Origin of the sequence: Roseospirillum parvum (genome assembly GCF_900100455.1) — a bacterium.
GTDB classification, from domain to species: Bacteria; Pseudomonadota; Alphaproteobacteria; order Rhodospirillales; family Rhodospirillaceae; genus Roseospirillum; species Roseospirillum parvum.
In genome coordinates this window covers 169700-226214 of record NZ_FNCV01000002.1, presented here as the reverse complement: position 1 = coordinate 226214, position 56515 = coordinate 169700, and the positions used below count along the sequence as shown (strand labels likewise).

Here is a 56515-nt window from a genome sequence, read left to right as displayed (position 1 = left end):
CTGCACCTGATGCTCCGCCCCGGCACCGACGGCGCCCTGGCGGCGGCGATGATGCAGGTGCTGCTGGCCGAGGGGCTGGCCGACCGCGCCTATCTGGCCCGCCTGACCGACTTCGACGACACGGTGGAGGCCCATCTGATGGCGCGCACCCCGGAATGGGCGGCCGCCATCACCGGCATCGAGGCCGAAACCATCCGGGCGGCGGCGCGTCTTTGGGGGTCGACCAAAAAGGCCTTCCTGCGCCTGGGCTTCGGCTTCACGCGCAGCCGCAACGGGGCGGCGGCGATGCACGCCGCCACCTGTTTGCCCGCCGTCACCGGCGCCTGGCAGGTCAGGGGCGGCGGGGCGCTGTTCGCCAACTCCGACATCTACCCCATCGACACCACCCTGATCACCGCCGCCGACGGCCCGCACACCGGCCAGCGCGAGCTGGACATGAGCCGGCTGGCCGACATCCTGGGCGGTGATGCCGAGGCCCTCATGGGCGGCCCGCCGGTCGGCGCCATGCTGGTCCAGAACACCAACCCGGCGGCGGTCAACCCGGACCAGCGGCGGGTTCGCGCCGGGCTGGCCGACGCGGGGATGTTCCTGGCCGTGCACGAGCAGTTCATGACCGAAACGGCGGCCCTGGCCGACATCATCCTGCCGGCCACCACCTTCCTTGAGCACGACGACCTCTACAAGGCGGGCGGCCATACCCATCTTCAGGTGGCCCGCCCGGTGATCGCCCCCTTCGCCGAGGCGCGCCCCAACCACGAGGTCCACCGCGCCCTGGCCGCCCGCCTGGGGGCCGAGCACGAAAGCTTCACCATGAGCGCCGCCGAGATCGTCGCCACCACCGTCGTCCGCTCCGGCCTGCCGCCGGTCGAAAGCTGGGACAACGCCACCTGGCTCGACCGGGCGCCGGACTTCGAGACGGCCCACTTCCTGAACGGCTTCGGCGGTGCCGAGGGCCGCTTCCGCTTCAAGGCCGACTGGGCCCGCACCGGGGCCGAGGGGCACCGCCTGCCGGCGCTGCCCGACCACTGGGCGGTGATCGAGGAGGCCGACGCCGAACATCCCTTCCGGCTGGTCACCGCCCCGGCCCGCAACTTCCTCAACACCACCTTCACCGAAACCGCCACCTCGCGGGCCAAGGAGAAGGCGCCCGAGGTCAAGGTCCACCCCGGCGATCTGGCCGCCCTCGGGCTGGCCGACGGGGCGGCGGTGGCGTTGGGCAACCGGCGCGGCCGGGTGCGTCTGACGGCGCGCGCCTTCGACGGCGTGCAGCGCGGCGTGCTGATCGCCGAAACCATCTGGCCGGGGCGCGACCACGCCGGCGGCCTGGGCATCAACGCCCTGACCAGCACCGACAGCCCGGCGCCCAACGGCGGCGCCGTGTTCCACGACTGTGCCGTGTGGCTGGCCGCCGCGCCGGCCGACGCCGCCTGAGGGACCCTTGCCCATGTCCGCCATGCCGCCGATCACCCCGCCGCCCGCCGACAGCGCCCCCCACATCCTGGTGGTGGGCAACGAGAAGGGCGGCACCGGCAAGAGCACCATCGCCTTTCACATCGCCGTCGCCCTGATGGACGCCGGCCTGCCGGTGGCCACCCTCGATCTGGACGGCCGCCAGGGCAGCCTGACCCGCTACATCGAGAACCGCTGCGGCTTCGAGGAGTTGCGCAACGCCGGCCTGCCGATCCCGCTCGGTCACCGCTCGCTGGCCCCCAGCGGCGACGCGATGGCCGACGCCCGGGCGGTCGACCACGCCCTGGCCGAGCTGACCTCGGCCGAGGGCGGCGGGGCGCGGGTGGTGGTGGTCGACACCCCGGGCTCGGACAGCGCCCTGTCGCGGCGCGGCCACGCCTGGGCCGACACCCTGATCACCCCCTTGAACGACAGTCTGGTCGATCTCGACGTGCTGGCCCTGGTCGATGTCCAGAGCGACCGCATCGTGCGGCCCAGCCACTACGCGGCCATGGTGTGGGAGGCCAAGCAGGCCCGCGCCCAGGCCGACGGCGGGGAAATCCAGTGGATCGTGCTGCGCAACCGGCTGTCCAACCTCAACGCCCACAACAAGCGCGAGATGGCCCGCCTGCTCGGCCAGTTGGGGCCGCGCCTGGGCTTCACCCTGATCGCCGGGCTGTCGGAGCGGGTCATCTTCCGCGAGCTGTTCCTGGCCGGGCTGACCCTGCTCGACCTCAGGCGGGCCGGGGTCGGCCAGTCCCTGACCATGTCGCACATCACGGCGCGCAACGAGCTGCGCGCCCTCCTGAAAGCCATCAACCTGGGCCGCCGGGTGCGCCACGAGGGCGCCCCGCCCATGCCACGCCCGCCCGGCGCCGCGCCGGCCGCCCGTCCGGCGCTGGGGGGAGGGGCTGGGTGAGCCAGGGGTCGGGAGAGGTCGACCGCCCGGACCGGGGCCAGGGGAGCGGCGCGGTGGCCGCCTTCCTGGAGCAGGCGGCCCAGGTGCCGGCCACCGTGCCGGCCGGGGCGCCCCGGCTGCTCTTTGCCGTGGATGCCACGGCGTCGCGCCAGCCGACCTGGGACCGCGCCGCCCATCTGCAGGCGACGATGTTCGAGTCGGCCGCCGGGCTGGCCGTCAAGCTGCTGTTCTACCGGGGTTTTCAGGAGCTGAAGGCAACTCCCTGGGTGGCCGACCCGAAGCGTCTGCAAGGGTTGATGGGCCGCGTCACCTGTCGCGCCGGGGCGACCCAGTTGGCCCGCGTGCTCGACCATGCCGCCGAGCTGGCCAAGGGCGGCGACCTCAAGGCCCTGGTCTTTGTCGGCGACTGCCTGGAGGAGCCGCCCGACGCGGTGATGGCCGCCGCCGGGCGGCTGACCCTGGCCGGGGTGCCGGCCTTCCTGTTCCAGGAAGGCCACGACCCGGTGGCCGGCCCCCTGTTCGCCGAGATCGCCCGCCTGACCGGCGGCGTGCACCATCCTTTCGACGGAGCCAGCCCGGCCCATCTCAAGGCCCTGCTGGCCGGGGCGGCGGTCTATGCCGCCGGCGGCTGGTCGGCGCTCAAGGACTGGGAGGCCAGGACCCGCCCGCCCCTGCGCCTGACCAGCCGGCTGGGAGGGCGCTAGCCATGTTGCCCGCCTTTCTGCTCGGCGTCGGCCTGCTGATCGGGCTGATCCTGCTCGGCCGCTGGGCCCGCGACGCCGAACCGGCCGACCTGTGGCGGGCGGTGCGCATGGTGGCCGGGGTGCTGCTCGGGGTGGGGATCCTGCTTTTGATCGTCACCGGGCGCCTGGGCTGGGCCCTGGCCGCCCTGCTCGGCTATCTGCCCTGGCTCAACCGGCTGGCCCAGTTGATGAGCCTCAGGCGCGGCCTGGGCGGCCTGTTCGGCGGCGGGCCGCGCGGCTTCGGCAACGCCGGGGCGGGGCGGACCTCGCAGGTGGAAACCGCCTGGCTGGCCCTCAGTCTCGACCTTGAAAGCGGCGAGATGACCGGCACCGTGCGCGCCGGCCCCTTCGCCGGGCGCTCCCTGGACAGCCTGTCGCGCCAGGAGATCGGCGCCCTGGCCCGGGCCCTGACCGAGGACGCGGACTCGCGGCGCCTGCTGGCCACCTGGCTGACCCGCAACCGTCCGGACTGGGCCGACGACGTGGGGTCGGAGGCGGGTTCGGGCGAGGGCGAGGGCGCGGCGGCCGACGGCCCGATGAGCCGCGCCGAGGCGCTGGACATCCTGGGCCTGGACGACGGCGCGAGCGACGACGCCATCCGCGCCGCCCACCGCCGCCTGATCGCCCAGGTCCACCCGGACAAGGGCGGCAGCGCCTGGCTGGCCGCCAAACTGAACCAGGCCCGCGAGGTGCTGCTGGGAACGGGGCGGGGGTGACGGGGCGGCGGCCGGCCACTGCCCGCAAAAATGGTGCTTGCGGTGGCGGCGTCGGTGTTTCAAGAATGGGGCGGTATGGGGGGCCTGTAGCTCAATTGGTTAGAGCCGACGGCTCATAACCGTCTGGTTGCAGGTTCGAGTCCTGCCGGGCCCACCATTTTTCTTTGCACCTTGCCGCCCGCCAACCCAAGGTGCGGGTTCCGGTTCGAGGCTACGCCTCTCACCTCCACCATTCTTCCCGTCTCCACCAGCCCCCTCACCCCGGCGCCACCACCGGGCTCGCGGCCATGGGGGGCAGGTCGGCGGAGAGGCGGTAGGTGTTGCGGCCGGCCGACTTGGCGGCGTACATCGCCGCATCGGCCTTGTTCAGCAGGGTGTCCATGTCCTCGGCGTCGTCCGGGAAGTAGGCGACGCCCAGCGAGGCCCCCACCTGCACGGTGTGGCCCTGAAGCTCCATCGGCTGGGAAATGGCCCGGATCAGGGCGCTTGAGGCGCGCGGGCAGTGGGCCACCGGGTCCTGCCCTTCCATGAGCACGACGAACTCGTCGCCGCCCAGGCGCACGGCGGTGTCGGAGGCGCGCAGGTGGTCCTGGATGCGGCGCGCCACCTCCTGCAACAACAGGTCGCCGATCTCGTGGCCCAGGCGGTCGTTGACCTCCTTGAAGCGGTCGAGGTCGAGGAAGATCAGGGCCAGGCACTCGTCCTCGCGCCGGGTGCGGGCGATGGCGTGTTGCAGGCGATCATAGAGGATCAGCCGGTTGGGCAGGCCGGTCAGCGGGTCGTGGAAGGCCAGATGGCGGATCTGCTCGTCCTTCAGGTGGCTGTCGGTGATGTCGCGGAAGACCGCCACAAAGCGCAGGTTGCGGCTGGTCTGGTCGGTGGCCCGGTTGATGCTGAGCCATTGCAGGTAGGCCTCGCCGTTCTTGCGCCGGTTCCACACCTCGCCCTGCCAGGAGCCGTCCTTGGCGATGGCCTGCCACATGTCGTCGTAGAACCGGGGTTCGTGGCGGTTGGAGCGCAGCAGGGCCGGGGACTGGCCCACCGCCTCGTCGGCCGCATAGCCGGTGATCTCGGTGAAGGCCGGGTTGACGGTGAGGATGCGCGAGTTGGCATCGGTGACCATGATGCCTTCCGAGGAATGGGCATACACCGTGGCGGCCAGCCGCAAGTCCTCCTCGGCCCCCAGGAAGCGGCGGTAGAAGCTGTGCATCGCCTCGATGGCCGTGCAGACCAGCAGGGCATCGACCAGGAACACCGCGTTGGACAGCAGCATTTCCTTCTCGAAGCCGAAGGTCCAGGCCATGTAGGGCGGCCAGAACAGGTAGGTGGCCAGCAGCGTGCCGATCAGCGCGGCGAACATGCCGGCCCAGAAGCCGCCCAGCACGGCGGCAATGGCCACCGAGGGGAAGAAGGTGATGTACTGGATGCCGCCGTCCAGCGGCGCGATCAGAAGGCGCGCCCCCAGCGCCACCGCCATCAGGACCAGGACGAGCAGAACCCTGTGGCGCCAGCTTTTGTCGGCCGGCATGAGCCCGTGAAGGCACGCCAGGGCGGCATCGATCCGCGGGTGGGGTTTGGGGCGGCCATGGGGCATGGTGGAGTCGGAGGTGTCTGCCTGTTCCGGAAACCAGGGGTGGAATATATAATCCCCCTACATCCCATGATGCCTCAATTCAGGCATTGAGCATAGTCGAAAGTGCCGAGCCCGACAGTTCTGGTCGGACTTTTCGCCGCCCCACCCCGGGCCGAGCCTGCCCCCGGTTGCCTTTCCCGAGCGGTTGCCTTTCCCGAGCCGAGGCGTCAGACTCCCGGCTGCCGGATCAACAGCAACGGGAGGTGCTTCGTGTCGCGCTTGGTGGTGGTGTCCAACCGGGTCGCCGTGCCCAATCAGCAGGCGGCCAACACCGGGGGGCTGGCGGTGGCCCTGCGCGAGGCCCTGCAGGCCAACGGCGGGGTGTGGTTCGGGTGGAGCGGCAAGATCGCCCAGCGCACCTCGAGCCAGCCCACCCTGACCGAGGTGGCCCCGGTCACCTATGCCACGGTCGACCTGGGGCGCAAGGACCACAGCGAGTACTACAACGGCTTCGCCAACCGCACCCTGTGGCCGCTGTTCCACTACCGGCTCGATCTGGCCGAATTCCCGCGCCAGAACTACGAGGGCTACCTGCGCGTCAACTCGCTGTTCGCCGAGCAGCTGCGCCCCCTGCTGGGCGACGACGACGACATCTGGATCCACGACTATCACATGATCCCGCTGGCCAGCGAGCTGCGCCGGCTGGGCGTGCGCCAACGCATCGGCTTCTTCCTGCACACCCCGTTCCCGGCGCTCGAGGTCTTTCTCGCCCTGCCCAGCCACGAGCGCATTGCCCGCTCGCTGTGCGCCTATGACGTGGTCGGCTTTCAGACCATGAACGATCTGCGCGCCTTCCTCGACTACATCGTCAACGAAAGCGGCGGCGAGGTGCTGGAGGACGGACTGGTCAAGGCCTATGGCCGCACCCTGAAGGCCCAGGTCTTCCCGATCGGGGTCGAGGCCGAGAATCTGGCCCGCACCGCCGCCCATGCCCTGAAGGTGCCGGCGGTGCGCCGCTTCCGGGAAAGCCAGCGCGACCGCGCCTTCCTGATGGGGGTGGACCGGCTGGACTACTCCAAGGGCATTCCGGAGCGTTTCGAGGCCTTCCAGCGCTTCCTGGAAAGATACCCCGCCTGGCACCGTCAGGTGGTGATGGTGCAGATCGCCCCCGGCTCGCGCGCCGAGGTTCCCGAGTACAAGCAGATCCGCGAGGAACTGGAGGCCCGCGCCGGTCACCTGAACGGCGCCTTCGCCGACTACGACTGGACGCCCCTGCGCTACCTCAACAAGGGGGTGCCGCGCGAGACCCTGGTCGGCTTCTTCCGGCTGTCGGCGGCGGCCCTGGTCACCCCCCTGCGCGACGGCATGAATCTGGTCGCCAAGGAGTACGTCTGCGCGCAGAGCCCGCACGAGCCCGGGGTGCTGATCCTGTCGCGCTTCGCCGGCGCGGCGCGCGAGCTGGACGCCGCGCTGCTGGTCAACCCGTTCGATCCGGATGGCGTGGCCGACGCCATCGCCCGGGCGCTCAACATGTCGATGGAGGAGCGGGTCGAGCGCTGGGAAGCGATGATCAAGCCGCTCCGCGAAAACTCCCTGGACGCCTGGCGCGACAGCTTCCTCAAGGCACTGCGCCAGGCCCCCTACGCCGCCCCCTCGGACACCCCGGGCCATGCCCCCTGACCGGGCGGCGCCCCGCCTGCTGGCCGACATCGGCGGCACCAACGTGCGCTTTGCCCTGGCGCCCTCGGACGGGCCCGGGGAGGGGCCGGCGTTCGCCCACCTGCGGGCCCTCAAGGTGGCCGACTTCCCCGATCTGGCCGGCGCCGCCCGGGCCTATCTCGACGCCGTGCGGCCCCCAACGCCGCCCGCCAGCGGGTGCATCGCGGTGGCCGGGCCGGTCGGCGGCAACCTTTTGACCCTGACCAACCACGCCGGCTGGCGGATCGACCTTCAGGCCACCGCCGCCGCCCTCGGGCTGACCCGTCTGACGGCGGTCAACGACTTCGTCGCCAACGCCCACGCGGTGGCCGGCCTGGGCGGCGATGACCTGCTCACCCTGCGCCGGGGCGCGCCCGACGGGGCGGCGCCACGGCTGGTCATGGGGCCGGGGACGGGCCTCGGGGTGGCCCTGCTGGTCCCCTGTCCAGAGGCGCCCGGTGGCTGGCACGCGGTGGCCACCGAGGGTGGCCACGCCTCCATCGCCGCCCAGGACGATGCCGAATGGGCCCTGCTGGCCGACCTTCGGCGGCGCTTCGGCCACGTCTCGGCGGAGCGGGTGGCCAGCGGCCCGGGGCTGGTCAACCTGTACGGCGCCTGCTGTCGCCGGGCCGGCCGCGCCCCGGCCGAGGAGATGCACGCCGCGGCGATCAGCGCCGCCGCCGTGGACGGCAGCGATCCCCAGGCGCGGGCGGCCCTGGATGCCTTTTTCGCCTTTCTCGGCAACGCCGCCGGCTCGCTGGCCCTGGCCACCGGGGCGCGTGGCGGGGTGTGGCTGATGGGCGGCATCCTGCCCCGGCTGGCCGAGGCCCTCACCGCCTCGGCCTTCTTCGAACGCTTCACCGCCAAGGGCCGCTTCGCCGACTGGCTGGGCCAGGTGCCGGTGCATCTGGTCACCCACCCGGCGCCGGCCCTGGTCGGTCTGGCCGGAGCGGAGGATGACGGTGCGGCCGACGATTGAACCGGGCGCCGAAACGGGCTATCAAACCCCTGGCGAGCGCCCGTAGCTCAGCCGGATAGAGCACAGGATTCCTAAGCAAATTGGGCACCCTGGCGGGAAACCCCAGCGGTGAATCTGCTCAAAAACGGGGAACCCTCACTGGCTTTTGGAGTGGTCGGCCGTCGCGCCGGCGTCCCGGCCATTGGCGATCCCGTGCCAAGCCCCGCGCCCGGAGGTGCTCCAGGCCGGGGAAGGTGTAGAGACTTGACGGGCAGCACCTACCGGCCGCGCCCCCCGAGGGGCGGCCCACGGTGAAGAGAAAGTCCAGCCCACGAACGGCGCCTCCCTTGGGGGCGCCGGCGGCGAAAGCCGAAGCGGGATGAATCCTGGGGCCGCAGGTTCGAATCCTGCCGGGCGCACCATTTTCCCCTAAAGGGAAAAATGGCGGCCCGGCTGCCCTTTTGGGGGCCGTTTGTGCGTTCCGGCCGCCGATTGCCCGCCTTCCGTGCCAAGGCGAGGTCCGCTACACCCGCCGGCTGGTGGCGCCGGCGTCCGACTGCGCCTATGATGAATATCCGATGACAAAGGCCGTCATCAGATAGGGGTGCCCCTGCCGTGCCGGGTGAGCGCCCGCCAGCCATTTTTTCCCCCGACACCTTCCCCCGACCACCGAACGGAGTCCTCCGTCCGCGCCCTTTTTGGCAAGGCCCCAGATTCATGCCCCTGCCACCGCCCACCGGTCCGCTGTTGTGGAGCCCCCGCATGGGGGTCGGCAACGCGCGGCTGGACGACGATCACAAGCTGCTCATCGAGTTGCTCAACCAGCTTTCACAGCCCATCCCCGAGGCCGAGGCGCCGCTGCTCGTCCAAAGCATCCTCAATGCCCTGGTCGACTACGCCAGCTTCCATTTCGCCCGCGAGGAAGCGGCGCTGGCCGCCGTTGATTATCCCTATCTGGCCGCCCATAAGGCCGCCCATCGCCTGGTCGCCGAACAGGCCCAGGCCCACCTGGCCACCTTCCAGGCCGATCCCGACAGCCTGAGCCTGGACCAGTTGGCGGCCTTCGTGCGCGGCTGGCTGGTCGAGCACATCCAGGGCGAGGACAGGGCCTTCTCCGCCTACCTGAGCGGCCACCCGGAGGCCGACGCCGCCATCGACGCCGTGCCCTTGCTCGGCGGCCTGGGGCCGGAGGATGACGACCCCCTGGATGACCCGCTCGAAAAAGTCGCCAGCGGCTGACCCCCGGCGCTCAATCGGCCGCCTCGGTCGGGGTCAGGGCCCTGATCTCCAGGGCATGGACGTGGCGCGCCAACTCCTCGGCCAGCAGCTCGTTGACCCGCCGGTGGCGGGCCACCCGCGACAGCCCCTCGAAGGCCGCCGACACCACGGTCACCCGGAAGTGCGTCTCGCTCAGCCCCAACGGTGCCGTGCCGCCGCCGCCCCCCTTCCCGGCCAGCGCCGCCATGCGCGGCCCATGCGCCCGGTGGCGGTGCGAGAGATCCTCGACCTCCAGCCGCAGCGGGGCCAGCCCCGCCTGGAGCCGGGCGGCCAGACGCTCGTGCACCGGGCCCGGTTTCGCGGTGGCGGGAACGGCGGAGACAGAGGTGGCGGTGGTGGTCATCGGCAATCATCCCTGGACAGTCGGCAACTCGCCCTCACCTGGGGCGGGGGTGTCGCCCCGACAAGGCCCCGGCCGCCTTGCCTCCACCTGCCGGGCAGGACATTATGACCCCTTGGCCTCCCCCGAGCTTTCGAACCACATCCGCCCATGGCCCCGCGCGACCGCCTCGACAATCCGGCCTTCGACCCCTTCCACCTGCGCCAGCGGGCAAAGGTCGAGGACGGCGTGCGTCCCTGTGCCCACCCGGGATGCCCCAACCCCGGCACCCACCGGGCGCCGCGCGATCCCAGCCTGACCGAATACGTCTGGCTGTGCCTGGAGCACGTCCAGCAGCACAATCGCAACTGGAACTACTTCGCCGGCATGGACGCCGAGCAGATCGAGGCTGAACGCCGCAAGGACGCCCTGTGGCACCGCCCGACCTGGCGACTCGGCCAACGCGGCGGCGGCCGACCCCGCGAACCGGACCTCGAAGACCTCGACGACCCGCTCGGCCTGTTCGACGAGGAACGCCGGGCCCGCGCCCAGGCCCGCGCCGACCGCTTCCGACGCGCCGACCACTCCGGCGAGCCGGCGGAAAAAGCCCGCGCCGCCATGAACCTGATGGAACTGGACCCGCCGCTGACCCTGGACGCCCTGAAACGGCGCTACAAACAATTGGTCAAACGCTACCACCCGGACGCCACCGGCGGCGACAAAGTGGCCGAGGAACGCTTCAAGCTGATCTCCCAGGCCTACCGAACCCTCATCGACAGCCTGCGCCAGGCCGAGGAACACACCACCCGCCGCGCCGGCTGAGGCATCACACGCCATCCGACAGCCCCCCACCGATCCGGGGCTTCGCCCCCGAACCCCCACCGGGGGATCGAAGGCGATCCCCCGGACCCCCTCCTTTCCTTGGTATGGAACACCAAGACAGAGTGGGACACGGACGGGGTTGGGTGCAGACCGGCTTTGCCGGCCTGCGAAAACAAAAACCGACCGGTGAGTCGTCCTTAGAGGTTTGGGTTGTTTCGCAGGCCAGCGAAGCTGGCCTGCAACCAAACACCCTGTGCGCCCGGCCACGACGTTGTATTCCTGCACCAAACGACCTGGCGGGGGTCCGGGGGACACCCGGTGTCCCCCGGTGGGGGTGGTCTTTATGTTGCACACGCCGTCGTCGCTTCGCCTTCGGCTTCGCTCGGGGCGTGTGCGGGGGCAACGCCCCCGAACGGTGCCTCACGCCAGATCAACGAGGGGCGCGGCGGCGGACCCCTTAACCACAGTTCCTACACCACGCAACGGGACGTGACCCGCTCAAGACAGAGCGGGGCGCGGACGGGGTTGGGGGCAGGCCGGCTTTGCCGGCCTGCGAAAACAAGAACCGACCGGCGAGTCATCCGTAGAGGTTTGGGTTGTTTCGCAGGCCAGCGAAGCTGGCCTGCAACCAAACACCCCGTGCGCCCGGCCACGACGTCGTATTCCTGCACCAAACGACCTGGCGGGGGTCCGGGGGGCACCCAGTGTCCCCCGGTGGGGGTTCGGGGGCAAAGCCCCCGCCCTTCTCAGCGAGGCCCCCGCTTCAGCGTCTCACGCCGGGTCGATGACGATGGCGGTCAGGCTGAGGCCGGCGTCGCCTTGGATGGTCAGGTTGCTGCCTGGGGTGGCCAGGTCGGCTTCGACCAGGGCCAGGCCGAGGCCGTGCTCCGGTGTTTCCAGTCGGGCGATGGAGGTCACCCGGCCGGCGATGCGGCCCTCTTTCAGCACCAGTTGGTTTTCGCGCGGCAGGATCAGCGGCGGTGCTTCGGGTTGGGTCGGGGTTTCCCCGTCCTTGGCCGGTTTGGGCGGTGGCGCCGCCGGTCGGTCGAGGCGGAAGCGGGCCAGCCGGCGCTGCGGGTGTTCGGCCAGGGCGGCCAGCGCCGCCTGACCGACGAAGAACGGTTTGTCCCAGCCGACCAGGGCGTCCAGCCCGGCCTCGCGGGGGCCGCACAGGGCGTCGCTGTCCTGACCGATGCGCGGTTCGCCGGCTTCGATGCGCAGGCGGTCGCGGGCTCCTTCGCCGAACGGCTGGATGCCTTCCGGGCCGCCGCTTTCCAGCAGGTGATCCCACAGGTCCCCGGTGGCCTGGGTGGGCGGGTGGAGCAGGAAGGCGTCCTCGCCGGCGAAGCCGCTGCGCAGGACCAGGGTATCGATGGTGCCCTCGGCGCCTTGGAGGTCGAGACGTTGGCCGCTGAGCCGGGGGAAGCGGCGCAGGGTGAGGTCGGTGTCCGGGCACAGGCGGGCCAGCACCTTGCGGGCTTCCGGGCCGGCTAGGACGAGGGCGCTGTCGGCGCCGCTGCGGTCTTCCAGGCGGACGTCGAGTTGCCACAGGGCGGCGAGGCGCAGCAGGTGGTCGACCACATGGGTCGGCCGCTCGCTGTCCAGGCTCAGGTAATAGGCGTCCTCGGCGAGTCGCAGCGCCATGCCCTGGGCGAGCAGGCCGCCGCGTTCGGCGCAGGCCAGGGCGGGGCGGGCCTGCCCCGGCTTCTGGTCGGCGTGTGGACTGGCCAGGGCGCGGTCGAGGAACAGCCCGGCCTCGGCCCCTTCGAGGCGCAGCAGGGCGGCCGGCGACAGGTCGATGATGCCGACCCGGGTGCGCACCGCCTGGGCCTCGCGGGTGATCGCCGCCTCGGCCGCCGACTCGGCGTCGTAGAAGGCGGGGCGCGGGGTGTCGCCGAGCGGGCGCAGGGTGGCCCCGAGGTCGATGTGCCGGCGGTGCAACGGCGACAGGGGCGGCGTTTCGGCGCCGACCGCCGCCAGATGGCCGATGGCCAGCCCGCCGGCCGGGCCGGAGGGACCGGGCAGGGGCGTGCCGTCCAGGTTTTCGGCTCCCCGTTCGGCGGCCAGGGTGAGCAGGGCGAGGTGGCTGAGTCGGCCCTGCCCCGGGCCTCGACCGGCGGCGGCCTGGCGGGCCAGCACGCTCGGATCGCCGCCGCTGGCGGTCAGCGAGGTGGTCAACTCGTCCAGGGTCAGGTCCTGGTCCAGGTCGACGAAGGCGGGGCCGTTGGGGCCGGGGGTCAGCGGCAGCGGGTGGTGTTCCATGCCCACCGGCTCGGCCGGGAGCTTGGGATCGGCGCCGGCCGGGGCGTGGCCCAGATGGGCCGCGGCGGCGCGTCCGGCCCGGGTGCCCTGGGCGACGCTGACCGGGGTCGAGCGCGCCCCGGCGAGGCGGCCGGCGACGAACACCCCCGGCGGCAGGGTGGCGGGATCGACGGTGAAGGTGTGGTGCGTCGACTGGAAGCGCGGCGGCTGGCCGAGCTGATGCAGCAGGCTGGCTTCCGGCACCTCGCCGGCGGCGACGCACAGCAGGTCGCAGTGCAGCCAGCGATAGATCCGGGTCGGCTGGTCGGGGTTCCCGCCGTGGCTGATGCCGACCTGTTGCAGGTGCTGCTTGTAGGCCTCGGCGGCGCGCACGGCGTGGGCCGGCAGCACCTCGATATCGTGCTCCAGCACCGCCTTCAGGCGCTGGCAGGCGGGCAGCTCGTGGCGCAGGTCGATCACCGCGCCGACCTCGACCCCGGCTTCCAGCAGGTCGAGCGCGCAGCCATAGCCGTCGCCGTTGTGGGTCAGGATGACGGCCCGGTTGCCCGGCCGCACGCCATAAAGGCGCATCAGGCGCTGCACCGCCCCGGCGTGGACGACGCCCGGCAGGTCGTTGTTGTCGAACACCGCCGGCTGGCCGACCGCGCCGGTGGCCACCACCACCGCCCGGGCCCGAAGGTCGATCAGGCGGCGGCCCTGGGTCAGGGTCAGCCGGTGGTCGGGCTCCAGGGTCTGGCAGACGGTCTGCTGGAGGAGGCGCAGGTTGGGGGTCTTTTCCGCCTCGGCCAGCAGTTTGGCCCGGGTTTCGGGGTTGCGTTTGCCGGCCGGGTCGTCGCGGCGCCAGAGCAGGCCGCCGCCGGGCAGTGGGCCGTCGTCGATCAGGGTGACGGACAGCTTGGGGTCGGCCTGGGCGGCGGCCAGGGCGGCGGCGAGGCCGGCGGCGCCGGAGCCGATCACCGCGATGTCGGTGCTGTCGGCGTCGGTTTCGTAGGGCTCTTGGGGCGGCCGGGCGGGCACCTTGCCGAGGCCGCCCAGGGAGCGGGACAGGGTGTCGCGCAGCGGGGCCAGGGCGGCCGGGGGCTTGCGGCCCGGCAGCAGGCGGCCGACGCTGCCCAGCACGGCCCCCAGGTCGGCGTCCAGCGGGCCGGTGACGTTCTGCGGGTGGGCGCTCAGGGCCTCGTAAACCGGGGTGGTCTCGGCCGGCAGGTTGGGCACGCCATCGATGCGGACCAGCCCCTGGCCGTCGCGCCCGCTCATCGAGAAGATGGCGCGCGGCCGGTGGTCACGGGCGCTGCGGGCGATCACCCAGCGGCCGTCGGCGATCAGGGCGCTGGCGATGGTGTCGCCGGCCCAGGCTTCCTGGCGTCGGCCGTTGAAGGCGAAGGCAACCGGCTGGTCGCGGTCGAGGAGCAGGCCGAAGGGGGCGGGCAGGCGGTCGCGGGGGCCGATCATGGGGTGCCTCCCTGGCCGCCGGCCGGTTTGTTGGTTGATTTGGTGCCGCTGGCTTTGGCACGGGTGTTTTTGGCGCCAGTGGTCTTGGTGGCGGTGGTCTTGGTGGCGGTGGTCTTGGTGCCAGTGGTCTTGGCGCGGGTGTTTTTGGCGCCGGTGGTCTTGGTGCCGGTTGACTTGCTGCCCGTCGCCTTGGTGGCGCCCGACCGGCTCCGGCCGGTCTGGCTTGCGGTTGCCTTCCCGGTGGTGGCCTTGCCACTCGACGCCTTGGTGCTGGTGGTCTTGCCGGTGGTTTTGCTGGCGGCGGACTTGCCGGCCGTCGATGCCGCGCGGGGCGCCTGGGCGTCGGCGGTCTTGGTCGGGGCGTGGGTGGCGACGATGCGGTCGGCGGCGGTGTCACGCTCGGCGATCAGCCAGGTGGCGCTTGGCACGTGCAGCCACCACTCGCGGATCACGGTGTCGTCCGGCGCGCCGGCGAACAGGTGGGCCGCCCAGGCCGCCGCTCCGGCGTCGGCCGCCGGCATCGGGCGCACCGGGCCGCCGTAGCGGAACTCCTCGATCGGGCGTGGGCTCGGGGAGGGGGAGAGATGGGGGCAGGGGATCAGGGTCATGGGGAGAGCGGGCTCCGGGGGTCCTGCGGGTCCATAAGGCTAGAAGCCGACCGCCGGGGCGATCCCGGTCAGTGGCGCGAAGCGGGCGAAGCGGTCGGCCGCGAAGGGGGCGATCAGGGGCGGCGCGGCGGTGCCGGCCACGGCCTCGGCCAGGGCGCTGCCCAGGCTGGGGGCCAGGGCCGCCTCGGCGTCGCCCAGGCCGACCGCCAGGAAGAGGTTGGGCAACCCGCCGCGACCGAGGATCGGGGCGCCGTCCGGGCTGGTCTCGACGGTCTGCGACCAGTGGCGCGACAGCCGGATGTCAGCCAGGATGGGGAACAGGGCGGCCATGCGGGCCAGCGGCGTGGTCAGGGCCGACAGCCCGGCCTCGGCCCCCTGGCGCGGCGCCGGATCGACCCCGGCGCCGATCACCAGCTCGCCGCGCGGCGACTGCCACAGCGCCAGATCGCGCCCCTCGGCCAGCACCACCGGGTCGAGGAAGCGCTTCAACGGCTGGCTGACCGCGCCGGCCAGACGCCGTGGGCTCAGCGGCAGGTCCTGCCCGGCCAGCCGGGCCAGGGGGGCGGCGCCGTGGGCGGTGGCGATCACCACCTGGCCGGCGAAGATGTCGCCGCGGTCGGTGGCGACGCGGGTCACCTTGCCGTCCTGCACCTCGAGCCGGCGCACCGTCACCCGGGGATGCAGGGCCACCCCCAGGGCGGCGGCCCGGCGGGCGTAGCCGCGCAGCAGGGCATCGGGGTCGAGCAGCGCGGCCTCGGGATGCGACAGGGCGGCGCGCAGGGGATAGCCTTCCGGTCCTTCCGGGGTCAGGCCCCGGCACAGCCGCACCGCCGCCGCCGGCTCGACCACCTCGGCCCGGCCGCCGTGATGGCGGTTGAGTTCGGCCCGCCAGCGCAGGGCGCGCACCTGGGCCTCGTCGTGGGCCAGGGCGATCAGCCCGCGCCGGGCGAAGCCGGCATCGATGTCGTGTTCCTGGGCCAGGGCGGCGTGGCGCTTGAGGGCGTCGGCCTGCAGGGCGGCCACTTCCGGCGCCGCCGCGTCGGCCCGCGCCACGGCGCCGTCGCGGGCGGTGACGGCGGCGGTCAGCGGCCCCGGGGCGAGCACCGCCACGTCGCTGGTCCCGTGCTCGCGGGCCAGATGGTAGGCCACCGCCAGGGCGGCGCTGCCGCCCCCGATGACGACCACGTCATGGGTCGGCCGCAGGCTTTCGGCGACCGGCGCCTCGATGGTTTCGGTGCGCCCCTCTCGGCGCTCCTTTCTGAAAAACTTGAACGGCATGGCGCGCCACGGGTCCCTTGACATGAAGGCTGGGCAAAGACGGCGCGGAGTATAGGACCTTCCCCCCCTCGCAAGCTACCCCTCCGGGCGCGGGATCAGGTGGTCCAGCTCAGGGAAAAGGTGCACGAGGGGGCGCCGGCGGCGCGGCAGGTGGTCTGGGTGGCGGTGGTCCTGGGGTGGACCAGGGTGCGGAACAGGGTCTCGAAGGTGGCGGTGTAGAAGTCGCACACCGGGCCGTCGGCCTGCTGGTCGCGGCAGATCGGGCAGTGGGCGATGTCGATGCTGACCGGCTGGCCGGTGCGGTAGCTGAAGGTGCCGCTGCCGGCGAAGGTCCAGGCGTGCTTGCCGACCGCCTTCAACAGGATGGCGGCGGCCGGCCCAGCGGGCAGGGCCTTCAGCACCACCTGGGCCGGCCTGGGGATGCGGTGGGCCAGCAGGTAGGCGGCGGTGGCGGCGCCGGCCCGGCGGTTGACCTCGGCCGCCTTGTTTGTCCCCAACTCGCGGCCCAGGGCGGCCTGCAGGGCCGAGACCTCGCTTTCCGGCACCATCGCCTCGGGCAGGCGGTCCAGGTAGTGGGTCAGCCCGGCCGCCGTCAGCAGGCGGTCGCGGACCTCGGGGCCGGGATCGGCGGCCAGCGCCTGGGCGACCTGGATGATGGCGTTGGGGCCGATGCGGGCGACGGTGTCGGCGGGCTGGGTCATGGGGTGGTCCATGGGGCGGTCCGGGCTTTAAGGATCGTCGTCGGTGGCGTCGGGGTGCATGTGGTTGGGGGTCAGGCTCCACTTCCACAGCGCGGCGGCGGGCAGGGGCAGGACCAGGAACCAGTGTTCGAGCACCGCCAGGGCCATCAGGGTGGCGAGGATCGACCAGCTCGCCACCTCGAAGGGGATGGCCCCGTGCAGGCCGGCCTGCATCACCATCCAGGCCCAGATGACGGTGGAGACGGTGACCGAGAAGGGGAACAGCAGGTTGATCGGGCGGCGCGCGAAATAGGTGGTCAGCCAGGCCAGATGGTCGGGCACGAACTCCTCGTTCAGGTTGCGCACCCCAAGGAAGACATTGAACTTGGCGCTTTGCCGCATGCCCCACAGGACCAGATAGGTCCACAGGGCCATCTTGTTGTCGGCCCCCCAGGTGAGGACGACGATCAGCACCGCCCCGGCGAGGATGGCCAATTCGTGCCACAGCACCGCCTCGGTGGCGCAGCGGAAGCGCTCCCAGCCCTTGATGCCGGCCGGGCAGGGGGTGCGCCGGGGGCCGGTCAACAGGCCGGTGAAGAAGCTGAATTCCTGCCAGCCCCAGATGATCAGCCCGTAGGTGAAGCCGGCCAGGGCGCCGGCCACGGTGGTGTCGTCGGCGGTGGTCACCATGCCCCAGGCGGCGGCCCCGGTCAGGGCGGTGGCGGCGAGCAGGGTCCAGCGGGTGGTCCAGCGCGGCAGGCCGTCGAGATAGATGATCACCCCGGTGCCGAACCACCAGACGAACAGGGTGTACAGAACGGGCAGGATGACGTCGCTCACCGGGCGGTCCCTTTCCTGGAAAACGGGGCGCCTGGGCGACCGGAGCGGGAACGCGGGGCGGCCGGCGGCGCGGCGGCGTCGGGCATGGGAAGCTCCTGGCGGGAAGGCGGCTGCGGGGGGCGGGGGGCCTCAGCGGGCTTCCAGCGCCGCCTCGTAGATGGTCTTCAACTCGTTGGCGTTGTCCGCCCCGAAGGCGCGCGACTCCAGCATCAGGCCGGTGCTGTCGTCGGTCATGGTGAAGCGCCCGTCTGACCAGCGGGTCAGCACGTAGGGGGTGTCTTCCGGCACCTGGAAGCGGCTCCGTTCGTGCTCGATGCCGCGCAACATGCCAAGCAGGAAGCTGCGCTGGCCGGAGGTGCGGGTGGCCAGCACGGCGCCACTGGTCGCCTCGCGGATGATCACCGAGCCGTCGGGCCGGGGATCGAAGACGATCTCCACGCTGGCCACCGGGTTGGCGGTCGGCGTCGACGTGATGCCGACATCGGTCAGCCGGGCCAGGGCCACCGCCAGGATGGCGAAGACCACCAGCGAGGTGCCGGCGAACAGGATCGAGCGGGGAATCGGACGCTCTTGAAAGGGGTCACCCATGAAGGTCTCCAACCGGGTCGGCGTCGGGTCAGGTCGGGCGGTGGTCCACCCTGGACGGCAAATCTCCTGGGCGGCAAGTTAGTCCACCCGGCGGCGGCTGAAAACCGGCTTGTTCGACAAGACGGAAGCCGGGGGGGTGGGATCAGGGCCAGCGGGCCTCCGGCGGCATGCCGACCAGCACGGCATCCGGGTTGCCGTGGGTCTTGAGGCCGGCCATCACGCCGCGATCGTTGAGCAGGGTGAACTCGGCCAGGCGGCCCCGATGGACCTGCTGGCGGCGCCGCTCCTCGGCCGTGAAGGGCTCGTCCAGGTGGCGCCGGGCGATGGTCTCGAAGGTCTTGAGGAAGGTGGTGCCGACTTCCTTGACGAAGGTGAAGTCGAGGCTCCAGTCGCGGCTGTTGAGGTCGTCGAAGAACAGCCCGCCGACGCCGCGCGGGGTGTTGCGGTGGGGCAGGAAGAAGACATCGTCGCACCACGCCTTGAAGCGGTCGTAGTCGCCCGGCCCGCCGGCCAGGGCGCTTTGGTCGCAGACCTCGCGCAGGGCGGCGTGGAAGGTCATGGTGTCGTCGATGCGCGGCAGGGCGGGGCTCAGGTCGCAGCCGCCGCCGAACCAGCCGCGCGAGGTGACGATCAGCCGGCTGGAATAGTGGGCCGAGGGAATGTGCGGGTTCATCGGGTGGATGGTCAGGCTGATGCCGGTCGACCAGAAGCGTGGGTCGCGCGCCGCGCCGGGCATCTTGTCGCGCAGGTCGGTCGGGAACTCGCCGAACACCGTGTAGACATGCAGGCCGACCTTCTCCAGCACCCGGCCGCGCAGCACCGACAGGGTGCCGCCGCCGCCGGAGCGGGCCCCGCGCGGCCGCTCCCAGGCGCTGACCTGGAAGCCGCCGGTGGGGGGCGACTCGGGGTTGGCATCCAGTCCCTCGGGTCCGGCGGCAGCGCCGGCTTGCGCCTCCAGGGCGCCGAGGCGGGCCTCGGCCCGCTGGCCCAACTCGGCGAACCAGCTGCGCGCGGCGTGCATCTTGGGGTCGATGCGGTGCCCCCCGGTGGCTGGCGGCGCGGCCCGGTCGCCGGTCGTCTCCGTGGTCAGGGTGTCGGTCATGGCGGTCCAGGGCGGTCCAGGATGAGCGGGGCGGGGCCGCCGTCGGAGCGGCCTTGCGGCGCGGCGGCGGAGCGTCGCCGCCATCATACGGTGCCCGCTCCGGCAAGGCCAGACCAGAGGCCGCTCAGCGAGGCGTGGCGGCGGGAAATCCATTGGTCTGGCGCAGCGCCTCGCCAAGCACCAGGGCCGCCGCCGTGGCCACGTTCAGCGAGCGCGCCCCAGGCATCATCGGCACCACCAGCCGGGCCGCGGCGGCCCGGTGCACCGCCTCGGGCAGGCCGACGCTTTCGCGGCCGACGATCAGGCAGTCGCCGGGGGAAAAGGCGAAATCGGTGTGGGGGGTGTCGCCCGAGGTGGTCAGGGCGACCAGCCGGCCGGCCGGCGGCGGGCTCTTCAGGAAGGCGTCGAAGGAGGCGTGGCGGGCCAGTTCGAGGCCGCCGCCATAGTCGAGCACGGCGCGCCGGAATCGCCGGTCGTCGAGCACAAACCCGAGTGGTTCGATCAGGTCCACACCCACCCCCAGGCAGGCCGCCAGGCGCATCAGGGCGCCGGCGTTCTGGGGCATGTCGGGTTGGTGGAGAACCAGTCGGATGACATTTCTCATGGCGCACTTTGCCAGGGCCGATAGCCTGTCGACCCAGGTCCCCGCGAGTGGGGCCAGGTTCCGCTTCGTTCACTCATCCGCTGTTGGAAACCCGACCAGAAAGGTGGAAGCCCGACCAGGAAAGTCTGTCGTATGCCACGGTTTGCGCGGCTCTTCGCGATCAGTTGCATCAGGCACGACTAATCCAAGACCCTTTTCAAAGGGCGAGGTTTGCTTTATACCGCCCCGTCACGAAACCCGCCGTCCCGGCTGGTGGCGGGCGGTCCGGCTTGCGTCCAGACGCAAGACTGCCGGAGCGCTTGTCGTTTGTACGACCGCATCGGGCCTGCCTTTTTCCGGAGGCAGGGTGACCGGTGGCTCCGTCGCCGACGGTTCTTCAACGGTCCGGCTCCGAATATGGGGTCGGGTCGGCCGAAGGCAAGGTGGCGGCGCGGCGAACACCGCCGACCGTCCCGAAACACGGGCCGGCGCCGTGACGTCCGGACCGCCGACGGGGTTGGGGGTTTCCAATAATCTGGAGGGGACCTGGCCCGCAACGCTTGGGGCTTGAAACCCGTGCCCTGGTCCGGGCACCTGACAAACCGGAGCTAACTCTTCAAGGATCCGAAAATGGCTGAAACGGCGACTCCCGAGCAACTGGACACCGACGGCGAAAGCCGCCGCGATTTCCTGCTTTATGCCACTTCGGCGGTGGGCGGGGTTGGCACCCTGCTGGCCATCTGGCCGTTCATCGACAGCATGAGCCCCGCCGCCGACACCCTGGCCCTGTCCTCGATCGAGGTCGATCTGTCGATGATCGAGGTGGGCCAGGCGATCAAGGTCAAATGGCGTGGCCAGCCGGTGTTCATCCGCCACCGCACCGAGGAAGAAATCTCGGCGGCGCAGAGCCAGGACATCAGCAAACTGCGCGACCCCGAGCCCGACGAGGCGCGGGTCCAGAACCCCGAATGGCTGATCGTCATCGGAATCTGCACCCACCTGGGGTGCATTCCGCTGGGGACCAAGGAAGGTGAACCGCGCGGCGACTGGAACGGCTGGTATTGCCCGTGCCACGGTTCGCACTACGATACCGCCGGCCGTATCCGCAAGGGCCCTGCCCCGCGCAACCTGGATCTGCCGGAATACACCTTCCTTGACGACGCCACTGTGAAGATCGGCTGATCGGAGACGGCAGCATGAGTGCAATGATGGACAACAAGATCGTCAAGTGGGTGGATAGCCGCCTGCCGATCTTCAGCCTGATGGACGAACACGGGATCGAGTATCCGACCCCGAAAAACCTGAACTACTGGTGGAACTTTGGCTCGCTTGCGGCCTTTGTGCTGATCGTCATGGTCGCCACCGGTATCTTCCTGGCCATGCATTATGTGCCGCACGGCGACATGGCCTTTGCCAGCATCGAGCGCCTCATGCGCGAGGTCGACTACGGTTGGCTTTTGCGCTACGCCCACGCCAACGGCGCCTCGATGTTCTTCCTGGTGGTCTACATCCACATCTTCCGCGGCCTGTACTACGGCAGCTATGCCAAGCCGCGCGAGCTGCTGTGGATCATCGGCGTGGTCATTATGCTGGCCATGATGGCCACCGCCTTCATGGGCTACGTGCTGCCCTGGGGTCAGATGAGCTTCTGGGCGGCCAAGGTGATCACCAGCATGTTCTCGGCCGTGCCCATTTTCGGCGAGGATCTGGTGGTCTGGATCTGGGGTGGCTTCTCGGTCGGCAGCCCGACCCTGACCCGCTTCTTCTCGCTGCACTACCTGCTGCCGTTCCTGATCCTGGCGCTGGTTTTCCTGCACGTCTGGGCCCTGCACACCACCAAGTCGAACAACCCGCTGGGCATCGACATCAAGGGGCCGCAGGACACCATTCCCTTCCACCCGTACTACACCATCAAGGATCTGTACGGCATCGGCGTGCTGATGATGCTGTTCATGGGCTTCGTCTTCTTCGCCCCCAACTATCTGGGCCACCCGGACAACTACGTGCCGGCCAACCCGATGGTCACCCCGCCCCACATCGTGCCCGAATGGTACTTCCTGCCCTTCTACACGGTGCTTCGGGCGATCGATAACAAGCTGCTTGGGGTGATCGCGATGTTCGCCTCGGTGCTGATCCTGATCGCCGTGCCGTGGCTCGACCGTTCCAAGGTGCGCAGCCTCTCGTTCAGGCCGATCATGAAGATCTTCTTCTGGCTCTTCGTGCTCGACACCCTGATCCTGGGCTACATCGGGGCGATGCCCGCCGAGGGCATCTGGATCCCCCTGGGTCAGGCGTCCACCGCCTACTACTTCCTGCACTTCCTGGTCATCTTGCCGCTGGTCAGCATGTACGAGAAACCGCGTCCCCTGCCGGAAAGCATCAGCAATCCGGTGGTCAAGGACACCCAGGACCAGGCCGCTGCCACGGAGGCCAAGTGATGCTGCGCAAGATTCTGATTGCCACCCTGGGTGCGGCTGGCCTGCTGGCCGCCGCCCCCGCCCAGCCGGTTCAGGCCGCCGGTGCCGGCCACATCGAGCACGTCAACTGGTCGTTCGAGGGGGTCTTCGGCACCTTCGACCAAGACCAGCTCCATCGTGGCTGGCAGATCTGGACCGGCTACTGCGCGATGTGCCATTCGCTGGACTACTTCGCCTTCCGCAACCTCGAGCAGATCGGCTTCTCCGAGGAGGAGGTGAAGGAAATCGCCGCCGAGTACACCATCACCGATGGTCCCGACGACACCGGCGAAATGTTCGACCGCGAAGGCATCCCGGCCGACTACTGGCCGTCCCCCTACGCCAACGATGAGGAAGCCACCTACATCAACGGCGCCCTGCCGCCCGACCTGTCGGTGATCACCAAGGGGCGGGCCGGGGGACCGGACTACGTCTACTCCTACCTGCTCGGCTTCGATGACGAGCCGCCGGAGGATCAGACCGTGCCGGCCGGCTCCTACTGGAACTCGGCGGCCCACATGTCGGTCAAGATGCCGCCGCAGATCTTCGAGGAAATGGTCATCTACGAGGATGGCACCAAGGAGACCCCCGAGCAGCACGCCAAGGACATCACCGCGTTCCTGCACTGGGTGGCCGAGCCGCACCTCGACGAGCGCAAGGGCACCGGCATCGTGACCATGCTCTTCCTGCTGGTCCTGACCGCCCTGCTCTACGCGCTGAAGAAGCAGATCTGGAGCCGGGTCGAGCACTGACCCCGCTCCGCACGGCGCGCCGCCCCGGCGGCGCGTCGCCTCGGATCCTTGATATGAAGGGCCGTCCCCCGGGGCGGCCCTTTTTTCGTCAGCCCTTTTTTGGTGGGCCGGTTTTCCTGGTTGGGCGGGCCGTTTTTCCCCGCCCGGCTGGGCCAGCCCCCTTGCGCGCCGGGCCGCGATGGCGACAATGGGCCACCTTTTTCCAAGGCGGCCCGGCCGGCACGGTCCGGCGGCCCGGCACATCCCGGCAGCATCCCGACAGCAGGAGGTTTTCCCCCATGGCCGACCCCTCGTTCCCCCCCCGGCTCGGCATCATCGGCGGCAGTGGCGTCTATGACATCGACGGCCTCGAGGACGCCACCTGGCAGCGCGTGGAAAGCCCCTTCGGCGAGCCCTCCGACGAGATCCTGACCGGCACCTACGCCGGCCTGCCGCTGGCCTTCCTGCCGCGCCACGGGCGGGGGCACGTGGTGCCGCCGAGCGACCTCAACTTCCGGGCCAACATCGACGCCCTGAAGCGCCTGGGGGTGACCGAGATCCTCTCGGTGTCCGCCGTCGGCTCGCTGAAGGAGGAACTGGCCCCGGGCACCTTCGTCATCGTCGATCAGTTCATCGACCGCACCTTCGCCCGGGTGAAGAGCTTCTTCGGCCAGGGGCTGGTGGCCCATGTCGGCATGGCCCACCCGGTGTGCGGCCGCCTGGGCGACGCGGTGGACGGCGCCCTGGCCGAGATCGGCGTGCCCCATGTGCGCGGCGGCACCTACCTCGTCATGGAGGGGCCGCAGTTCTCCACCCTGGCCGAGTCGGAGCTGTACCGAAGCTGGGGCTGCGATGTCATCGGCATGACCAACATGCCGGAGGCCAAACTCGCTCGCGAGGCCGAGATGTGCTACGCCAGCGTCGCCATGGTCACCGACTACGACTGCTGGCACCCGGACCACGACCACGTCACCGTCGACGCCATCGTCAAGGTGCTGCTGGAAAACGCCGACAACGCCCGGGCCCTGGTCAAGGCGGTGGCCCCACGCCTGATCGGCCGCGCCGAACCCTGCCCCAAGGGCTGCCACCGGGCGCTCGACGCGGCCATCATCACCGCCCCGGAAAAGCGCGACCCGGCCCTGATCGCCCGCCTCGACGCGGTGGCCGGTCGGGTGCTGGGCTAGAAGGGGCGTCGTTAAGGCGCGACTGCCACGGAGAATAGCCATGCCCGGGTCTGGCGGCACCAGAGCGGTTCCCCGCATCACCTACCTAAGGGTTCGCAACTACCGAGCCCTGAAGGACGTGGAGTTGAAGAACCTGACCCCGCTGACCGTGTTCGTTGGCCCCAACGGCAGTGGCAAGTCCACCGTTTTTGATGTGTTTGCCTTTCTTTCCGAGTGCTTCAACGACGGGCTGCGCCGGGCCTGGGATCGCCGGGGCCGGTTCAAGGAGTTGCGCAGCCGTGGCGCCGACGGTCCCATTGAGATTGAGCTCAAGTTCAAGATTCCCAACGTTCCGCTGATCACCTATCGGCTGACCCTTGATGAAAGGGGGGGGCAGCCCATTGTTGCCAAGGAGCGTCTTTCCTGGACTCGAGGCAGGGGAGGTCGTCCCTTCGATTTTCTCAATTATGGTTCAGGCGACGGCTTCGCCATCAAGGCTGATCAGCCAGACCCAGACGCCGAGCGGGAGAACGAAGCCCTTGCCGCCCCGGACATGCTGGCCGTCAACACCTTGGGTCAGTTTGAGCGTCACCCTCGGGTGAAGGCGCTCAGGGAGTTCATCACCGGCTGGCATCTTTCCTACCTCTCGGCGACCGACACCCGGGGCACACCGGAGGCCGGCCCGCACGAACACCTGTCCCGCTCTGGCGACAACCTAGCCAACGTTATCCAGTACCTTCACGAACGCCATCCCGAAACACTTGAGGCCGTGCTGAGCCGGCTGACCCGCCGGGTGCCGCGACTCGAAAAGGTGACGGCCCAGCCGTTGGCTGATGGGCGGCTCCTGTTACAGATCAAGGATGCGCCCTTTCGGGAGCCGGTCCTTGCCCGCTTTGCCTCGGATGGCACACTGAAATTGCTCTCCTATCTGGTCCTGATGAACGATCCTCAGCCGTTTCCGCTGATCGGCATCGAGGAGCCGGAGAACTTCTTGCACCCGATGCTGCTGTACGAGCTGGCCGAGGAGTGCCAGACCGCCAGCGCCCACAGCCAACTGATGGTCACCACCCACTCGCCGCAGTTTGTCAATGCCCTGAAACCCCAGCAGGCTTGGATCTTGTGGCGCGGCCGGGACGGCTATGCCAAGGCCACCCGAGCCGCCGCCGTTCAGGGAATTCCAGAGATGATGGAGGCCGGCGGGCAACTGGGTGCCCTGTGGATGGAGGGCTACTTCGGGTTGGGAGACCCCGGCAGGGGCGGTGTGTGATGCCGGTCAGTATCGACGTCCTTCTTGAGGAACCGTCCGCCAAGGCGGCCCTTGATCAGTTCCTGCCCCGCCTTCTGCCCTCCCACGTCGACGTCCGCTGCCTCACTTTCCAGGGCAAGCCGGATCTTCTCAAGCAACTCCCCGACCGCTTGCGAGGCTACCGCGAACGCCTGCGTCATGAGTCCCTGTGGATCGTGGTCTTGATCGATCGGGACAAGGACGACTGCCGGGGCCTGAAGCACAGGTTGGAAGAGATGGCCCGGACGGCGGGCCTGAGCACCAAGTCAGCCCCGGACCCGACGGGTGATTTCGTGGTCGTGAACCGGATCGCGGTCGAGGAACTGGAGGCCTGGTTCCTGGGCGACGAGGCCGCCCTGATCGCGGCCTATCCCCGCCTCAGGCCCGGAGTCACGCGGACCCGGAAAATCCGTGACCCGGACGCGGTCCAGGGCGCCGCCGAGGCCTTGCACCGGATACTTCAACGCGCCGGCTACTACAAGAACCTGCATATGCCAAAGGGTGACGTGGCCCGCGATGTTGGTGCACACCTTTCCTTGCTCCCGGGCCACAATCGCTCACCGAGCTTCCAGACATTTGTTGCTGGCGTGATGGCCCTTGCCGACCGCCTTCCCAATCAGGACGCCACCACATGAACATCAACGGCACCCCCTACCGCACCATCTGGACCGCCGCCGACGGGCGCACGGTCCAGATCATCGACCAGACCCGGCTGCCCCATGATCTGGTCATCGTCGACCTGACCGGCCTGACCGAGGCGGCCCGCGCCATCAAGGACATGCTGATCCGTGGCGCCCCGCTGATCGGCGCCACCGCCGCCTACGGCATGGCCCTGGCGATGGCCGAGGACACCTCCGACCGCCATCTCGACACCGCCGCCACCACCCTGCTCGCCACCCGCCCGACGGCGGTCAACCTGCGCTGGGGGGTGGAGCGCCTGAAGGCCCTGCTCGCCCCGCTGCCCGAGGCCGAGCGCCTCGAGGCCGCCTACGCCGAGGCCGCCCGCGTGGCCGACGAGGACGTGGCCATGTGCGCCGGCCTGGGCGAGCACGGCCTGAAGCTGATCCGCGCCATCCACCAGCGCAAGGGCGGCCCGGTCAACATCCTCACCCACTGCAACGCCGGCTGGCTGGCCACCGTCGACTGGGGCACCGCCACGGCACCCATCTACAAGGCCTTCGACGCCGGCATCCCGATCCACGTCTGGGTCGACGAGACGCGGCCGCGCAACCAGGGCTTCAACCTGACCGCCTTCGAGCTGGGCCAGCACGGGGTGCCCCACACCTGCATCGTCGACAACGCCGGCGGCCACCTGATGCAGCACGGCCAGGTGGACATGGTGCTGGTCGGCACCGACCGCACCACCGCCCGCGGCGACGTCTGCAACAAGATCGGCACCTACCTGAAAGCCCTGGCGGCGCACGACAACGGGGTGCCGTTTTATGTCGCCCTGCCCGGGCCGACCATCGACTGGACGGTCGACGACGGGGTGGCCGAAATCCCCATCGAGGAACGCGACCCGGCCGAGGTGACCCACATCACCGGCGCCCTGGCCGAGGGCCCCACCGCCACCGTGCGCCTGACCCCGGCCATGAGCCCGGCCGCCAACCCGGCCTTCGACGTCACCCCGGCCCGGCTGGTGAGTGGTCTGATCACCGAACGCGGCGTCGCCGAGGCCAGCCGCGCCGGGCTGGCCGCGCTCTATCCCGAGGCGGCCCACGGAGAGGACAAGGGTGGCGCCGCATGAACGGCCTGCCCCTGAGGCGTGACCGCGACCTCGTGGCGCGCCACCAACTGATCGACACGGCCCGCGAACTGACCCGCCGGGGTCTGCGCAAAACCACCGCCGGCAATCTCAGCGTGCGGGCCGGCGAGGGCCTGCTGCTCACCCCCTCGGGCATGCAGTCGGGCGACCTGACGCCCCGCGACCTGCCGTTCATGGACCTCGACGGCAACTGGGAAGGCCCCCTCAAACCCTCCAGCGAATGGCGCTTCCATCGCGACATCCTGGCCAACCGGCCCGAGGTCGGGGCGGTGATCCATACCCACGCCCCGTTCTGCACCACCCTGGCCTGCCACCAGCGCGGCATCCCCGCCTTCCACTACATGGTCGGGGTGGCCGGCGGCACCGATATCCGCTGCGCCCCCTATGCCACCTTCGGCACCCCGGAACTGTGCCAGGCCGCCCTGCAGGCCCTGGACGGCCGCAAGGCCTGCCTGCTCGCCCACCACGGCATGATCGCCCTGGGCAAGGACCTCAAAAGCGCCCTCAAACTGACCATCGAAGTGGAAGAACTGGCCGAACAGTACTGGCGCTGCCTGCAACTGGGCGACCCACCCCTGCTCAGCGACGCCGAAATGAGCCGCGTGCTGGACCGCTTCACCACCTACGGACAGACCCAGGCCGCCGAGGTGGGCTGACGGGACGCCGTTGGGGGCGTTGCCCCCAAACCCCCACTGGGGGACCGAGGCGGTCCCCCAGACCCCCGCCAGTTCGGGGGAGCAAAACGCCACGGTGGCGTTGAGCGTGGGTGAGGGTTGGTTGCAGGCCGGCTTCGCCGGCCTGCGGAAACGAACGAAACACGCCCTGCGCGGACGTGATCGGCGCCTCTGCCAGGCCAGTCCCGCCCCCGGTTTTGGTTTACGCAGGCCAGCGAAGCTGGCCTGCATTCCAACCGATGAGGCTTACCCCCAGGCCCGCGTTTCGCGCCAACGAATTGGCGGGGGTCTGGGGGACCGCCTCGGTCCCCCAGTGGTGGTTTGGGAGCAAAACGCCACGATGGCGTTGAGCGTGGATGGGGGATGGTTGCAGGCCGGCTTCGCCGGCCTGCGGAAACGAACGAAACACGTCCTGCGCGGACGTGATCGGCGCCTCTGCCAGGCCAGTCCCGCCCCCGGTTTTGGTTTACGCAGGCCAGCGAAGCTGGCCTGCACTCCAACCGATGAGGTTCACCCCCAGGCCCGCGTTCCGCGCCAACGAATTGGCGGGGGTCTGGGGGACCGCCCCGGTCCCCCAGTGGGGGTGGTCGTTATGTTGCACACGCCGTCGTCGCTTCGCCTTCGGCTTCGCTCGGGGCGTGTGCGGGAGCAACGCCCCCATCCCTGCCCTCAGTCCCCGAAGATGTCTTTCCACAGGCTTTCGAGCAGGGTGGGGTCGTCGCTTTCGGGCTGATCCGGGGTGGGGGTATCGGCGGTTGCGGCTGGGCGAGGCGGTTGGGGCAGGGGGCGGCTGGGCAGGCCGCGGTGGGCTTCGCTCATCACCTGTTGCCAGATGGTGGCGGGCAGGCTGCCGCCGGTGACTTTGTCCATGGGTTTGCCGGCGTCGTTGCCGACCCAGACCACGGCCACGTAGTCGGCGGTGAAGCCGGCGAACCAGGCGTCGCGGAAGTCGCTGCTGGTGCCGGTCTTGCCGGCGGCGGGGCGGCCGCCGGGCAGGGCGGCGCGTCGGCCGGTGCCCTGCTCGATGACGCGGGCCATCATGGCGCTCATGGTGGCGGCGAGGCGGGGCTCGATGACCCGTCCGGCGCCGCCCGGCTGGCGCTGGTAGAAGACGTGGCCCGAGGGATCGAGGATGCGGTCGATGCCGTGCGGCCAGCCGGCCCGGCCGCCGGTGGCCAGGGGCAGGTAGGCGCCGGCGAGATCGAGCGGGGTGACCTCGAAGGCGCCCAGGGTGATGGCGGGGACGGGGGCGAGGTCGCCACCGATGCCCATGCGCCGGGCCACCGCGACGACGCGCTTCAGGCCGGCCTGTTGGCCGACCCGCACGGCGACGGTATTGAGCGAATTGGTCAGGCCATCGCTCAGGGTCACCGGTCCCCGGTAGCGGCCGTCGAAGTTGGTCGGTTTCCAGCCGCCGAGGTTGATCGGGGCGTCGTCGATCAGGCTGTCCGGGGTCAGTCCGGCTTCCAGGCCGGCCAGATAGACGAAGGGCTTGAAGGCCGAGCCCGGTTGGCGGCGGGCCTGGGTGGCGCGGTTGAACTGGCTGGTGCCGTAGGTGCGCCCGCCGACCATGGCGCGGATGGCGCCGCTGGTGTCGAGCACCACGACGGCGGCCTGGGTGGCGCCGCGCTGGCGGGCCTTGGCGTCCAGCACCTGGCGCACGGCGGTTTCGGCGGCGGCCTGAAGCCCGGGGTCGAGGGTGGTTTCGACGATCAGGTCGGCGTCCGGGTGGCCGACGAAGCCTTCCGCTTCCTGCACCGCCCAGTCGGCGAAGTGGCGGCCCAGGCGGGCCCGGGGCACGCGGTCGAGGGCCTGGGCGCCGGCCCGCATGGCCTGGCTGGCGGTGGCGTCGTCGATGTAGCCGGCGGCGACCATGGCCTTCAGCACCACCTCGGTGCGGGCCTTGGCGAGCTCGGGCTGGGCCACCGGGTTGTAGCGGCTGGGGGCTTTCAGCAGGCCGGCCAGGAGGGCCGCCTGATAGAGCGACACCCGGCGCGCCGAGACCCCGAAGTAGCGCCGCGCCGCGGCCTCGACGCCGTAGGTCCCGGTGCCCAGGTAGACCCGGTTGAGGTACAGGGTGAGGATCTGGTCCTTGGTGAAGCGCTGTTCCAGCCACAGGGCGAGCAGGGCTTCCTGGGCCTTGCGGCGCAGCGTCTGCTCGGGCGACAGGAAGAGGTTCTTGGCCACCTGCTGGGTCAGCGTCGAGCCGCCCTGGACGATGCGCCCGGCCTTCAGGTTGGCGACCATGGCGCGGGCCAGACCGATGGGGTCGAGGCCAGGGTGGTGGTAGAAGCGGCGGTCCTCGATGGCCAGCACGGCGCGCGGCAGGTAGGCCGGCAGCTCGGAGACCTGCACGGCGGCGCCGTGGATGGGGCCGAAGCTGGCCAGTTGCCGGCCGTCGGCGGCGGCGACGGTGATCCCCGGGCGGCGCGCCGCCTGGATGGCGTCGTCGATGTCGGGCAGGTCGTAGGCGAACCAGGCGACCACCGCGGCCAGGGCGATCAGCCCCCAGATGGCCACCGTCAGCAGCAGGCGGACCAGCGGCCACCAGCGGCGCGGGCGGGTGGTGGGACGGGACGGGCGGGTGGTGGGGCGGGATGGGCGGGCGGCGGGAGGAGACGGGCGGCTACCGGTTTTGGCGGCGCCCTTTTTGGGGGTGCTCTTCTTGGCGGCGGCCTTGGCCGGGGGGTTTTTGCCGGAATTGGCCGGCCGTTTGGCGGGGCTGGACTTGCGGCGGGGCGACTTTTTTGGTCCCGAACGCCCGGAATTACTGGTCATCAGAGCCACTTGCGATGTACGATCCACGCCTAAAGGATCGGTTTCTGGTCGGCGACGGGGGGCTGACCGCCGGCCGGGCACCTTCATGAAGCGGGGTCGCCGGGTCCGGGTTCGCCCGGGCGTGCGGCGCCGGTCACCAAGGGATGTAACATGAGCACCACCCGCCTGACCATTGAGCTTGATGCCCAGTTGACTGAACGCCTCGACCGCCTCGCCGCCGACGGCGAGCGGACCCGCGAGGATGTTCTGATGCAGGCCCTGGCCGAGTTCATCGAGACCTGGGAAGCCTACAGCGACACCGTCACCGCCCTCAACGTGGGCGACGAGGAACGGGTCGTCCTGCGCGCCGTCAACCAGTAGGGCGCGCGCCGGCGGGTGGCCTTCCGGGTCGGCCGCGCGCGGCAACTTTATCCTTTCCAGGGCACCGGCAAACGGTCTATCTCCCCCCTTGTTCCAACAGGGTTTGAGGCGGGCGGGGGTCCGTCCTTTGTTTCAGGCGGGCCATCGCCCGCGACCCATTTTTCAGGCGGGCCAGTCGTGCCCACCACGCGCCAAGGGGAGTGTTGCAGCCGATGAGCGTCACCACCGCCGGCCCGCTGGCCTTGTTCGGGCTGGCCCTGCTGCTGCCTGTCGGGCTGGGACTGGTCCAGGTCGCGGCGGGGCGGCGGGCCGACCTCAAGGCCACGCTCGGCCGGTTGGCCCTGGCCCTGCCGGTGGCGGTGATCGGCACCCTGCTGCTCGGCGGCTGGCTGCTCGACAGCCTGGGCGGCTGGCCGCTGGCGCTGGATCGGGAAAGCCCGGCCTCGCCCTTCGCCCTCACCCTGGGGCCGACCGTGGGCGGGCCGGCCGGCCTGCCCTGGCCGGTCCAGGCGGCGGCCGCCCTGAGCGCCGTGACCATCCTCGCCGGGGCCCTGATCGGCCGCCTGCGCACCGCCGCCTTCCTGCAGGTCGGGGCGTGGCTGGCCGGGGTCGGTCTGGCGGTGGCGGCGGCCTGGGGCTGGGCCAGCGACGGCTGGCTGGTCGCCACGCTTGGTTTTGTCGATCGCGGCGGCGCCGTCGCCCTGCATGGGGTGGCCGGCATGGCCGCCCTGGGGCTGGCCGTGGGCCTGCGCCGCGACCCGCTGCCGGCCGCCCCGAACGAGGGCGAGATGGCGTGGCTGGCCCCGCTCGGCCTGCCGCTGGTCCTGGTCGGCATGGTCGCCCTGCTCGCCGCCACCCATGTCACGCTGCCCGGCACCGACCACCCCATCGACCGTTTGGGCCTGCCCGCCGCCCCCTGGGACATGGCTGGCACCCTGCTCACCGGTCTGGCCGGCGGCGTGCTGGCCGGGCATCTGGTCGGTCGGGGCACGGCCTTCTGGCTGGCCGGCGGGGGGATCGCCGGAATGGTCGGGGTGAGCGCCGGGGCGGGCCTCTACCATCCGGTCCAGGCGCTCTTGATTGCCCTGCTGGTGGTTCCCGTGGTGCATCGCCTGCATGGCTTCCTGACCACCCACCTGGGCCTCGACGACCGGGCGGCGGTGGGCGCCGTGCATGGCCTTGGCGGGATGCTGTCGGCGATTGTCGCGGGCTATGTGCTGTGGGGCTATCCGGCCGTCGATCCGCTGGCCGCCGAGGCCCTGGGCCGGCCGCTGGCCGATCTGCCGACGGTCGACTGGCTGGGCGTTGGCGGCGGGCCGGTGCCGCTGGTCAGCCCGCTCGGCAACGCCGCCGGGGCCTTGCTGCTGGGGCTGGGGCTGGGTCTTGTGCCGGGCTGGCTGATCGGCCATCTGGTGCGCCGCGCCCACCTGCCGCGCCCGGAAGTCGCCAAGCCGGCCAAGAAGAGCCCGGCCAAGAAGAGCGAGGAGAGCGCCCCATGAGCACCGGCATCGCCGACTGGACCGGGCTCGCCCCGGGGCAGGCCCTGTACCCCTTCGCCGGCGACATCGAGCCGCTGTTGGTGCTGCTCCTGGCCGCCGTCTGGGTGTTCGCCAGCCGCGCCCTGGCCGCCGCCGCGCGGGGCCAGGAACCCCCCGCCGAGTAGAAACGAGGAAGGCCACCATGCAGCTTGCCACCGCCACCTGGCCCGAGGTCGAGGCCTATCTCGCCACCTGCACCGGCATCGTGGTGCCCATCGGCTCGACCGAGCAGCACGGGCCCAATGGGCTGATCGGCACCGACGCCCTGTGCGCCGAGGCGGTGGCCCGGGGGGTCGGCGAGGCGACCGGGGCGCTGGTGGCCCCGACCCTGTCCATCGGCATGGCCGAGCACCACATGGCCTTTCCCGGCACCATCACCCTCAAGCCCTCGACCCTGGTGGCGCTGATCGGCGACGTGGTCGGCGCGTTGGCCGAGCATGGCTTCGACCGCTTTCTGTTCGTCAACGGGCATGGCGGCAACATCCCCAGCCTGAACGCCGCCTTCTACGAGGTCCACGCCGCCCGCCGCGCCACCCGGCCCGAGGCGCCGGGGCTTCGCATGCGCATCGCCAACTGGTTCCTCGGCCCGGCGGTGGGGCGGCTGGCGGCCGAGCTTTATGGCGACAACGAGGGCTCCCACGCCACGCCGAGCGAGGTCTCGCTGACCCAGCACCTGTTGCCCGAACACATCAAGCCGGCCACCTTCTCCGGCCCGGCGCCGCGCGGCAGCTTCCACGACCGCCACGACGTGCGGCGCCGCTTCCCCGACGGCCGCATGGGCAGCGACCCCTCGCTGTCGCGGCCCGAGCACGGGGCCCGGCTGCTGGACACGGCGGTCGGCGAGATCGCCGAAGCCTGGCACCGCCTGCTGGCCGAGGACTGAGCCCGATGGCCCGCCGCAAGAGCCCCCGCGCCGACGATCTGTCCGCCCTGCTGGTCGCCCGCATGGCCGACTGCCCGACCGCCGAGAGTCTGCACGGCCGGGTCATCGCGCCCTTCGTCGCGGCGCTGGAGGAGGTCTGCGCCGCCCGGGGATATCTGCTCAACATCTACGGCGGCCGGGCCAATCTGGTGGTCAGCGACCCGGAGACGGCGGAGACCCTCTATCAGGTCATCGACGCCTATCTGGATGGCGCCGAGTCGGCCGATGAGGGGGAGACCGCCCCCTCCGCCCCTGCCGACGCCGCCCCCGACAAGGTCATCGGCGACGGCTGAGCCGGGCGCCGCCCGGCGGGGCGGGCCGGAGGCCGGCGTTCCGCCCCCAAACCCCTCTATCGACAAAGAGAAACGCAGCCCTGCCACGGTGTTCCGTGGTCGGAAGGGCGCGCCGTGGGCGCCGGGGATATTCCAAAAACCCGCAAAAGCCATTGTGGGTCGGGAAAATTGAAACGATAATAGTTCATATTCTTAATAACGACGCGGCTGCTCCCCGCTCACGCCGTGTCCCGGCCCCTCGCCAGGAGGACTCCGCCGATGCGACGATTTGCTCCGCTAGAGCCGAGAGCGAAAAATCGGAACCACTTGGTGGTTCCCGATTTTTCGCTCAAATCGGCTCTACACCTAAAATCCAGAGCCGATCGTGCGAAATCTGAAGCGCTCCGCGACTCACATTTCGCACGATCTGCTCTAGCCGTGGCCCTGGTCTGGCCGTTCGCCACCCCCGCCGCGCCGGCGCTGGCCCAGGCCGCCGGCGCCGAGGTGGGAACCAGCGTGCTGTCGGTGAATGAGGTCGAGCAGGTTGCCGGCCAGACCGCGGCACCCCTGCCCGAAGGGGCCCGGGTGCGGTTCGACTCGCTGCTGCGCACCGGGGCGCACAGCGCCAACAAGGACATCCTGGAGGACGGCACCGAGCTGACCCTGGGTCCGCGCGCCGAGGTGCGGGTTGACAGCTTCGTCTACGACCCGGCCACTGGCACGGGTGAGGCGGCGCTGACCCTGGTCTCCGGCGCCATGCGCTGGGCCTCGGGCTCGATGGCCTCGGAAAACTATCGGATTCTCACTCCCACCGCCTCGATCGGCATTCGCGGCACCGGTCTGGTGGTCGCCGTGACCGCCCGGCAGGAGACGGTGGCCCTGGTCGAGACCGGCGCGATCACCGTCACCGGCAGCAGCCAGCGCAGCGTCGACGTGGGGCCCGGGCAGTTCACCGTGGTCGATGCGCAAGGGGTGCCCTCCGCGCCGCGCGATGTGACCGGCACGGCGGGGGCCTCGGTGCTCGGCGGCCTGAACACCGATCTCGCCACTCTGACCCCGCCCCGGGTCACCCTGCCGCCGATCACCTACGAGACCCTGGCCAGCCGGGCCAGCGCGGCGCGCAGCCGTGCCGCCGCGACTCCGGCGGCGGCCAGCCGGAGTTTCGGCGGTGATGGTGATGCCGGGAGTCCCCCGGGACAGTCCGACCACCCGGGCCGCGATGCCGGTGCGACCTCCCGCGACAGCGTCAGCGGTGGCAGCGGCGGCGGCGGCAGCGGCGGTGGCACGGTCGGGAGTCTCTGAGCCCGCGCCGGTCGGGCTGCCCGTTGGGTCGGCCGGAGGCGAAAAGGTTGAGCCGGCGGGCAACCCTCGATAAACTATGCCATCTGGACCCTGGCCGCGAAAAGGGGGGCTGGTCAGGGGGCGGGTCGGTCGGGCGCATGGGCTCGACCGGGGCTTTCATGGGGGGATAGCAGATCGTGATACACTTGCCTTTCGGGATAACCCAGGCGCCCGCCGTCGCGTTGCTGGGGGGCCTCCTGCTGGTGGCCGGCCCGGCGAGCGCCCAGAGTCCGGGCACCGAGGTGGGGACCAGCGTGCTGTCGGTCAATCAGGTCGAGCAGGTCACCCGGCGCGGCAGCGCCGCGCTGCCGGAAGGGGCGCGGGTGCTGTTCGAGGCGCTGGTGCGCACCGGCGCCGACAGCGCCAACAAGAACCTGCTGGAAGACGGCACCGAGTTGACCCTGGGTCCGGGGGCCGAGGTGCGGGTTGACAGCTTCGTCTACGACCCGGCCAGCAATGCCGGCGAGGCGGCGCTGACCCTGGTTTCCGGCGCCATGCGCTGGGCTTCGGGCTCGATGGCCTCGGAAAGCTACAAGATTCTCACTCCCAATGCCTCGATCGGCATTCGCGGCACCGGTCTGGTGATCGCCGTGACGGCCCAGCAGGAGACGGTGGCGGTGGTCGAAACCGGGGCGGTCAGCGTCACCGGCAGCAGCCAGCGCAGCGTCGACGTGGCGCCCGGGCAGTTCACCGTGGTCGATGTGGCCGGCGTTCCCTCCGAACCGCGCGACGCGGCCGGAACCCCGGCGGCGGCGGTGGTCGGGGCGCTGAACACCGCCCTGGCCACCTTGTCGCCGCCGTCCGTCACCCTGGCCCCGACCACCTTCAGTTCGCTGGCCAGCCGGGCCGGTACGGCCCGTGGCGAGGCCAGCATCACGACCGCCACCGCGGCACCGGAAAGCTTCGGTGGCGATGGCACCGCCAGCCATGGCGATCCGCCCGGCGGCGTGTCGGGCGGCGTCGGTCGCGGCAGCGGCGGTGACGGCAGCGGCGGCGGAGACGGCGGCGGCGGCGGCGGTGGACACCACTAAGGGGAGACCATGACCATGAAGCAGATTCGTTTCCCCCGTGCTGTCCGCCTGGGCAGCCTCGCCCTGGCCGCCGGCCTGCTCGCCGGCTGCCAGACCCTGGACCTGGGCATGGCCCCGCCACCGGTCGACCTCAGCGCGCCGCCGCAGGTGTTCACCGGCAGCCACACCCTGCTTGGCGAAACCTTCCCCTTGCCGCCGGGTGAGTGGGAGTTGGCGGTGTCGGAGAGCTTCCGCACCCCGGGCAGCCGCGCCGCCACCCAGTATTACACGGTGCTGGTCAGCCGGGCGAACGGCGTCATCGACCGGGCCATCGTCACCTGGGTGCAGGCCAAGCACGGCCGGGGCAGCACCTACTGGTCGGGCTTCGAAGGCTGCCTGACGGAAGCCGATGACCCCACCGTGCAGGTGGCCGAGGTCAAGGCCAACGCCGACCTGACCGAGACCGTCCGCGGCCCCGACCTCGACTGCTGGCATGTCCGCGCCCTCAACCTGGGCACCGCCGGCACCCCGCACCCGATTGTCGCCGACATGGATGCCTACGCCCGGACGACCGGCGACTACCTGCCGGTGACCATGCTCGGCGCCCGCTTTGCCCGCAAGGACATCAGCACCCAACGGGCCTATGTGGAGTACCTGTTCAATCCCGACCTGCTGTACCCCGCCGACAAGCCGTGGACGGCCGACGATTGGACCCGCACCGCGGTGGCGGCCGATCCCGGCAAGCAGGCGGTGGTCGTCACCCTGACCGAATGGGCCCGCGACTGGTACCGCCGGGTGCACGGCGCGGCCGGGTCCTGAGCCCGGCCCCGGTGGACCACGAACCAACCACGGGCATCGACCGCCGCACCCTGCTCAAGGGCGCGGCGGTCAGTGTTTCCGGCGTCTTGACCGGCTGCGCCACCCTGGCCCCGGTGCCCCGCCGGGCCACCGTCCCGGGGCGTCGGGTCGCCGGACCGGCCCTGCTCATCCCCGGCTACCACCCGCATCTGGCCCGCTTCGACGGCCGCCCGGTGGTTGAGCATCCGCACCTCGCCCGCGCCATCCCCCAGGGGCACGACGGCCCGCTGTCGCTGGTCAGCCGGCTGTCGCTGGCCACGGGCGAGGTCGATGCCGCCCTGTTTCCGATCCAGGGACACGTCATCGCCACGGCGCCGGAAACCGGGCTGGCCGTCTTCCACACCCAGGGCGGCCGGCGCAGCGTCGCCTTCGACGCCCAAAGCCTGGACATGGTGGCCCTGTCGGCCCCCTTCGCCGCCGACTTCGTGGGCGGCGGCCACGCCATCTTCCTGCCCGGCGGCAAACGGCTGCTGACCGTCGAGCGCGCCCCCTACGACACCTTCGGCAACCGGGCCCAGTTCCATTACGGGCGCCTCACCGTGCGCGAGGCGGAAACCCTGAAGCCGCTGGAGAGCTTCTCCAGCCAGGGCATCGGCCCGCACGATGTGCACCTGCTGCCCGACGGCAAGACGGTGGCGGTGGCCCACTACGGCTCGACCCGCCCACGCGCCGGCCTGGACAGCCTTCAGGCCCGCGATCTGGTCGAGCCCAGCCTGTGCCTGATCGAGCTGGCTTCCGGCCGCCTGCTCGACAAGCTGCCCGGCCGGCCGGACGCCGAGCTGCGCCACCTCGCCATGGCCCCGGACGGCACCACCGCCTGCGTCCAGGTGCGGCTGGGCGCCGCCGACAGCCCGCCGGCCCGCCAGGCCATGCCCGGCCTGACCCGGCGCGACGCCACCATCGGCGACGACCTGGCCTATCTGCCGGCCGGCCTTTTGCACCGCCCCGCCGGCGCCGCCCAGGGCAGGGAAATGCTGGCCCAACCGCCGACCGCCCAGCGCCAGGGCCTGTCCATCGTCCACGACCCGGTGCAGCGCGTCTTCCTGACCACCTATCCCAGCTCCCACACGCTGATCGAGAGTGGCGAGGATGGCGGCATCCGGCGCATCATCGATACCGCCGGCCTCGGCCTGCCCTACCCCTGCGGCCTGACCCTGGGGCCCGGCGGCACCCACTGGCTGATCGCCGGCCACCAGGGCGACGTGCTGGCCCTGACCCGGCCCGACCTTGCCCCCGACCCCCAGGCCAGCTTCGCCGTTCCCGTCTTCGGCCACAGCCACATCGGGCTCGCCACCTGACGGAGGCCGCCTTTTCTTCCCCGGCTTTCCGCACCGGCATTCCCCCTTGGCAGCCCCCGGGGCGATGGGCTATACAGCCCGTTCACGGACGGCCCCGCCGTCCCGCCCCGATGGGCACCCGTAGCTCAGCTGGATAGAGTGCCGCCCTCCGAAGGCGGAGGTCACAGGTTCGAATCCTGTCGGGTGCGCCACCTCCTCCCGTTGATCGCGTTCCGTGCCCCCGCCCGGGCGGCCGAACGCCGCCCGCGCCGGTCGAGGACGGGGCGTTCGATCAAGGCTGGGAGGCGCCAAGCATGAAAATCGGCATCGTCGGATGCGCCGGCCGCATGGGCCGCGCCCTGGTCACCCAGGTGGTGGCCACCGAAGGAGCGCAACTGGTCGGCGGCACCGAACGCCCGCACGGCGGCCTGCTCGGCAAGGACATGGGCACCCTCATCGGCCGCGACACCCTGGGCGCCGAAATCACCAACAACCCCGGCGCCCTGTTCGAAAAGGCCCAGGTGGTGATCGACTTCACCACCCCGGCGGCGACCCGCAGCCACCTCGCCCTGGCCATGGAAACCGGCACCGCCCTGGTCATCGGCACCACCGGCCTGTCGGGCGAAGACCACGAGCTTCTGGCCCAGGCGGCCGAGAAGATCGCCCTGGTCCAGGCCCCCAACATGAGCGTCGGGGTCACCGTGCTGACCGCCCTGACCCGCCAGGTGGCCGCCCTGATGGGCCCCGAATACGACATCGAGGTGCTGGAAATGCACCACCGCCACAAGGTCGATGCCCCCTCCGGCACCGCCCTCGGCCTGGGCCAGGCCGCCGCCGAAGGCCGCGGCGTCAAACTCGACGAGGTGGCCCGGACCACCCGTGATGGCCACACCGGCCCCCGCCCGGACGGCGAAATCGGCTTCGCCACCCTGCGCGGCGGCGACGTCATCGGCGACCACACGGTGATCTTCGCCAGCAACGGCGAACGCCTGGAGTTGACCCACAAAGCCAGCGACCGAACCCTCTTCGCCCGCGGCGCCGTGCTCGCCGCCATGTGGCTGAAAAACAAAGACCCAGGCCACTACTCCATGTTCGACGTCCTGGGCCTCTGAACGCCATCGGCCGGGGCGTGGGCCTCACCGCCAAGGGGGCGCTGCCCCCTTGGAACCCCCGCCGGGGGGACCAGGGGCCCCCCCGGACCCCCGCCGTGACTTAAAACCCCACCCAGGGGGGGCAAGCCCCCCTGGGTGGGGTTTTGATTCAGGGTGGGGTCTGGGGAGGCCCCCGGCCTCCCCAGCGGGGTTCAAAGGGGCGGCGCCCCTTTGCGGCGAAGCCGACGCCTCAGCCGACGGCGTTCAGGGCGTTTTGGTATTCCGTGGCGAGGCGTTGGATCAGTTCGGCCACGGGGGGGCAATCGGTGATGCTGCCGACGCCGTGGCCGGCCGACCAGATGTCGCGCCAGGCTTTCACCTCTTCGGTCATGTCGAGGTTTTTGGTTTCGGCGCGCGGGTCGATGCCGGCGGCGTCCAGGCTGGGTTTCAGGAAGTTGCCGGGGATGCCGCTGACCGCGGCGGTGGTCACGATGTCGGCCGCCCGGGCCGTGAGGATGGCCTGTTTGTAATCGTCGCGGATGGCGCATTCGGCGGTCGCCAGGAAGCGGGTGCCGAGGTAGGCGGCGTCGGCGCCGAGCACCCGGGCGGCGGCGATCTGGGCTCCGGTGGAGATGGCCCCGGCGAGGATCAGCGGGCCGTCGAACAGCGGGCGGATCTCGGCCATCAGGGCGAAGGGGTTGAGGAACCCGCCGTGCCCGCCGGCTCCGGCGCCGACCAGGATCAGGCCGTCGACCCCGGCTTCCAGGGCTTTTTCGGCGTGGCGGCGGTTGATCACGTCGTGCAGCACGATGCCGCCCCAGTCGTGCACCCGGTCGGTCACCTTGTGGGCGGCGCCGAGCGAGGTGATGATCAGCGGCACCTTGTGGGCGGCGCAGATTTCCAGGTCTTCTTCCAGACGCGGGTTGCTCTTGTGGACGATCAGGTTGACGCCGTAGGCGGCGTCGCCGGGCCCGGCGGCGGCGTCGATCTCCTTGAGCCAGGCATCCAGGCCCGCCGAGGAGCGCTGGTTGAGGGCCGGGAAGGTGCCGATCACCCCGGCCTTGCGGCAGGCGGTGACCAGTCCCGGGTCGGAGGCCAGGAACATCGGCGCGGCGATCACCGGCAGGCGCAGGTTCTTGGCCAGGGCGGCGGGCAGGGTCATGGGGCGGGCTCCGGCTGGGGATGGTGGCCCATGATCGGGGCCCGGCCGGGCCGTGGCAAGAGGGCTACTCCCAGCGCCCCTTGATGTCGAGCAGGTGGGCCAGCCCGCCCAGGCCGAGGATCAGGGCGACCCCGGGGAGCGGGGCGCCGGCCAGGTGGGCCCGCCAGGCGATGAGCACCAGCCCGCCGGCCAGCAGCACGCGCACGGTCGCGCCGACCCGTGGGCCCTTGCCGGTGCGCCGCCGCCAGACGATCAGCGCCGCGCCTTCCAGGACCATGCCAAGCAGGATCAGGTCGAGCAGGGTGGCCAGGGTGAAGGGCAATTCCACGGGCGGCGGGGTCAGGGTTTGACCAGACCCAGCAGGTGGGCGGTGTCCTTCAGGAAGATGCGCACGTGGGCCAGCGGGTTGGCGCGCACCAGTTCCTTGTTCATGTAGGCCTGCCAGGTCAGGTTCTGGACGTCCTTGTCGCGGCACATGCTGACGAAGCGCTCGCGCCGGGGGTCGGACTTGTACCAGAAGCTCTGCATGATGCCGAGGATCCAGAAGACCCGCCCATGCGCTTTCATGAAGCGCTTGCGGGCCAGGGCCAGGGCGCCGGCGTCGCCGGTCTTCAGGGCCTCGGCGACCGCCTCGCCGGCCAGCCGGCCGCCATAGAGGGCATAGTAGATGCCCTCGCCGGAGGCCGGGGCGACCACCCCGGCGGCGTCGCCGGCCAGCACCACGTCGCGGCCGTTGTCCCACACCTTCAGGGGCTTGAGGGGGATCGGCGCGCCTTCGGTGCGCAGGGTCTTGGCCTCGGTCAGGCCGCAGTCCTGGCGCAGGCGGGCGGTGGCGTCGCGCAGCGAGGTGCCCTTGACGAAGGTCCCCATGCCGACGCTGGCGTTCTTGCCGTGGGGGAAGACCCAGCCGTAGAAGTCGGGCGAGATGCGGCCGTCATAGATGACGTCGCAGCGGTTGGGGTCCCAGGGGCCGTTGGGGCCGAGGTCGGTGCCGGCGGCCGGGGCCTCGATGATCTCGTGGTAGGCGTAGACGCAGGGCACGTTGTCGGCCCCCGGCACGGCCTGCTTGCCGACCTGCGAGCGGGCCCCGTCGGCGCCGATGACGAAGCGGGCCCGGGTGCGCTGTTCCGGCGCCTCGCGGCCCTTGTCGTCCAGGTCCTGCTTGCTCTGCCAGCAGACCACGGCGGTGCCGTCGTCATCGCGGTCGAGGCGGGTGAAGGTGCCGGCGGCGCGTTCGGCGCCGGCCTCGGCGGCGCGCACGCGCAGCCACTCGTCGAAGTGCTCGCGGTCGACCATGCCGACGAAGCCACCCTCGATCGGCATGTCGACCCGGGCGCCGGCCGGCGAGATCATGCGGGCCGAGGTAACCCGCGCGCAGAGCACGCTTTCCGGCAGGTCGAAATCGCGCAGGGCGCGCGGCGGGATGGCGCCGCCACAGGGCTTGATGCGGCCCGCCTTGTCGAGCAGCAGGACCTTGTGGCCGGCCCGGGCCAGATCGGTGGCGGCGGTGGCGCCGGCCGGGCCGCCGCCGACGACGACGGCATCGAAGGTGTCGGAGGAGGTCATGGGTCGGTCAGGGTCCCGTGGCTGGTGGTCAGGATTGGGTTTCGGGCGCCAGATCGGGGCCCAGCGGGGTGGTCAGATCGGCCGGCGTGGTTTTCGAGGCGTCGGCGATGCGCGCCGCCATCAGGGCCGAGGCCAGGAACAGCAGGGCCTCGGCGGCAAAGACGCTGGCGTAGGCCAGATGGGGCGCGCCGCCCAGGGCGCGCACGGCGTCCACGGCGACCGTGCCGCCGAAGCTGCCAAGGCCCATGCCGATGGCCTGGGCGGCCCCCCAGACACCCATGCGGATGCCTTCGTGGCCGGCCTCGCCGCGCCCGGCCAGGCCCATCATCGAGCCGACGGCGGCCACCGCGTAGGCCCCGGTGGTGATGCCCATGGTCAGCACGGCGCCCTTCAGCGGCCACTCGGGGCCGACCAGGGCGGCCATGACCAGCCCGGACAGGGCAACCGCCGAGGCCAGACAGCCGAACACCGTCCACAGCCTGAGCGAGCCCAACAGGCGGCCCTTGAACAGGCTGCCCAGCAGGCCGACCAGCAACATGCCGACGAACACCCCCCCGTGCTGGAACGAGGCCAGCGAGGTGCTCTCGCCCGGGGTGTAGTGGAAGACGGTGCCGGCGAACGGCTCGAGGATCAGGTCCTGGGCGCTGTAGGCAAGCATGGAGACGAAGATGAACAGCGCCATGCGGCGGCTCTCGGCGTCCTCCCAGACGCCCAGCAGGGCGGTCTTGAAGCTGGGCTTGGGGGTGCTTTCCGGGCCCGCCGGGTCGGCGGCGCTGTCGGCGTGGGTGGGGCGGGCCGGCTTGTCCAGGCCCCACACGGCGAGCAGGCTGACCACCACCGCGACGGCGGCGACCACCGCGGTGACCATGACCAGCCGCTCGGGCGAGTAGGGATCGAGCACCTGTCCGACCACCCCGGCGGTGACCGCGAAGCCGGCGATCATCATCATCCAGACCATGGTCGCGGCGCCGGCGCGGCGCGCCGGGGCGACCCGCGAGGCGAGCAGGGCGAGCAGCGAGGTGCCGCCGGCGCCGACTCCGATGCCGATCAGGAAATAGCCGGCGATGGCCCCGGCCAGCCCGGCGGCGTACGAGGTTTCCATCCACGCCACCGAGGCGGCGGCGAGAATGCCCCCGGCTCCCAGGATGGTCACCCCGCCGACGATCCACACGGCGCGCTTGCCGCCCACATCCGAGCCCCAGCCCCAGCGCGGGCGCAAAAACTGCAGGGCGTGGTGGAAGGCGACCAGGGCGCCGGGCAGCATGGCCGGCAGGGCCAGCTCGACCACCATCACCCGGTTGAAGGTCGAGGTGGCGAGCACCACGATGGCGGCCAGCGCGGTCTGGATCAGCCCCAGGCGGGCGATGCCCCACCAGCCGAGGGGGCGGTGGTCGCTGATCGGGAGGGCGGCGGCCATGGCGGGGGGCTCCCTATCCGGCGGCGGGCATGATGGCCACGGCGCTGATCATCATGCCCGAGACATACAGCGTCACCCCGGTCTGGTTGTACCACGGGGCCAGTTCCCGGGGGCGCTCCATCCAGCGCAGCATGGCCAGGGCCTGCAGCCCCAGCACCAGGGTGACCAGCCCGGCGGCCAGGGTGTGGCCCCAGATCAGGAGCAGGGCGATGACCACCACCTGGGGCGCGGCCATCACCGCGCAGGCCAGCCGGGCCGCCTTCTCGACGCCCAGCTGCACGGGCAGGGAGCGCAGGCCGGTGTGGGTGTCGCCCTCGACCGACTTGAAGTCGTTGAGCGTCATGATGCCGTGGCAGCCGGCGCTGTAGAGCAGGGCCAGCACCACCACTTCCCAGTGGGGAAAACCGCCGGCCATGGCGGCGGCGCCGGTGAACCAGGGCAGTCCCTCGTAGGCGATGCCGACGGCGGCGTTGCCGTACCAGCCGTTGCCCTTCAGGCGCAAGGGCGGGGCGCTGTAGATCCAGGCCAGCCCCAGCCCCAGGGCCGAGGCGGCCAGCACCCAGGGGCCGAGCATCCAGGCCACCAGCAGCGACAGGGCGCTCCACAACAGGGCCTGATAGAAGCCCGTTTTGCCGGGCAGGCGGCCGGAGGGAATCGGGCGATCGGGCTCGTTGATGGCGTCGACGTGGCGGTCGTACCAGTCGTTGACCACCTGGCTGGTGCCGCACAGCAGCGGCCCGGCGAGCAGGATGCCGAGCGGGATCACGTACCAGCGCCCCCAGTCGGGCACCCCGGAGGAGACGACGCCACAGCCGAAGGCCCACATCGGCGGGAACCAGGTGATCGGGTGCAGCACCTCGACCCAGGGCGCCATCTTGCGGCCGGAGGTGGGGACCGGCTCGGCGGGGGAGGTGGGATCCGGGGGCGGGGCGGGCTGGTTCATGTCGGCGCGTCGGGTGTCTCTGGAACAGGGCAGGGAGGATCGGCACGTTAGGGGCGGTTCGGGGAAGGTGTCAATCGAGATGGACACTGCCGCCCGACCGGCGGCCGATCCTTGCGGCGCGGGGCCTCGGGGCTACTCCTCGCCCTCGGCCTCGGAGAGCCCGAAACGGCGCAGCTTCACATACAGGCTCTGCCGGCTCAGGCCAAGCATTTCGGCCGCCGAGGCGCGGTTGTTGCCGGTCATTTCCAGGGCCGCCTGGATGCACATGCGCTCAATCAGGTCGGTGGTGTCGCGGATGATGTCGCGCAGCGGCACCTGGCCCACCTGCTCGGCCAGATGGGCCACGGCGCGGTTGAGGCCGCTGCCCGAGGGGTCGTTCTCCTCGGCGGTCAGGGCGGCGACGATGGTCCGGGTCGGGGTCGGCGAGGCGGGGCGCGGGGTCGAGCGCGGGCGGCGGGTGATGTCGCGGATGGCGAAGGCGAGGCAGGGCGGGTCGGCCGCCTCCAGGGCGACGGCGGCGATGTCCACGTCGCGGGTGCCGCCCGCCTCGGTGGCCAGGGTGCTGGTCAGGTGGGGCAGCCGGGGGCGCTGGCGCAGGGTGCCCAGCAGCACCCCGATGTCGACCCCCGGGCGGCCCAGGAAACGGCCCAGCGAATCGCCGCGCACCTGATCCTCGGTGCTGATCTCGACCATGGTCAGGAAGGCTTGGTTGGCCGACAGGATGCGGCCCGCCGGATCGGTCAGCACGAAGCCGTCGGGCATGGATTCCAGGGCCTGCACGGCCAGCCCGCCGAGGCGGGGCAGGGCGGCCAGCCCGGCCCCGGCGCCGAGCGGCGCCAGACGGATCAGCAGGCAGGGGCCGTGCTCCTGGCGGAACAGGGCGGCGGCCGCCGAGACCTCGCCCCGCTCGTGGCCCAGGCGGGCCCGCACCTCGCCCGCCGCGCCCAGTTCGCGGGCCGAGGCGAGCAGGCCTTCCAGGCCGGGCATGCTGGGCGGCTCGAAGCCGAAGGGAAAGGCGCGGCCGGCCAGCGGGCGGCCGTCGTCGCCCAGCATGGCGTGGGCCGCCGGGTTGGCCTCCAGCACCTTGGCCGAGGCGGAATCGACGATCAGGATGCCCTCGGCGGCCTGCTTGAAGAGCAGCCGGTAGCGGGTTTCCAGGCCGCGCAGCCGGGCGTAGTCGCGTTCCAGGGTCTGCTGGGCGGCGAGCAGGCGCTGTTCCAGGGCGGCGATGGAGCGCAGGTCGCGGCCCAGGGCGATCAGCCGGCGGGCATCGTCGACGGCGAGCACGGTGTAGAGCACCGGCAGGTCGATGCCGCCCGGCACCGGGTGGCTGACCTGCCGCCAGCGCGGCTCGTTGCCGGCGGCGCGGGCCTCGTGGCACAGGGCTTCCAGGGTGGGGCGGCTTTCCGGGGTGACGGTGGCGGCGAAGGGGCGGCCGATCCACTCGCCGACTCCCTCGCGGGCCAGATCGTCGCGGCCCAGGGCGAGATCGCGCACGATGCCCTCGGCGTCGATGACCAGGACCAGATCGGCGGCGGCGGCGATGACCGCCGAGGTGGTCGCCGGGTCGAGCCGCCCGAGGACCTCGGCCGGGGCGCGGAACGACTTCATGGCGGGCGCCCCCCGGCCGATCCCGCGCGGGACGTGACGGCGCGCGTGCCATCCCGTCCCGCGCGGTGGATCCGCGCGTCGTCACATATCATGCGCCAAGGGGCGGGCGCCCGCCTTGCGGACACACCTGTCACCCCCCGCACGGGCCTGGGCCCAGCGCTTCGCATTCCCCCAATACCCCTCCCTTTAAGCTCCCTCGGCCGCGGCTCGCCGGCCCTGAGCCGGCCCTGAGCCGGCCCTGAGCCGGCGATGAACCGGGGCGATCCCCCCTGCACCCCCCGTGGATCACCGGTCCCGGCATCCACCGGGGACACCGACAGCCCACCCCGCCCCTTGTCGGACGGGATGGGCCGCCGGGTCGGCTCCCTCCGCAGCCCAAAAACCGCGCGCACGACAGTGCGCAATCAATACAGTACAGTGCGCGATAACACGCGCAATAACCTGTACGGCGGGTGCGGCCTTTCAGGGTTGGTCGCACCACGCCCGGCGTCACCCCCCTCCGGGGACGCCTGACCAGGATCGGAAAACATCAAGGCCCAGCCGGTCCGCCCAATCCCCAGGCGGCCACCGGACAGGGCAAAGTGTGCGCGCTCGGGGCAGTCAAGTCAAGTTGACGTCTGGGCTGGTTGACACTCTGCCCCACCCCTGCCTAGACTGCCGCCCCGCTCGCCCGGGGGCAAGCCGTCCCTTGTGCCGGTCGCCAAGGCCAGTCGCCAAGGCCAGTCGCCAAGGCCGGTCGCCAAGGGCGCCGGGTTCCGGGGTTCGACGGCGGGCCTTGACAGGGCGGGGTGGGATCGCCTCTCTAGCGGGGCCGCCGGCCGGGTGGCCCGCCGGTCCAGCCGGGCGCGTCCCGTCCCGACCGTGCCGGTCGAGCCCTGGGGGCGAGCCCTTGGGGGTTGGGGATCAACCTTAATGGTGGCGAACCTTCGGGTCGCCGCCCTTCCGATGAGCCGAGCCAGATGACCGCGCCGCTGTACACCCCGGAGGAACGGGTCCGCCGCGACTCGACCCGTTGGACCCTGGTCCAGGGCATCCTGGCGCCGGTCCAGTTCCTGGTTTTCCTGGTCAGCCTGGGGCTGGTCATCAACTTCCTGGTCACCGGCGATGGGCTGCTCGCCGCCACCATCTCGGTGGTGGTGAAGACCCTCATTCTTTACACCATCATGATCACCGGCTCGATCTGGGAGAAGGTGGTCTTCGGCAAGTGGCTGTTCGCCCGTCCCTTCTTCTGGGAAGACGTGTTCAGCATGCTGGTCATCGCCCTGCACACCCTGTACCTGGGGGCGGTGGTGTTCGGCTGGTGGGACGCCACCGGGCAGATGGTGATCGCCCTTGCCGCCTATGGCACCTATGTCATCAACGCCGGGCAGTTCCTGCTCAAGCTGCGCGCCGCCCGGCTGCAGGAGAAGGCCGACCGCGAGCGGGCCGAGGCCGCCGCCGACGCCGCGCCGGAGGCCGCCCGATGAGCGGCCCGGCCGCCTGCCAGACTCCGCCCGAGGTGCTGCACCAGCGCGGCCCCCACCAGATGTTCTGCGGCCTGACCGGCATTGTCTGGCTGCACCGCAAGATCCAGGACGCCTTTTTCCTGATCGTCGGCTCGCGCACCTGCGCCCACCTGATGCAGTCGGCGGCCGGGGTGATGATCTTCGCCGAGCCGCGCTTCGCCACCGCCATCCTGGAAGAGCGCGATCTGGCCGGCATGGCCGACGCCAACGAGGAGCTGGACCGCGTGGTCGGCCAGCTTCTGGAGCGCCGGCCCGACGTGAAAATGCTGTTCCTGGTCGGCTCCTGTCCGTCCGAGGTCATCAAGCTGGATCTGGACCGCGCCGCCCAGCGCCTGAGCGGCCAGCACGGCCGGCCCATCCTGTCGTGGTCGGGCAGCGGCCTCGAGACCACCTTCACCCAGGGCGAGGACGCCTGTCTGGCCGCCCTGGTGCCGCACCTGCCGGCCCTCCAGGAGGGCGAGGCGCCCGGCCTGCTGGTGGTCGGCACCCTGCCCGACGTGGTCGAGGACCAGTTCGCCCGCCTGTTCGAGGCGATGGGCCTGGGCCCGGTGCGCTTCTTCCCCGGCGGCCGCGCCGAGGCCCAGCCGCCGGTCGGTCCGGGCACCCGGATGCTGCTCGCCCAGCCCTTCCTGGCCGACACCGCGCGCCTGCTGGAAAAGCGCGGCGCCGAGCGGCTGGCCGCGCCCTATCCCTTTGGCGAGGCGGGGACCACCGCCTGGCTGAAGGCGGCGGCCGACGCCTTCGGGGTCGAGCCAGGGCGCTTCGACGCGGTCACCGCGCCGGGCCGCGAGCGGGCCCGCGTCGCCCTGGCCCGCCACCGCGAGCGGCTGGACGGCAAGCGCATCTTCTTCTTCCCCGATTCGCAACTGGAGATACCGCTGGCCCGCTTCCTGTCCGAGGAGTTGGGCATGGCGCCGGTCGAGGTCGGGGTGCCCTACCTGCACCGGACCCTGATCGCCGAGGATCTGGCCCGGCTGCCCGAGGGCGTGGTGCTGAGCGAGGGCCAGGACGTGGAGAAGCAGCTCGACCGCTGCCTCGCCGCGCGGCCCGACCTGACGGTGTGCGGCCTGGGGCTGGCCAACCCGCTGGAGGCCCAGGGCCTGAGCACCAAATGGTCCATCGAGCTTGTCTTCTCGCCGGTCCACGGCTACGACCAAGCCGGCGATCTGGCCGAGCTGTTCGCCCGCCCGCTGATCCGGCGCGGGCTGCTGAAGGTCTAGATACTTCGGGACGATGCCCGGCCGGGCCCCAGGGCCCGTCGTGCAAACCCTGGAATTGTTTGAAGGTTATGAGATAGGATGCCGATCCCTTCCGCCACCGGCGGGAGGCGACCGGCGAGGCCAGCGAAACGGGGGTCTGGGGCAGCGGCCATGCAGTTGACGGTGTGGACATATGAAGGACCGCCCCATGTCGGCGCCATCCGGGTGGCGACGGCGTTGAGGGGCGTCCACTACGTGCTCCACGCCCCCCAGGGCGACAGCTACGCCGACCTCCTGTTCACCATGATCGAGCGCTCGGACAAGCGGCCGGCGGTGTCCTACACCTCGTTCCTGGCCCGCGACCTGGGGGCCGACACCGCCGAGTTGTTCAAGGAGCAGGCCCGCGCCGCCGCCGAGCGCTTCAAGCCGCAGGCCCTGCTGGTCGGCGCCTCGTGCACCGCCGAGCTGTTGCAGGACGACCCGGGCGGTCTGGCCAAGGCACTGGGGTTGTCCATTCCGGCCATCCCGCTCGACCTGCCGGCCTACCAGCGCAAGGAAAACTGGGGGGCGGCGGAAACCTTCTACCGGCTGGTCCGCGGGCTGGCCGCGCCTTACGCCCCGGGGCCGGACGAGGAATTGTCGCCCCGCCTGTCCGACAGCCCGGCCCGGGCCAACATCCTGGGGCCGACGGCACTCGGCTTCCGCCACCGCGACGACCTTCAGGAAATCACCGGCCTGTTGGAGCGCCTGGGGGTGGAGATCAACGTGGTGGCGCCGCTGGGGGCCAGTCCGGCCGATCTGGCCCGCCTCGGCGAGGCCGACTTCAACATCGTGCTCTACCCGGAGATCGCCGACATCGCGGCCCGCTGGCTGGAGCGCACCTTCAAGCAGCCCACCGTGCGCACCATTCCCATCGGCTATGGCGCCACCCGCGACTTCGTGCGCGAGGTGGCCGAGCTGGCCGGGGTCGACCCCGAGCCGGTGCTCGCCGAGGCGCGCTGCCGGCTGCCCTGGTACTCCCGCTCGGTCGACTCCAACTACCTCACCGGCAAGCGGGTCTTCCTGTTCGGCGACGCCACCCACGTGCTCGGCGCCCTGCGCGTCGCCGAGGAGGAGATGGGCTTCAAGGTGGTCGGCCTGGGCACCTACAGCCGCGAGTGGGCCCGCGACATCCGCGCCGCCGCCACCGAGCGCGGCCTTACGGCGGTGATCGGCGACGACTACCTGGAAGTGGAAAAGGCGATCGCCGAGGCCCATCCCGATCTGGTCCTGGGCACTCAGATGGAGCGCCACGTGGCCAAGCGTCTGGGCCTGCCCTGCGCCGTCATCTCGGCCCCGGTGCACGTCCAGGACTTCCCGGCCCGCTACGCCCCGCAGATGGGCTTCGAGGGCGCCAACGTGCTGTTCGACACCTGGGTCCATCCCCTGATGATGGGCCTGGAGGAACACCTGCTTGGCATGTTCCGCGAGGATTTCGAGTTCCACGGCGAGGCCGGGCCGTCGCACCTGCCGGCCGGTGGCCGGCGGGCCACGGCCGAGGCCGACGAGGCCCCGGCCGAGACCACGGTTGCCGTGGCCGCCGCGCCGGGTCAGCCGGCGTGGGAGCCGGCGGCCGAGAAAGAGTTGAAGAAGATCCCGTTTTTCGTGCGTGGCAAGGCCCGACGCAATACCGAGCGTTTCGCGGCCGAGCGCGGTGTCTCAACCATAACGGTCGATACGCTCTATGACGCAAAAGCACACTTCGGCAATTAAGGGCGATCTGGCCGCGACGCCGGTCAAGGTGGTCATCATCACCCTGGACGGGCACCTGTCCGGGGCCGTGGCCCGGGCCCGTCAGGCGCTGAAGGCCGACCTGCCCGGCCTCACCCTGGCCCTGCACTGCGCGGTCGAGTGGGCCGACGACCCCGAGGCCGCCCAGCGCTGCCGCGACGACATCGCCGAGGCCGATGTCATCATCGCCACCATGCTGTTCCTGGAAGACCAGATCCAGGCCGTGCTGCCGGCGCTGGAGGCCCGCCGCGCCGAGTGCGACGCCATTGTCGGCTGTCTGGCCGCCAGCGAGGTGGTCAAGCTGACCCGTCTCGGCGGCTTCGACATGGCCGCCCCCCAGGGCAGCCTGATGACCCTGCTCAAGAAGCTGCGCGGGGAAAGCGCCGGCAAGGACGGCGGCGGCGCCGGGGCCCAGCAGATGGCCATGCTGCGCCGCCTGCCGCGCATCCTGCGTCTGGTCCCGGGCAAGGCCCAGGACGTGCGCGCCTATTTCCTGACCCTGCAATACTGGCTGGCCGGCTCGGACGAGAACATCGCCAACATGGTGCGCTTCCTGGTCGGCCGCTACAGCAGCGGCGACCGGGCGGCCCTCAAGGGCGCGGTGAAGGCGGCCCCGGCCATCGAGTATCCCGAGGTCGGGCTGTACCATCCCACGCTGCCCGGCCGGGTCAGCGAGAACGTGGCCGACCTGCCGGCCCCCAAGGGGGAGGTGAAGGGCACGGTCGGCCTTTTGGTCATGCGCTCCTACGTGCTGGCCGGCAACACGGCGCACTATGACGGCGTCATCCGGGCCATGGAGGCCAAGGGGCTGAAGGTGGTGCCGGCCTATGCCAGCGGGCTTGATTCGCGTCCCGCCGTGGAGGCCTTCTTCCGCCAGGACGGCCGCACCGTGGTCGACGCGGTGGTCTCGCTGACCGGCTTCTCCATGGTCGGTGGACCGGCCTACAACGACAGCCGGGCGGCCGAGGACATGCTGGCCGAGCTGGACGTGCCCTATCTCACCACCCACGCGGTGGAGTTCCAGACCCTCGACCAGTGGGCCGAGTCCGAGCTTGGCCTGCTGCCCGTCGAGGCGACCATGATGGTGGCCATCCCGGAACTCGACGGGGCCATCGCGCCGATGACCTTCGGCGGCCGCACCGACACCGTGGAGGGCGGCGACGAGGGCGGCGGGGCCACCGCCTCGGGCCCCGAGGCGACCAGCCGCAACCCCACCAAGGGGCGCGGCGCCGGCGAGATGCGGGCCAATCCCGAGCGCGCCCAGGCGCTGGCCGCCCGGGTCGCCCGCCTGGTCCGCCTGCGCCGCACTCCGGCCCGCGAGCGGCGGGTGGCGATCATCCTGTTCAACTTCCCGCCCAACGCCGGGGCCACCGGCACGGCGGCCTATCTCGGGGTCTACGCCTCGCTGCTCGATACCCTGAAGGCGATGAAGGCCGAGGGCTATCAGGTCGAGGTGCCGGAGAGCGAGGAGGCCCTGCGCAAGGCCATCCTGGAGGGCAACGCGGCGCTGTATGGCACCCCGGCCAACGTCCACGCCCGGGTCAGCGCCGACGACCACGTCAAGGGCGAATCGTGGCTGGCCGAGATCGAGGCCCAGTGGGGCCCGGCCCCGGGCCGCGAACTGACCGACGGGGCCGACCTGTTCATCCTGGGGGCCGGCTTCGGCAACGTCTTCGTCGGCATCCAGCCCAATTTCGGCTGGGAAGGCGACCCCATGCGCCTGCTGTTCGAGCGCGGCTTCGCCCCGACCCACGCCTTCTCGGCCTTCTATCGCTGGCTGTCGCGCGATTACGACGCCCACGCCGTGGTCCACTACGGCACCCACGGGGCGCTGGAATTCATGCCCGGCAAGCAGGTCGGCCTGTCCGACCGCTGCTGGCCCGAGCGGCTGATCGGCGATCTGCCGAACATCTATCTCTACGCCGCCAACAATCCCTCGGAAGGGACCCTGGCCAAGCGGCGCTCGGCGGCCACCCTGATCACCTACCTGACGCCGCCGATCACCCATGCCGGGCTGCACAGCGGTCTGCTCGACCTCAAGGACTCGATGGACCGCTGGCGCGCCCTGCCGCCCGACGCCGAGGACGAGCGGGTGCGGCTGGCCGAGCTGATCCAGACCCAGGCCGCCGACATCGACCTCTGTCCCGCCGAGCCGTGCTGGAAGCCGGACGAGCAGGCGGCCGAGGTGGAGGCCCTGCGCACCCGCCTGATCGAGCTTGAGGACACCCTGATCCCCTTCGGCCTGCACACTTTCGGCAGCGCCCCGTCGGCCGAGGCCCGGGTCGACCTGCTGGCCGCCGTCGCCGAGGCGACCCATGGCGCCACGCCGGCCCGCGAGCTGCTCGAGTCCCTGGTCCATGACGGCGCCGGCGCCCAGTCGGTGATCGCCCGCGCCGGGGTGGCCGACGACGCCGACGCGGTGGCCATGTTCGAGGAATTGGCCACCATCGCCCGCCTGATGGCCGACAACCAGGAAATGGCCGGCCTTTTGAAGGCGCTGGACGGGCGCTACATCCGCCCGGCGCCGGGCGGCGACCTTTTGCGCACCCCGGCCATCCTGCCCACCGGGCGCAACATGCACGGCTTCGATCCCTTCCGTCTGCCGACCCTGTTCGCGGTCGAGGACGGGGCGCGGCAGGCCGAGCTTTTGATCGAGACCCACCGCGAGGCCGGCAACGGCTACCCCAGTTCCATCGCCATGGTCCTGTGGGGCACCGACAACCTGAAGAACGGCGGCGGCCCGATCGGTCAGGCCCTGTCGCTGATGGGCGCCAAGCCGCGCTTCGACGGCTACGGCCGTCTCGCCGGGGCCGATCTGGTGCCGCTGGAGAAACTGGGCCGGCCGCGCATCGACGTGGTGATGACCCTCTCTGGCATCTTCCGCGACCTGCTGCCGCTGCAAACCCGCCTGCTGGCCGAGGCCGCCTATCTGGCCGCCAGCGCCGACGAGCCGCCGGAGCAGAACTTCGTGCGCAAGCACACCCTGGACTACATGGAACGCCAGGGGGTGGACTTCGAGACGGCGGCCCTGCGCGTCTTCTCCAACGCCGACGGGGCCTATGGCTCCAACGTCAACCAGCTGGTCGACAGCGGGCGCTGGGAGAACGAGGACGAACTGGCCGAGGTCTACAGCCGCCGCAAGAGCTTCGCCTATGGCCGCTCGGGCAAGCCGACCCAGCAGACCGAGTTGCTGCAGACGGCGCTCGGCGACGTCGACATGGCCTACCAGAACCTGGAGTCGGTGGAACTGGGGGTGACCACCGTCGACCACTACTTCGACACCCTGGGCGGCATCAGCCGGGCGGTGAGTCGGGCCAAGGGCGGCGCCGTGCCGGTCTACATCGGCGACCAGACCAAGGGCAGCGGCAAGGTGCGCACCCTGGCCGAGCAGGTCGCCCTGGAGACCCGCACCCGGGTGCTCAATCCCAAGTGGTACGAGGGCATGCTGGCCAGCGGCTACGAGGGGGTGCGCCAGATCGAGGCCCATGTCACCAACACCATGGGCTGGTCGGCCACCACCGGGCAGGTGGCGCCCTGGGTCTACAAGCAGTTGACCCAGACCTTCCTGCTCGATCCCGAGATGCGCAAGCGGATGGCCGAGCTCAACCCGATGGCCTCGGCCCGGGTCGCCAACCGTCTGCTGGAAGCCCACGAACGCAACTACTGGACCCCCGACGACGACATGCTTCAAGCCCTGCGCGAAGCCGGCGAGGAACTGGAGGATCGTCTGGAGGGGGTGACCGATTCCGAAGAGGGGGTGGCCGCCTGAGCGGTTGCCCACCCAAAGATGCCAAGGAGTTGAGCCAAGGTGCTTGAGAACCAAACCCCGCCGGATGGTGACGGCAGCGTCCAGGTGCACCTGGACGAGCTGATGAACGCCAGTCAGGCCAAGGTGTTCGCCGTCTACGGCAAGGGCGGCATCGGCAAGAGCACCACCTCGTCCAACCTGTCGGTGGCCTTTTCGCGGCTCGGCAAGCGGGTCCTGCAGATCGGCTGCGACCCCAAGCACGACAGCACCTTCACCCTCACCAAGTCGCTGATGGGCACGGTCATCGATGCCCTCGAGTCGGTGAACTTCCACAGCGAGGAGCTGCAACCCGACGACTTCATGGTCGAGGGGTACGGCGGGGTGATGTGCGTCGAGGCGGGCGGCCCGCCGGCCGGCACCGGCTGCGGCGGCTACGTGGTCGGCCAGACGGTGAAGCTCCTGAAGGAGCACCACCTGCTGGACGACACCGACGTGGTGGTTTTCGACGTGCTGGGCGACGTGGTCTGCGGCGGCTTCGCGGCCCCCCTGCAGTACGCCGACCGGGCCCTGGTGGTGGCGGCCAACGACTTCGATTCCATCTTCGCCATGAACCGCATCGTCGCCGCCATCCAGGCCAAGGCCAAGAACTACGACGTGCGCCTGGGCGGGGTGATCGCCAACCGCAGCGACGCCACCGACCAGATCGAGAAGTTCAACGACGCCTCGGGCATGCGCACCCTGGCCCACCTGCCGGCGCTCGATGCCATCCGCCGCTCGCGCCTCAACAAGTGCACGGTGTTCGAGCTGGAGCGCACCGAGGAGATCGCCCGGGTCCAGGACGAATACCTGGGGCTGGCCAAAAAGCTGTGGGCCGGGGTCGAGCCGCTGGACGCCCGCTCGCTGAAGGACCGCGAGATCTTCGACCTTCTGGGGTACGACTGAGATGCCCACGCCGACCTTTGAATCGCGTCGCCGCGAGGTCACCGACTACTTCAACGCCACCGCTGTCGAGGCGTGGAAGAAGCTGACCTCGGACGACAAGGTGAGCGGCATCCGCGAAACCGTGCGCCAGGGCCGCCAGGAAATGCGCGACACCCTGCTCGACTGGCTGGGCGAGATGAAGGACCAGCGCCTGCTCGATGCCGGCTGCGGCACCGGGGCGCTGGCCGTCGAGGCGGCGCGGCGCGGGGCCAAGGTGGTGGCGGTCGACGTGGCCGGCAACCTGATCGATCAGGCCCGCGAGCGTACCCCCGAGGATGTGCCGGCCGAGGCCATCGATTTCAGGGTCGGCGACTACGCCGACCCCACCCTGGGCACCTTCGATTGCGTGGTGGCCATGGATTCGCTGATCCATTACCGCGGCGAGGACATCGTCACCGTGCTCTCCGGGCTGGCCCGGCGCACCTCGCGGGCGATGGTCTTCACCTTCGCCCCGCGCACCCCGCTGCTTGCCACCATGCACGTGGTCGGCAAGGTGTTTCCGCGCTCCGACCGCTCGCCGGCCATCGAGCCGATCGGCGAAGCCCGCCTCAAGGAGATGCTGGCCGCCGATCCGGTGCTCGGCGCGTGGCGCATCGGGCGCACCCGGCGCATCACCCGGGGCTTCTACATTTCGCAGGCGTTGGAGTTGGTCCGGCCATGAGTCGTCTGAGCGAGGCCGTCGAACAGGTCAAGGAGGGGCTGGCCCGGCTGGTCCCGGAGGTGGAGAAACTGGCCGCCAACCTGAAGCCCGCCCTGGAGCGGTTGGGCGAACAGGTGCGCCAGATCATGGTCCGCCTCGCCAAGGCCCGCGCCGAGGCCCGCCAGCAGGCGGCCGAGCGCGCCGCCCGGCGGGACGAAAGCGGCGAGGCCCCGGGTGGGGCTGACCGGCCCGCCGCCCAGGGGCCGCCCGGCGAGGGCGCCCTTGGTCGTGGCCTGCGCGGCTTCGCCAACGCGGTCAACAAGGCCGGCGACATCGACAACACCATCACGCCCGCCATTGCCGCCCTCACCCGGCCGTTGCGCCAGGGGGCCAAACAGGCCTCGGATCGTCTCTCCGGCGCCGATAAGATGAGCCCGGCCGAAAAGGCGGCCCGGCAGGCCCAGGCCCAGGCCAACCGCGAGAAGTGGGGCGAGTTGATCAACCGCAACCTGCCCTTCGCCGACGCGGCGACCGACGAGCTGCCGATGAAACGGCTGCTGCGTCTGGCCCTGTTCCAGGTCTCG

General features: G+C 71.1%; 50 protein-coding genes and 2 tRNA genes (2 of these 52 cut by a window edge). 35 read left to right on the top strand and 17 right to left on the bottom strand.

Translation table 11 applies throughout. From position 1 onward, the window contains the following. The 5 genes from BLR95_RS04030 to BLR95_RS04010 form a co-directional block, all read left to right on the top strand. On the top strand, positions 1 to 1431 hold the 3' portion of the coding sequence (locus tag BLR95_RS04030) for a molybdopterin-dependent oxidoreductase (protein ID WP_092615792.1). It extends 642 nt beyond the left edge of the window; the window shows 1431 of its 2073 coding nt (coding positions 643-2073); the start codon falls outside the window, past its left edge; it ends in the stop codon at positions 1429 to 1431. Positions 1432 to 1444: 13 nt separating this feature from the next. Continuing rightward, positions 1445 to 2368 carry a division plane positioning ATPase MipZ gene (locus BLR95_RS04025; RefSeq protein ID WP_281241284.1) on the top strand — a complete coding sequence of 308 codons (924 nt, stop codon included), beginning with the start codon at positions 1445 to 1447 and terminating at the stop codon, positions 2366 to 2368. After that, positions 2365 to 3072, top strand: coding sequence for a vWA domain-containing protein (locus tag BLR95_RS04020; protein ID WP_092615789.1), 708 nt, complete (start codon positions 2365 to 2367; stop codon positions 3070 to 3072). The genes BLR95_RS04025 and BLR95_RS04020 overlap by 4 nt, the downstream gene beginning before the upstream one ends. 2 nt (positions 3073 to 3074) lie before the next feature. Beyond that, positions 3075 to 3827, top strand: coding sequence for a DnaJ domain-containing protein (locus BLR95_RS04015; RefSeq protein ID WP_092615786.1), 753 nt, complete (start codon positions 3075 to 3077; stop codon positions 3825 to 3827). 80 nt (positions 3828 to 3907) lie between these two features. Beyond that, positions 3908 to 3984 (top strand) — tRNA-Ile (locus BLR95_RS04010). A gap of 99 nt (positions 3985 to 4083) precedes the next feature. On the opposite strand, the gene BLR95_RS04005 is transcribed toward BLR95_RS04010, so the two are convergent. Further along, a complete protein-coding gene (locus tag BLR95_RS04005; protein ID WP_176787605.1) occupies positions 4084 to 5355 on the bottom strand; it encodes a diguanylate cyclase domain-containing protein in 1272 nt (423 codons plus the stop codon). A gap of 315 nt (positions 5356 to 5670) precedes the next feature. Between BLR95_RS04005 and otsA the strand changes: the two genes are divergently transcribed. From otsA to BLR95_RS03990, 3 genes are all read left to right on the top strand, one after another. Continuing rightward, a complete protein-coding gene (otsA, locus tag BLR95_RS04000) occupies positions 5671 to 7080 on the top strand; it encodes an alpha,alpha-trehalose-phosphate synthase (UDP-forming) (RefSeq protein WP_092615780.1) in 1410 nt (469 codons plus the stop codon). Beyond that, positions 7070 to 8077 (top strand): glucokinase, encoded by a 1008-nt coding sequence (gene glk / locus BLR95_RS03995; RefSeq protein ID WP_092615776.1) that lies wholly within the window; start codon positions 7070 to 7072, stop codon positions 8075 to 8077. Before otsA ends, glk begins: the two co-directional genes overlap by 11 nt. Before the next feature lie 696 nt (positions 8078 to 8773). Next, complete coding sequence (locus BLR95_RS03990; protein ID WP_092615773.1) at positions 8774 to 9295, top strand: bacteriohemerythrin; 522 nt, start codon at positions 8774 to 8776, stop codon at positions 9293 to 9295. 10 nt (positions 9296 to 9305) lie between these two features. On the opposite strand, the gene BLR95_RS03985 is transcribed toward BLR95_RS03990, so the two are convergent. Continuing rightward, positions 9306 to 9677, bottom strand: coding sequence for a BolA family protein (locus BLR95_RS03985; RefSeq protein WP_092615770.1), 372 nt, complete (start codon positions 9675 to 9677; stop codon positions 9306 to 9308). A 147-nt stretch (positions 9678 to 9824) separates the two neighbouring features. Here BLR95_RS03985 and BLR95_RS03980 point away from each other — a divergent pair, with 147 nt between their 5' ends. Beyond that, positions 9825 to 10475 (top strand): J domain-containing protein, encoded by a 651-nt coding sequence (locus tag BLR95_RS03980; RefSeq protein WP_092615767.1) that lies wholly within the window; start codon positions 9825 to 9827, stop codon positions 10473 to 10475. A 771-nt stretch (positions 10476 to 11246) separates the two neighbouring features. Here the strand turns inward: BLR95_RS03980 and BLR95_RS03975 are convergent. The 8 genes from BLR95_RS03975 to BLR95_RS03940 form a co-directional block, all read right to left on the bottom strand. Continuing rightward, positions 11247 to 14189, bottom strand: coding sequence for a 2Fe-2S iron-sulfur cluster-binding protein (locus tag BLR95_RS03975; RefSeq protein WP_092615764.1), 2943 nt, complete (start codon positions 14187 to 14189; stop codon positions 11247 to 11249). Further along, positions 14186 to 14797: a sarcosine oxidase subunit delta gene (locus BLR95_RS15890; RefSeq protein WP_218119479.1), complete on the bottom strand. Its 612-nt coding sequence runs from the start codon at positions 14795 to 14797 to the stop codon at positions 14186 to 14188. The genes BLR95_RS03975 and BLR95_RS15890 overlap by 4 nt, the downstream gene beginning before the upstream one ends. Positions 14798 to 14836: 39 nt before the next feature. Further along, positions 14837 to 16075 (bottom strand): NAD(P)/FAD-dependent oxidoreductase, encoded by a 1239-nt coding sequence (locus BLR95_RS03965; RefSeq protein ID WP_176787603.1) that lies wholly within the window; start codon positions 16073 to 16075, stop codon positions 14837 to 14839. A gap of 95 nt (positions 16076 to 16170) precedes the next feature. Further along, on the bottom strand, positions 16171 to 16776 hold the full coding sequence (bchJ, locus tag BLR95_RS03960; RefSeq protein ID WP_092616479.1) for a bacteriochlorophyll 4-vinyl reductase: 606 nt from the start codon (positions 16774 to 16776) through the stop codon (positions 16171 to 16173). A 27-nt stretch (positions 16777 to 16803) separates the two neighbouring features. Then, a complete protein-coding gene (gene puhE, locus BLR95_RS03955) occupies positions 16804 to 17595 on the bottom strand; it encodes a putative photosynthetic complex assembly protein PuhE (protein WP_092615758.1) in 792 nt (263 codons plus the stop codon). 129 nt (positions 17596 to 17724) lie between these two features. Continuing rightward, on the bottom strand, positions 17725 to 18183 hold the full coding sequence (gene puhC / locus BLR95_RS03950) for a photosynthetic complex assembly protein PuhC (RefSeq protein ID WP_143130928.1): 459 nt from the start codon (positions 18181 to 18183) through the stop codon (positions 17725 to 17727). A gap of 142 nt (positions 18184 to 18325) precedes the next feature. Continuing rightward, a complete protein-coding gene (locus tag BLR95_RS03945; protein ID WP_176787601.1) occupies positions 18326 to 19285 on the bottom strand; it encodes a coproporphyrinogen III oxidase in 960 nt (319 codons plus the stop codon). Between the two features lie 124 nt (positions 19286 to 19409). Next, positions 19410 to 19889, bottom strand: coding sequence for a tRNA (cytidine(34)-2'-O)-methyltransferase (locus BLR95_RS03940; RefSeq protein ID WP_092615749.1), 480 nt, complete (start codon positions 19887 to 19889; stop codon positions 19410 to 19412). Between the two features lie 609 nt (positions 19890 to 20498). On the opposite strand from BLR95_RS03940, the gene petA reads away from it, so the two are divergent. The 8 genes from petA (at position 20499) to BLR95_RS03900 (ending at position 27924) form a co-directional block, all read left to right on the top strand. Further along, a complete protein-coding gene (gene petA, locus BLR95_RS03935; protein ID WP_092615747.1) occupies positions 20499 to 21050 on the top strand; it encodes a ubiquinol-cytochrome c reductase iron-sulfur subunit in 552 nt (183 codons plus the stop codon). Between the two features lie 14 nt (positions 21051 to 21064). Continuing rightward, positions 21065 to 22306 (top strand): cytochrome b, encoded by a 1242-nt coding sequence (locus tag BLR95_RS03930; protein ID WP_092615744.1) that lies wholly within the window; start codon positions 21065 to 21067, stop codon positions 22304 to 22306. Beyond that, complete coding sequence (locus tag BLR95_RS03925; RefSeq protein ID WP_092615741.1) at positions 22306 to 23076, top strand: cytochrome c1; 771 nt, start codon at positions 22306 to 22308, stop codon at positions 23074 to 23076. Before BLR95_RS03930 ends, BLR95_RS03925 begins: the two co-directional genes overlap by 1 nt. Before the next feature lie 278 nt (positions 23077 to 23354). Beyond that, on the top strand, positions 23355 to 24239 hold the full coding sequence (locus BLR95_RS03920; protein ID WP_092615738.1) for an S-methyl-5'-thioadenosine phosphorylase: 885 nt from the start codon (positions 23355 to 23357) through the stop codon (positions 24237 to 24239). Between the two features lie 40 nt (positions 24240 to 24279). Further along, on the top strand, positions 24280 to 25485 hold the full coding sequence (locus BLR95_RS03915) for an AAA family ATPase (protein WP_092615736.1): 1206 nt from the start codon (positions 24280 to 24282) through the stop codon (positions 25483 to 25485). Beyond that, on the top strand, positions 25485 to 26138 hold the full coding sequence (locus tag BLR95_RS03910) for a DUF4276 family protein (protein WP_092615733.1): 654 nt from the start codon (positions 25485 to 25487) through the stop codon (positions 26136 to 26138). The genes BLR95_RS03915 and BLR95_RS03910 overlap by 1 nt, the downstream gene beginning before the upstream one ends. Further along, entirely contained in the window at positions 26135 to 27250 is a 1116-nt protein-coding gene (mtnA, locus tag BLR95_RS03905; protein WP_092615730.1) for an S-methyl-5-thioribose-1-phosphate isomerase, read from the top strand. Before BLR95_RS03910 ends, mtnA begins: the two co-directional genes overlap by 4 nt. After that, complete coding sequence (locus tag BLR95_RS03900; protein ID WP_092615727.1) at positions 27247 to 27924, top strand: class II aldolase/adducin family protein; 678 nt, start codon at positions 27247 to 27249, stop codon at positions 27922 to 27924. Before mtnA ends, BLR95_RS03900 begins: the two co-directional genes overlap by 4 nt. Before the next feature lie 687 nt (positions 27925 to 28611). Here BLR95_RS03900 and BLR95_RS03895 read toward each other — a convergent pair. Continuing rightward, positions 28612 to 30720, bottom strand: coding sequence for a transglycosylase domain-containing protein (locus BLR95_RS03895; RefSeq protein ID WP_092615724.1), 2109 nt, complete (start codon positions 30718 to 30720; stop codon positions 28612 to 28614). A gap of 150 nt (positions 30721 to 30870) precedes the next feature. On the opposite strand from BLR95_RS03895, the gene BLR95_RS03890 reads away from it, so the two are divergent. The 11 genes from BLR95_RS03890 to dapB all read left to right on the top strand — a co-directional run bounded on the left by BLR95_RS03890 (position 30871) and on the right by dapB (position 39410). Continuing rightward, the gene (locus BLR95_RS03890) at positions 30871 to 31080 is read left to right on the top strand and encodes a ribbon-helix-helix protein, CopG family (protein ID WP_092615721.1); all 210 of its coding nucleotides are present in this window, start codon (positions 30871 to 30873) and stop codon (positions 31078 to 31080) included. A 212-nt stretch (positions 31081 to 31292) separates the two neighbouring features. Beyond that, complete coding sequence (locus BLR95_RS03885; RefSeq protein WP_092615718.1) at positions 31293 to 32579, top strand: ammonium transporter family protein; 1287 nt, start codon at positions 31293 to 31295, stop codon at positions 32577 to 32579. Beyond that, entirely contained in the window at positions 32576 to 32743 is a 168-nt protein-coding gene (locus tag BLR95_RS15690) for a hypothetical protein (protein ID WP_176787599.1), read from the top strand. Before BLR95_RS03885 ends, BLR95_RS15690 begins: the two co-directional genes overlap by 4 nt. Before the next feature lie 17 nt (positions 32744 to 32760). After that, a complete protein-coding gene (locus tag BLR95_RS03880) occupies positions 32761 to 33501 on the top strand; it encodes a creatininase family protein (RefSeq protein WP_092615715.1) in 741 nt (246 codons plus the stop codon). 5 nt (positions 33502 to 33506) lie between these two features. Then, entirely contained in the window at positions 33507 to 33833 is a 327-nt protein-coding gene (locus BLR95_RS03875; protein ID WP_092615710.1) for a hypothetical protein, read from the top strand. A 417-nt stretch (positions 33834 to 34250) separates the two neighbouring features. Then, positions 34251 to 35114 carry a FecR family protein gene (locus BLR95_RS03870; RefSeq protein ID WP_176787597.1) on the top strand — a complete coding sequence of 288 codons (864 nt, stop codon included), beginning with the start codon at positions 34251 to 34253 and terminating at the stop codon, positions 35112 to 35114. Between the two features lie 176 nt (positions 35115 to 35290). After that, complete coding sequence (locus tag BLR95_RS15685; RefSeq protein WP_176787595.1) at positions 35291 to 36184, top strand: FecR family protein; 894 nt, start codon at positions 35291 to 35293, stop codon at positions 36182 to 36184. A gap of 15 nt (positions 36185 to 36199) precedes the next feature. After that, entirely contained in the window at positions 36200 to 36982 is a 783-nt protein-coding gene (locus tag BLR95_RS03860) for a hypothetical protein (protein WP_143130927.1), read from the top strand. A gap of 11 nt (positions 36983 to 36993) precedes the next feature. Continuing rightward, on the top strand, positions 36994 to 38319 hold the full coding sequence (locus BLR95_RS03855) for a DUF1513 domain-containing protein (protein ID WP_143130926.1): 1326 nt from the start codon (positions 36994 to 36996) through the stop codon (positions 38317 to 38319). A gap of 114 nt (positions 38320 to 38433) precedes the next feature. Then, a tRNA-Arg gene (locus tag BLR95_RS03850) sits at positions 38434 to 38510 on the top strand. A gap of 102 nt (positions 38511 to 38612) precedes the next feature. Beyond that, on the top strand, positions 38613 to 39410 hold the full coding sequence (gene dapB / locus BLR95_RS03845; RefSeq protein WP_092615695.1) for a 4-hydroxy-tetrahydrodipicolinate reductase: 798 nt from the start codon (positions 38613 to 38615) through the stop codon (positions 39408 to 39410). Between the two features lie 229 nt (positions 39411 to 39639). On the opposite strand, the gene BLR95_RS03840 is transcribed toward dapB, so the two are convergent. The 6 genes from BLR95_RS03840 to ppsR form a co-directional block, all read right to left on the bottom strand. Then, a complete protein-coding gene (locus BLR95_RS03840; RefSeq protein ID WP_092615692.1) occupies positions 39640 to 40551 on the bottom strand; it encodes an NAD(P)H-dependent flavin oxidoreductase in 912 nt (303 codons plus the stop codon). Positions 40552 to 40615: 64 nt separating this feature from the next. Next, positions 40616 to 40879: a hypothetical protein gene (locus tag BLR95_RS03835; protein WP_143130925.1), complete on the bottom strand. Its 264-nt coding sequence runs from the start codon at positions 40877 to 40879 to the stop codon at positions 40616 to 40618. Between the two features lie 11 nt (positions 40880 to 40890). After that, a complete protein-coding gene (locus BLR95_RS03830; protein ID WP_092615686.1) occupies positions 40891 to 42117 on the bottom strand; it encodes a geranylgeranyl diphosphate reductase in 1227 nt (408 codons plus the stop codon). A 28-nt stretch (positions 42118 to 42145) separates the two neighbouring features. Further along, positions 42146 to 43534, bottom strand: coding sequence for a BCD family MFS transporter (locus BLR95_RS03825; protein WP_092615683.1), 1389 nt, complete (start codon positions 43532 to 43534; stop codon positions 42146 to 42148). 13 nt (positions 43535 to 43547) lie between these two features. Beyond that, on the bottom strand, positions 43548 to 44477 hold the full coding sequence (gene chlG / locus BLR95_RS03820; RefSeq protein WP_092615680.1) for a chlorophyll synthase ChlG: 930 nt from the start codon (positions 44475 to 44477) through the stop codon (positions 43548 to 43550). A gap of 132 nt (positions 44478 to 44609) precedes the next feature. Further along, positions 44610 to 46088, bottom strand: coding sequence for a transcriptional regulator PpsR (ppsR, locus tag BLR95_RS03815; protein ID WP_092615677.1), 1479 nt, complete (start codon positions 46086 to 46088; stop codon positions 44610 to 44612). Positions 46089 to 47047: 959 nt separating this feature from the next. On the opposite strand from ppsR, the gene bchF reads away from it, so the two are divergent. From bchF to BLR95_RS03780, 7 genes are all read left to right on the top strand, one after another. Continuing rightward, positions 47048 to 47554, top strand: a complete 507-nt coding sequence (gene bchF / locus BLR95_RS03810) for a 2-vinyl bacteriochlorophyllide hydratase (RefSeq protein ID WP_092615675.1) — start codon at positions 47048 to 47050, stop codon at positions 47552 to 47554. Further along, complete coding sequence (locus tag BLR95_RS03805; RefSeq protein WP_092615672.1) at positions 47551 to 48813, top strand: ferredoxin:protochlorophyllide reductase (ATP-dependent) subunit N; 1263 nt, start codon at positions 47551 to 47553, stop codon at positions 48811 to 48813. Before bchF ends, BLR95_RS03805 begins: the two co-directional genes overlap by 4 nt. 150 nt (positions 48814 to 48963) lie before the next feature. Next, positions 48964 to 50544, top strand: coding sequence for a ferredoxin:protochlorophyllide reductase (ATP-dependent) subunit B (gene bchB, locus BLR95_RS03800; RefSeq protein WP_092615670.1), 1581 nt, complete (start codon positions 48964 to 48966; stop codon positions 50542 to 50544). Continuing rightward, a complete protein-coding gene (locus BLR95_RS03795) occupies positions 50516 to 54331 on the top strand; it encodes a magnesium chelatase subunit H (RefSeq protein ID WP_092615667.1) in 3816 nt (1271 codons plus the stop codon). The genes bchB and BLR95_RS03795 overlap by 29 nt, the downstream gene beginning before the upstream one ends. 102 nt (positions 54332 to 54433) lie before the next feature. After that, positions 54434 to 55252 (top strand): ferredoxin:protochlorophyllide reductase (ATP-dependent) iron-sulfur ATP-binding protein, encoded by an 819-nt coding sequence (gene bchL, locus BLR95_RS03790; RefSeq protein WP_218119491.1) that lies wholly within the window; start codon positions 54434 to 54436, stop codon positions 55250 to 55252. 1 nt (position 55253) lies between these two features. Then, positions 55254 to 55952: a magnesium protoporphyrin IX methyltransferase gene (gene bchM / locus BLR95_RS03785; protein ID WP_092615661.1), complete on the top strand. Its 699-nt coding sequence runs from the start codon at positions 55254 to 55256 to the stop codon at positions 55950 to 55952. Further along, positions 55949 to 56515, top strand: the 5' end (the start) of a protein-coding gene (locus BLR95_RS03780) for a BCD family MFS transporter (RefSeq protein ID WP_281241283.1). The gene runs 1308 nt beyond the window's last position; the window shows 567 of its 1875 coding nt (coding positions 1-567); its start codon is at positions 55949 to 55951; the stop codon falls past the right edge of the window. Before bchM ends, BLR95_RS03780 begins: the two co-directional genes overlap by 4 nt.

Bases quoted from the DNA above. Each gene is read 5' to 3' on its own strand.
- BLR95_RS03945 (WP_176787601.1), bottom strand. From the start codon at position 19,285: ATGACCGACACCCTGACCACGGAGACGACCGGCGACCGGGCCGCGCCG.
- chlG (WP_092615680.1), bottom strand. From the start codon at position 44,477: ATGAACCAGCCCGCCCCGCCCCCGGATCCCACCTCCCCCGCCGAGCCG.
- BLR95_RS03805 (WP_092615672.1), top strand. From the start codon at position 47,551: ATGAGCGGCCCGGCCGCCTGCCAGACTCCGCCCGAGGTGCTGCACCAG.
- BLR95_RS03975 (WP_092615764.1), bottom strand. From the start codon at position 14,189: ATGATCGGCCCCCGCGACCGCCTGCCCGCCCCCTTCGGCCTGCTCCTC.
- ppsR (WP_092615677.1), bottom strand. From the start codon at position 46,088: ATGAAGTCGTTCCGCGCCCCGGCCGAGGTCCTCGGGCGGCTCGACCCG.
- bchB (WP_092615670.1), top strand. From the start codon at position 48,964: ATGCAGTTGACGGTGTGGACATATGAAGGACCGCCCCATGTCGGCGCC.
- dapB (WP_092615695.1), top strand. From the start codon at position 38,613: ATGAAAATCGGCATCGTCGGATGCGCCGGCCGCATGGGCCGCGCCCTG.
- BLR95_RS04005 (WP_176787605.1), bottom strand. From the start codon at position 5,355: ATGCCGGCCGACAAAAGCTGGCGCCACAGGGTTCTGCTCGTCCTGGTC.
- BLR95_RS03965 (WP_176787603.1), bottom strand. From the start codon at position 16,075: ATGCCGTTCAAGTTTTTCAGAAAGGAGCGCCGAGAGGGGCGCACCGAA.
- mtnA (WP_092615730.1), top strand. From the start codon at position 26,135: ATGAACATCAACGGCACCCCCTACCGCACCATCTGGACCGCCGCCGAC.
- bchF (WP_092615675.1), top strand. From the start codon at position 47,048: ATGACCGCGCCGCTGTACACCCCGGAGGAACGGGTCCGCCGCGACTCG.
- glk (WP_092615776.1), top strand. From the start codon at position 7,070: ATGCCCCCTGACCGGGCGGCGCCCCGCCTGCTGGCCGACATCGGCGGC.
- BLR95_RS03860 (WP_143130927.1), top strand. From the start codon at position 36,200: ATGAAGCAGATTCGTTTCCCCCGTGCTGTCCGCCTGGGCAGCCTCGCC.
- BLR95_RS03885 (WP_092615718.1), top strand. From the start codon at position 31,293: ATGAGCGTCACCACCGCCGGCCCGCTGGCCTTGTTCGGGCTGGCCCTG.
- BLR95_RS15690 (WP_176787599.1), top strand. From the start codon at position 32,576: ATGAGCACCGGCATCGCCGACTGGACCGGGCTCGCCCCGGGGCAGGCC.
- BLR95_RS03940 (WP_092615749.1), bottom strand. From the start codon at position 19,889: ATGAGAAATGTCATCCGACTGGTTCTCCACCAACCCGACATGCCCCAG.
- BLR95_RS03990 (WP_092615773.1), top strand. From the start codon at position 8,774: ATGCCCCTGCCACCGCCCACCGGTCCGCTGTTGTGGAGCCCCCGCATG.
- BLR95_RS03930 (WP_092615744.1), top strand. From the start codon at position 21,065: ATGAGTGCAATGATGGACAACAAGATCGTCAAGTGGGTGGATAGCCGC.
- BLR95_RS03900 (WP_092615727.1), top strand. From the start codon at position 27,247: ATGAACGGCCTGCCCCTGAGGCGTGACCGCGACCTCGTGGCGCGCCAC.
- BLR95_RS03890 (WP_092615721.1), top strand. From the start codon at position 30,871: ATGAGCACCACCCGCCTGACCATTGAGCTTGATGCCCAGTTGACTGAA.
- BLR95_RS03985 (WP_092615770.1), bottom strand. From the start codon at position 9,677: ATGACCACCACCGCCACCTCTGTCTCCGCCGTTCCCGCCACCGCGAAA.
- BLR95_RS03895 (WP_092615724.1), bottom strand. From the start codon at position 30,720: ATGACCAGTAATTCCGGGCGTTCGGGACCAAAAAAGTCGCCCCGCCGC.
- BLR95_RS15890 (WP_218119479.1), bottom strand. From the start codon at position 14,797: ATGACCCTGATCCCCTGCCCCCATCTCTCCCCCTCCCCGAGCCCACGC.
- BLR95_RS03920 (WP_092615738.1), top strand. From the start codon at position 23,355: ATGGCCGACCCCTCGTTCCCCCCCCGGCTCGGCATCATCGGCGGCAGT.
- BLR95_RS03875 (WP_092615710.1), top strand. From the start codon at position 33,507: ATGGCCCGCCGCAAGAGCCCCCGCGCCGACGATCTGTCCGCCCTGCTG.
- petA (WP_092615747.1), top strand. From the start codon at position 20,499: ATGGCTGAAACGGCGACTCCCGAGCAACTGGACACCGACGGCGAAAGC.
- BLR95_RS03980 (WP_092615767.1), top strand. From the start codon at position 9,825: ATGGCCCCGCGCGACCGCCTCGACAATCCGGCCTTCGACCCCTTCCAC.
- BLR95_RS04015 (WP_092615786.1), top strand. From the start codon at position 3,075: ATGTTGCCCGCCTTTCTGCTCGGCGTCGGCCTGCTGATCGGGCTGATC.
- BLR95_RS03840 (WP_092615692.1), bottom strand. From the start codon at position 40,551: ATGACCCTGCCCGCCGCCCTGGCCAAGAACCTGCGCCTGCCGGTGATC.
- BLR95_RS03915 (WP_092615736.1), top strand. From the start codon at position 24,280: ATGCCCGGGTCTGGCGGCACCAGAGCGGTTCCCCGCATCACCTACCTA.
- BLR95_RS03825 (WP_092615683.1), bottom strand. From the start codon at position 43,534: ATGGCCGCCGCCCTCCCGATCAGCGACCACCGCCCCCTCGGCTGGTGG.
- BLR95_RS03925 (WP_092615741.1), top strand. From the start codon at position 22,306: ATGCTGCGCAAGATTCTGATTGCCACCCTGGGTGCGGCTGGCCTGCTG.
- BLR95_RS03880 (WP_092615715.1), top strand. From the start codon at position 32,761: ATGCAGCTTGCCACCGCCACCTGGCCCGAGGTCGAGGCCTATCTCGCC.
- bchM (WP_092615661.1), top strand. From the start codon at position 55,254: ATGCCCACGCCGACCTTTGAATCGCGTCGCCGCGAGGTCACCGACTAC.
- BLR95_RS03795 (WP_092615667.1), top strand. From the start codon at position 50,516: ATGACGCAAAAGCACACTTCGGCAATTAAGGGCGATCTGGCCGCGACG.
- puhC (WP_143130928.1), bottom strand. From the start codon at position 18,183: ATGGGTGACCCCTTTCAAGAGCGTCCGATTCCCCGCTCGATCCTGTTC.
- BLR95_RS03910 (WP_092615733.1), top strand. From the start codon at position 25,485: ATGCCGGTCAGTATCGACGTCCTTCTTGAGGAACCGTCCGCCAAGGCG.
- BLR95_RS04025 (WP_281241284.1), top strand. From the start codon at position 1,445: ATGTCCGCCATGCCGCCGATCACCCCGCCGCCCGCCGACAGCGCCCCC.
- bchJ (WP_092616479.1), bottom strand. From the start codon at position 16,776: ATGACCCAGCCCGCCGACACCGTCGCCCGCATCGGCCCCAACGCCATC.
- bchL (WP_218119491.1), top strand. From the start codon at position 54,434: ATGAACGCCAGTCAGGCCAAGGTGTTCGCCGTCTACGGCAAGGGCGGC.
- BLR95_RS03830 (WP_092615686.1), bottom strand. From the start codon at position 42,117: ATGACCTCCTCCGACACCTTCGATGCCGTCGTCGTCGGCGGCGGCCCG.